The organism is Pseudomonas syringae group sp. 247E2 (assembly GCF_032587795.1).
Lineage (GTDB): Bacteria > Pseudomonadota > Gammaproteobacteria > Pseudomonadales > Pseudomonadaceae > Aquipseudomonas > Aquipseudomonas amygdali.
Map to the genome: position 1 here is coordinate 1 of NZ_JAWHPK010000003.1, position 55,271 is coordinate 55,271.

Annotated in this window: 44 protein-coding genes and 1 pseudogene; 29 read left to right on the forward strand and 16 right to left on the reverse strand. The window is 58.3% G+C overall.

Annotated elements, in window-relative coordinates; all coding sequences use genetic code 11:
* The 6 genes and pseudogenes from RYC18_RS05780 to RYC18_RS05805 all read left to right on the forward strand — a co-directional run.
* The coding region (locus RYC18_RS05780; protein WP_316884210.1) for a DUF2345 domain-containing protein at positions 1 to 1,565 on the forward strand (1,565 nt) is incomplete at its 5' end.
* Positions 1,566 to 1,718: 153 nt separating this feature from the next.
* Complete coding sequence (locus tag RYC18_RS05785; RefSeq protein WP_316884339.1) at positions 1,719 to 3,584, forward strand: phospholipase D-like domain-containing protein; 1,866 nt, start codon at positions 1,719 to 1,721, stop codon at positions 3,582 to 3,584.
* Positions 3,584 to 4,639, forward strand: a complete 1,056-nt coding sequence (locus tag RYC18_RS05790) for a sel1 repeat family protein (protein ID WP_316884212.1) — start codon at positions 3,584 to 3,586, stop codon at positions 4,637 to 4,639. Before RYC18_RS05785 ends, RYC18_RS05790 begins: the two co-directional genes overlap by 1 nt.
* 136 nt (positions 4,640 to 4,775) lie before the next feature.
* Positions 4,776 to 5,831: a sel1 repeat family protein gene (locus RYC18_RS05795; RefSeq protein ID WP_316884214.1), complete on the forward strand. Its 1,056-nt coding sequence runs from the start codon at positions 4,776 to 4,778 to the stop codon at positions 5,829 to 5,831.
* Between the two features lie 136 nt (positions 5,832 to 5,967).
* Positions 5,968 to 7,024: pseudogene (locus RYC18_RS05800) on the forward strand (DUF6396 domain-containing protein).
* A gap of 232 nt (positions 7,025 to 7,256) precedes the next feature.
* A complete protein-coding gene (locus RYC18_RS05805) occupies positions 7,257 to 7,586 on the forward strand; it encodes a hypothetical protein (RefSeq protein ID WP_072367121.1) in 330 nt (109 codons plus the stop codon).
* Positions 7,587 to 7,717: 131 nt separating this feature from the next.
* On the opposite strand, the gene RYC18_RS05810 is transcribed toward RYC18_RS05805, so the two are convergent.
* On the reverse strand, positions 7,718 to 9,043 hold the full coding sequence (locus RYC18_RS05810; protein WP_316884219.1) for an OprD family porin: 1,326 nt from the start codon (positions 9,041 to 9,043) through the stop codon (positions 7,718 to 7,720).
* A 451-nt stretch (positions 9,044 to 9,494) separates the two neighbouring features.
* Positions 9,495 to 9,719: a hypothetical protein gene (locus tag RYC18_RS05815; RefSeq protein WP_004663296.1), complete on the reverse strand. Its 225-nt coding sequence runs from the start codon at positions 9,717 to 9,719 to the stop codon at positions 9,495 to 9,497.
* A gap of 217 nt (positions 9,720 to 9,936) precedes the next feature.
* Between RYC18_RS05815 and RYC18_RS05820 the strand changes: the two genes are divergently transcribed.
* Together RYC18_RS05820 and RYC18_RS05825 are read left to right on the forward strand one after the other, a co-directional pair.
* Positions 9,937 to 10,266 (forward strand): DUF2790 domain-containing protein, encoded by a 330-nt coding sequence (locus RYC18_RS05820; protein ID WP_004663292.1) that lies wholly within the window; start codon positions 9,937 to 9,939, stop codon positions 10,264 to 10,266.
* A 279-nt stretch (positions 10,267 to 10,545) separates the two neighbouring features.
* Entirely contained in the window at positions 10,546 to 11,805 is a 1,260-nt protein-coding gene (locus RYC18_RS05825) for a cation:proton antiporter (protein WP_004654928.1), read from the forward strand.
* Here the strand turns inward: RYC18_RS05825 and RYC18_RS05830 are convergent, their stop codons facing one another.
* Positions 11,806 to 12,705, reverse strand: a complete 900-nt coding sequence (locus RYC18_RS05830; protein ID WP_316884244.1) for an AraC family transcriptional regulator — start codon at positions 12,703 to 12,705, stop codon at positions 11,806 to 11,808.
* 281 nt (positions 12,706 to 12,986) lie between these two features.
* Between RYC18_RS05830 and RYC18_RS05835 the strand changes: the two genes are divergently transcribed.
* The 3 genes from RYC18_RS05835 to RYC18_RS05845 all read left to right on the forward strand — a co-directional run bounded on the left by RYC18_RS05835 (position 12,987) and on the right by RYC18_RS05845 (position 16,061).
* On the forward strand, positions 12,987 to 14,303 hold the full coding sequence (locus tag RYC18_RS05835; protein ID WP_316884245.1) for a sugar ABC transporter substrate-binding protein: 1,317 nt from the start codon (positions 12,987 to 12,989) through the stop codon (positions 14,301 to 14,303).
* 39 nt (positions 14,304 to 14,342) lie between these two features.
* Positions 14,343 to 15,116 (forward strand): L-iditol 2-dehydrogenase, encoded by a 774-nt coding sequence (locus RYC18_RS05840; RefSeq protein WP_005745101.1) that lies wholly within the window; start codon positions 14,343 to 14,345, stop codon positions 15,114 to 15,116.
* Positions 15,117 to 15,239: 123 nt separating this feature from the next.
* Complete coding sequence (locus RYC18_RS05845; RefSeq protein ID WP_002555713.1) at positions 15,240 to 16,061, forward strand: DeoR/GlpR family DNA-binding transcription regulator; 822 nt, start codon at positions 15,240 to 15,242, stop codon at positions 16,059 to 16,061.
* 381 nt (positions 16,062 to 16,442) lie between these two features.
* Here the strand turns inward: RYC18_RS05845 and RYC18_RS05850 are convergent, their stop codons facing one another.
* The 3 genes from RYC18_RS05850 to thiI all read right to left on the reverse strand — a co-directional run bounded on the left by RYC18_RS05850 (position 16,443) and on the right by thiI (position 20,470).
* Complete coding sequence (locus RYC18_RS05850) at positions 16,443 to 16,880, reverse strand: GNAT family N-acetyltransferase (RefSeq protein WP_005781517.1); 438 nt, start codon at positions 16,878 to 16,880, stop codon at positions 16,443 to 16,445.
* Positions 16,881 to 17,050: 170 nt separating this feature from the next.
* Positions 17,051 to 18,871 (reverse strand): translational GTPase TypA, encoded by a 1,821-nt coding sequence (gene typA / locus RYC18_RS05855; RefSeq protein ID WP_004654937.1) that lies wholly within the window; start codon positions 18,869 to 18,871, stop codon positions 17,051 to 17,053.
* Between the two features lie 144 nt (positions 18,872 to 19,015).
* Complete coding sequence (gene thiI / locus RYC18_RS05860; protein ID WP_004654939.1) at positions 19,016 to 20,470, reverse strand: tRNA uracil 4-sulfurtransferase ThiI; 1,455 nt, start codon at positions 20,468 to 20,470, stop codon at positions 19,016 to 19,018.
* 335 nt (positions 20,471 to 20,805) lie between these two features.
* Between thiI and glnA the strand changes: the two genes are divergently transcribed.
* From glnA to ntrC, 7 genes are all read left to right on the forward strand, one after another.
* On the forward strand, positions 20,806 to 22,212 hold the full coding sequence (gene glnA / locus RYC18_RS05865) for a glutamate--ammonia ligase (protein WP_002555716.1): 1,407 nt from the start codon (positions 20,806 to 20,808) through the stop codon (positions 22,210 to 22,212).
* 164 nt (positions 22,213 to 22,376) lie between these two features.
* Complete coding sequence (locus RYC18_RS05870) at positions 22,377 to 22,790, forward strand: cupin domain-containing protein (RefSeq protein ID WP_316884257.1); 414 nt, start codon at positions 22,377 to 22,379, stop codon at positions 22,788 to 22,790.
* 126 nt (positions 22,791 to 22,916) lie between these two features.
* Complete coding sequence (locus RYC18_RS05875; protein WP_004654945.1) at positions 22,917 to 23,474, forward strand: chorismate mutase; 558 nt, start codon at positions 22,917 to 22,919, stop codon at positions 23,472 to 23,474.
* Positions 23,475 to 23,552: 78 nt separating this feature from the next.
* A complete protein-coding gene (locus RYC18_RS05880) occupies positions 23,553 to 24,089 on the forward strand; it encodes a DUF4124 domain-containing protein (protein ID WP_080725947.1) in 537 nt (178 codons plus the stop codon).
* An 11-nt stretch (positions 24,090 to 24,100) separates the two neighbouring features.
* Positions 24,101 to 24,718, forward strand: a complete 618-nt coding sequence (locus RYC18_RS05885; protein WP_005781521.1) for a DUF4124 domain-containing protein — start codon at positions 24,101 to 24,103, stop codon at positions 24,716 to 24,718.
* 283 nt (positions 24,719 to 25,001) lie between these two features.
* Entirely contained in the window at positions 25,002 to 26,087 is a 1,086-nt protein-coding gene (gene glnL / locus RYC18_RS05890) for a nitrogen regulation protein NR(II) (protein WP_002555720.1), read from the forward strand.
* Entirely contained in the window at positions 26,084 to 27,520 is a 1,437-nt protein-coding gene (gene ntrC / locus RYC18_RS05895; RefSeq protein ID WP_002555721.1) for a nitrogen regulation protein NR(I), read from the forward strand. The genes glnL and ntrC overlap by 4 nt, the downstream gene beginning before the upstream one ends.
* Before the next feature lie 177 nt (positions 27,521 to 27,697).
* Here the strand turns inward: ntrC and mgrA are convergent, their stop codons facing one another.
* The 4 genes from mgrA to RYC18_RS05915 form a co-directional block, all read right to left on the reverse strand.
* Entirely contained in the window at positions 27,698 to 28,735 is a 1,038-nt protein-coding gene (mgrA, locus tag RYC18_RS05900; RefSeq protein ID WP_004654952.1) for an L-glyceraldehyde 3-phosphate reductase, read from the reverse strand.
* A gap of 81 nt (positions 28,736 to 28,816) precedes the next feature.
* Positions 28,817 to 29,752 (reverse strand): sulfonate ABC transporter substrate-binding protein, encoded by a 936-nt coding sequence (locus RYC18_RS05905; RefSeq protein ID WP_316884300.1) that lies wholly within the window; start codon positions 29,750 to 29,752, stop codon positions 28,817 to 28,819.
* A 215-nt stretch (positions 29,753 to 29,967) separates the two neighbouring features.
* A complete protein-coding gene (locus RYC18_RS05910; protein ID WP_316884302.1) occupies positions 29,968 to 31,293 on the reverse strand; it encodes an LLM class flavin-dependent oxidoreductase in 1,326 nt (441 codons plus the stop codon).
* Between the two features lie 35 nt (positions 31,294 to 31,328).
* Positions 31,329 to 33,644 carry a TonB-dependent receptor gene (locus RYC18_RS05915; RefSeq protein WP_316884342.1) on the reverse strand — a complete coding sequence of 772 codons (2,316 nt, stop codon included), beginning with the start codon at positions 33,642 to 33,644 and terminating at the stop codon, positions 31,329 to 31,331.
* A 173-nt stretch (positions 33,645 to 33,817) separates the two neighbouring features.
* On the opposite strand from RYC18_RS05915, the gene RYC18_RS05920 reads away from it, so the two are divergent.
* A complete protein-coding gene (locus tag RYC18_RS05920; protein ID WP_316884304.1) occupies positions 33,818 to 34,864 on the forward strand; it encodes a LacI family DNA-binding transcriptional regulator in 1,047 nt (348 codons plus the stop codon).
* A gap of 160 nt (positions 34,865 to 35,024) precedes the next feature.
* Here RYC18_RS05920 and betT read toward each other — a convergent pair whose 3' ends face one another.
* The gene (betT, locus tag RYC18_RS05925; protein ID WP_004663279.1) at positions 35,025 to 36,980 is read right to left on the reverse strand and encodes a choline transporter BetT; all 1,956 of its coding nucleotides are present in this window, start codon (positions 36,978 to 36,980) and stop codon (positions 35,025 to 35,027) included.
* A 651-nt stretch (positions 36,981 to 37,631) separates the two neighbouring features.
* On the opposite strand from betT, the gene hutU reads away from it, so the two are divergent.
* The 9 genes from hutU to hutG all read left to right on the forward strand — a co-directional run bounded on the left by hutU (position 37,632) and on the right by hutG (position 48,836).
* Complete coding sequence (hutU, locus tag RYC18_RS05930; RefSeq protein ID WP_316884306.1) at positions 37,632 to 39,329, forward strand: urocanate hydratase; 1,698 nt, start codon at positions 37,632 to 37,634, stop codon at positions 39,327 to 39,329.
* A gap of 113 nt (positions 39,330 to 39,442) precedes the next feature.
* Positions 39,443 to 40,411, forward strand: a complete 969-nt coding sequence (locus RYC18_RS05935) for an ABC transporter substrate-binding protein (RefSeq protein ID WP_005745087.1) — start codon at positions 39,443 to 39,445, stop codon at positions 40,409 to 40,411.
* A 73-nt stretch (positions 40,412 to 40,484) separates the two neighbouring features.
* Complete coding sequence (locus RYC18_RS05940; RefSeq protein WP_005745086.1) at positions 40,485 to 41,336, forward strand: ABC transporter permease; 852 nt, start codon at positions 40,485 to 40,487, stop codon at positions 41,334 to 41,336.
* Positions 41,333 to 42,163 carry a glycine betaine/L-proline ABC transporter ATP-binding protein gene (locus tag RYC18_RS05945; protein WP_005781542.1) on the forward strand — a complete coding sequence of 277 codons (831 nt, stop codon included), beginning with the start codon at positions 41,333 to 41,335 and terminating at the stop codon, positions 42,161 to 42,163. Before RYC18_RS05940 ends, RYC18_RS05945 begins: the two co-directional genes overlap by 4 nt.
* 12 nt (positions 42,164 to 42,175) lie before the next feature.
* On the forward strand, positions 42,176 to 43,717 hold the full coding sequence (hutH, locus tag RYC18_RS05950) for a histidine ammonia-lyase (RefSeq protein ID WP_316884314.1): 1,542 nt from the start codon (positions 42,176 to 42,178) through the stop codon (positions 43,715 to 43,717).
* A 55-nt stretch (positions 43,718 to 43,772) separates the two neighbouring features.
* Complete coding sequence (hutH, locus tag RYC18_RS05955) at positions 43,773 to 45,320, forward strand: histidine ammonia-lyase (RefSeq protein WP_057404918.1); 1,548 nt, start codon at positions 43,773 to 43,775, stop codon at positions 45,318 to 45,320.
* Positions 45,321 to 45,426: 106 nt separating this feature from the next.
* Positions 45,427 to 46,803: an amino acid permease gene (locus tag RYC18_RS05960; RefSeq protein ID WP_004663273.1), complete on the forward strand. Its 1,377-nt coding sequence runs from the start codon at positions 45,427 to 45,429 to the stop codon at positions 46,801 to 46,803.
* Positions 46,804 to 46,818: 15 nt separating this feature from the next.
* Positions 46,819 to 48,024 (forward strand): imidazolonepropionase, encoded by a 1,206-nt coding sequence (gene hutI, locus RYC18_RS05965; RefSeq protein WP_117140585.1) that lies wholly within the window; start codon positions 46,819 to 46,821, stop codon positions 48,022 to 48,024.
* Positions 48,025 to 48,035: 11 nt separating this feature from the next.
* A complete protein-coding gene (hutG, locus tag RYC18_RS05970) occupies positions 48,036 to 48,836 on the forward strand; it encodes an N-formylglutamate deformylase (protein WP_316884322.1) in 801 nt (266 codons plus the stop codon).
* A gap of 186 nt (positions 48,837 to 49,022) precedes the next feature.
* Here hutG and RYC18_RS05975 read toward each other — a convergent pair whose 3' ends face one another.
* Complete coding sequence (locus RYC18_RS05975; protein WP_316884324.1) at positions 49,023 to 51,281, reverse strand: heavy metal translocating P-type ATPase; 2,259 nt, start codon at positions 51,279 to 51,281, stop codon at positions 49,023 to 49,025.
* 85 nt (positions 51,282 to 51,366) lie between these two features.
* On the opposite strand from RYC18_RS05975, the gene cadR reads away from it, so the two are divergent.
* Positions 51,367 to 51,813, forward strand: coding sequence for a Cd(II)/Pb(II)-responsive transcriptional regulator (cadR, locus tag RYC18_RS05980; protein ID WP_004654994.1), 447 nt, complete (start codon positions 51,367 to 51,369; stop codon positions 51,811 to 51,813).
* A 21-nt stretch (positions 51,814 to 51,834) separates the two neighbouring features.
* On the opposite strand, the gene RYC18_RS05985 is transcribed toward cadR, so the two are convergent.
* The 4 genes from RYC18_RS05985 to lgt all read right to left on the reverse strand — a co-directional run bounded on the left by RYC18_RS05985 (position 51,835) and on the right by lgt (position 54,846).
* Positions 51,835 to 52,731 carry a hypothetical protein gene (locus tag RYC18_RS05985; RefSeq protein WP_005733859.1) on the reverse strand — a complete coding sequence of 299 codons (897 nt, stop codon included), beginning with the start codon at positions 52,729 to 52,731 and terminating at the stop codon, positions 51,835 to 51,837.
* Positions 52,732 to 52,734: 3 nt separating this feature from the next.
* A complete protein-coding gene (locus tag RYC18_RS05990; RefSeq protein ID WP_003343866.1) occupies positions 52,735 to 52,932 on the reverse strand; it encodes a hypothetical protein in 198 nt (65 codons plus the stop codon).
* A 77-nt stretch (positions 52,933 to 53,009) separates the two neighbouring features.
* Entirely contained in the window at positions 53,010 to 53,981 is a 972-nt protein-coding gene (locus RYC18_RS05995) for a thymidylate synthase (protein WP_005745077.1), read from the reverse strand.
* A gap of 52 nt (positions 53,982 to 54,033) precedes the next feature.
* Entirely contained in the window at positions 54,034 to 54,846 is an 813-nt protein-coding gene (gene lgt / locus RYC18_RS06000; RefSeq protein WP_004655000.1) for a prolipoprotein diacylglyceryl transferase, read from the reverse strand.
* Between the last annotated feature and the right edge of the window lie 425 nt (positions 54,847 to 55,271).

Below are 55,271 nucleotides of genomic sequence, written 5' to 3' on the forward strand. Positions count from 1 at the left end.
TGTCTCAGGATGGCGAGTTGGGCTCCTGCTGGCTGCGCATGATGCAACCGAGCAGTGGTCCGGACTGGGGCAGTGTGCATGTGCCGCGTGCCGGTGAAGAAGTGGTCATCACCTTTCTGGATAACGACATTGATCGGCCACTGGTCATGGGCCAGGTCTACGGCGGCCACAAACCCGCCTGGCACTCCAGCGGTCTGATGGCAGGCTACAAAAGCAAGGAAGTCGGCGGCGGTGGTTTCAACCAGTGGGTGATGGACGACTCGACCGGCCAGGTCCGCACCCAGATCCACAGCAGCCACGGGCATACCCAGCTTAACCTCGGTTATTTGATCGACCAGCGCGGCAACAATCGCGGCGGTCTGCGCGGTACCGGGTTTGAACTGCGCACCGATGCTTACGGTGCCCTGCGCGCCCAGCAGGGTCTTTACCTCAGCACCTGGAAACGCAGCGGTGCCCAGGGCGCACAGATCGATGCCAGCGAAGCGCAGCAGCAACTGAAAAACAGCGAGCAACGCGTCAAGACCCTGTCCGACACCGCGCAACAGCACAATGCCCTGCCCATGCAGGAAGGCCTGGACAGCCTGACCCAGCTCAACAGCGATGCCGACGTGACTTACGGCAGCGACGACGGCGCCCCGAGCCAAGGCCCCGGCGAACAACAACGCAACGGCGGTGACACCGCCTGGGCGATCCGCAGCGGCGGACGAGGCAAGACACCGGGTTACCAGCAGCCATTGCTGATCGCCTCCTCCCCCGCCGACATCGCCACTGCCACGCCGAAAAGCACGCACCTGCACAGCGGCAAACACCTGACCCTGAGCACCGGCGAAGACGTCAGCATTGCTAGCGGCAAATCCCTGCTGGCCAGCGTCGCGCAAAGCATCAGCCTGTTCGCGCAGAACGCCGGAGCCAAGCTGTTTGTGGCCAAAGGCAAGATCGAGTTGCAGGCGCAAAGTGATGCGATGGAGTTGACCGCGCAGCAAGGGGTAAAGATCACCTCGACCGCTGCTGGAATAGAAATCGCTGCTCAGGACGGCATATTGCTTACCAGCGGTGGTGGCTACATCCGCATCAAGGACGGCAACATCGAGATTCACGCGCCGGGGACGATTGATGTCAAAGGGGCGAAGAAGACGTTTAGTGGGCCAGCCCAGCTTAATCGCGACCACCCTGCCTGGCCCGAGTCCTCGGTGACCCAAGCGCTCACCTTTTATGCTGGGCAAACCAACGCCGGAAGCTCCAGTGCATGGGCTGGTATGCCTTACACGTTGCGCGACGGGGCATCAGTCGTCAAAAAAGGCGTCATGGATAAAACCGGGGCAATTGACGTTGATCATCACCCCACAACCAGCAATTACACGCTAGAACTGGCCAATGGCGTGAGTTACGACATTCCGGTCGGCGGTCAGTACCAAGGCGAGCAAAGCAATGCCGAATTCGCCAACAGCGGATTTCATCGCCATAGCAACCAAACGGGTTCAACGAACTCTCGGGCAGGAACTGAGAGCAAGTTCCGGGCCCTGTACACCTCACTGAACAACCCAGAATCAGAATCGGAAACGTGATGGGAACGACTAACCCATTCGAGACCAGAGTTGCGACCGGCATGCATCCTGATGAACCTGCAGAACGGCCATGGCCTGTGCGATCAACTGTCAGCCATCCAGCTCGCCTCTCCGATCAGGCAGCGTGTCAAAAACTATAAGGACGAAACGCTCATGGAATCGCCACTTCCCCGCCTCAACAACATAACAGTGCCCATCGCACTCTCGCACACCAACAGCGCCAGGATTGTTCCGCGTTGGTTCGTCGAGGACAGCGAATTCAGCCCGATTCCAGCCACCTACCGTCCGCTGGTCAACGGTGAGGAAGCGTTCAAGGCCGTCTATGAGGCCATTGCCAAGGCTGAAAAATCCGTCGAAATCATCTGCTGGGGCTTCCAGCCTTCCATGTATTTCATCCGCGACGGATCCCACCCCTGCATTGGCGAACTGCTCAGGATCAAGGCTGCCAACGGTGTGAAGGTGCGCATACTGGGCTGGGAAATGCCCTTCAACTCCGCAGGCGTAGCAGGCGAAGGTAATCTGCCGGGCAAAGGTGTAATCCGGATAAAATCCCGGGCCATGCAAAGCTCCACGCCTGATCAGTATGACTACGATCGCGACTGGTTCTCCGAATGCGCGGTGTCCGATGGCAAGGCGGCTGAGCGAGTCAAAGGCAAATCTCCAGTGTTCGTGAGTCGTGGCTTCAGCGCCAATGAACGGTTAGAGATCAAGCACTGGGTGAAGTATGAAGCGCTCGATCCCAATATCAGCGTGGGCATGCGCCTCGTCCTGAGCGCCAGCGCCTCGCACCACCAAAAAAGTGTACTGGTAGACTATGAACTGCCCAGCGCGGTCGGCTTTGTCATGGGTCACAATTCGCTGGACGAGTATTGGGACACCGATCAACACTCTGCACTGAACCGTGAAGAAGGCACCAAGCCTGAGCCCTATCTCGGCTCGCGCGGCTCCACGCCACGCCAGGACATCTCGTGCATGTTGTCCGGGCCGATTCTCCACGATGTACACCAGAACTTCGCCATCGCCTGGCGCAAGGAAACCGGCGAGGACCTGCTTGCCTGCCGCGATTGCGATCCGACCTCCAATCGTCTCCAGTTCCAGAACGGCACGCGGTTGATGATGCAAGTGTTGCGCACCCAGGCTCAGGTGGGCCAGCCCAAAACCAACCGCAAGCACAAGGATGACGTAGGCGACCATGAAAAACCTGTCTGTGACATCCAAAGCGGTTACATGGTGGCTGCCAACAACGTCACCCAGTTCATCTACATCGAGAACCAGTACTTCCGCTGGCCGCCGCTGGCTGATCACCTCAAGACCCTGGCAGGGAAATACTTCAAAGCAGGCCGTAAGGAGCCCCTCTATCTTTTTGTCGTCACCAATGACACCAAGGACGGGGTTGGCATGGGCACAGCCAAGACCCAGGAAATGCTCGCCAGCCTCGGCAGGGCAGAAACCATTCCGGCCATCACCAAGCTGCGAATGATCAAAGAGATGAAAAGTGAAGCCCCGGTCAGACCTCGGCCGGACGGGCCAAATGATCGGGCCGGGCAGAGAAAGCTGGACGAATGGCAAGCGGAGATGGACCGGAAAACCAAGGAGATTGAAACTTCCAACTTGGTAGCCAAGGAAGTGCCAGGCTTGAAGATTCATGTCTGTTCGCTGGTCGCATTCGACTCGCCGGCGGGCAAGCCGTGGATGCCGGTTTACATCCACTCCAAGCTGATGATCGTCGATGACGTCTACACCACACACGGCTCGGCCAACATCAACACCCGCAGCATGATGGTGGATAGTGAACTGAACATCTGCCACGAGCATCCAGAGTTTAGTCAGCCGTTGCGGCGGCGGTTGTGGGATTTGCATACGAAGGGGTTAGGGGGGCAGGATGAGCCTAAAGAAGCTTTTACAGCCTGGCAGGAAATCATTGGTAACAACAAAAGACTGCAGTCGAAAAAAATGTCCCCGTACGCTCCCCTTATCGAATTCCATTACAGCGAAACTTCTATGACGGACCTTGACTGATGCGCCTGCCTCTTTTGCTCTCAAGCCTGCTGCTATTTACCTGCAGCACCGCTAGCGCCTTCACTCCAAGGACAAAGGACACTCCCTTGAATAAACTAACAGAAGTAAATTCCAAGCTGGCATTTACTTGCGTGCACGAAAAAATTCCGGCTTCCTCAATCGATACCGATGTGCTATTCCAGTATGCTCGCTGGTTACAAAAAAATAATCAGGTAAATCAGGACAAGACCGTTGATCTAGAAATCGAAAGATTGTACCGAGTTGCAGCTGAAAATCAGCACTACAAAGCAAATATCAATCTGCAGAACGGTAGCATGCGTGGCCAATTCAAACTCGGCAGCGGCGAACATCGGCGCTTGAGTCAGCAGTTGATTGACGCAAGAGTAGCGACTGGTTATTACCTGATAGCCATATTTCTTGAGCGAGGCTCCGCCGGCTTGCAGAAGGATCCGGAAATGGCCTTGCGTTACTTTCGCAAGGCGGCAGATGAAGGAAGCGACCAGGCTCAAGCTTATGTGGCGGACAAACTAGAACCGATCGAGATTGCCCCGGACATTGCAAGACAGATGCGCTGGTGCGCCGCTGAACAAGGTAATGGAAGAGCCGCGACAGCATTAGGTAACGACCAAGTAATTGACAGAAATTATCAGAAAGCCCTTAAAGCTTATCAACTTGGCGTTGCAGCGGGCGATGAAACTGCAGCCTCTTTTTTGAGCAAGGGTTTTCGTGGCCCCAAGTCAGATGATCGTCTTTACTACATAGAGCAAAAAGAGGACTTGGAGCGAGCCGAACGTTACAAAAAAATCTGGAGCCTTCTGGCTGATTGGTCTTACGCCAATCCAAAAGTCCCCGAAATCAACGAAATCGTCCCCCTGCCCCCAGCCAAGCTCCCCGCATGGGATGGCAAGCTGAAATGGGTTGAAGAGCGTGAAGCCAACGTCCCTCCGCCCAAGCCTTCCGAAGCGCTGATCGAGCAACTGGCCAAGGCCATGGTGCTTGATCCTAAAACAGGCAAGCCGTTGCCAGGCTCTCCGGTCTACAGTAAGGAAGATTGATCACAGATCCATGTGCCAAGCAAAGATTTACATGTGTCGACAGTGATCGGCACATGCAAATCTCTGCCCAAACTCAAATCCAACTCGCTCTCGTTGAACCTTATTATCACGACGCTACTATGACGGACCATGACTGATGCGCCTGACTTTGTTGATTTCGATCCTGCTGTTGGCCGCCTGCAGCTCCGGCAATGCCCTTACCTTACGGACAAAGGACGCGCCGCTGAGTCAGTTGAGCGAAATCAACGCCAAACTGGCCTTCACCTGCGTACACGAGAAAATCCCGGCCCCCTCGGCAGAAACAGACGTGTTGTTCCAGTACGCCCGCTGGTTGCAGAAAAACAATCAGATTCAGCAGGATGAAACGGTCGATATCGAGATCGGAAGACTGTACCGTATCGCGGCAGAAAACAACCACTACAAGGCCAACGTGAACCTGCAAAACGGCGCAATGCGTGGTCAGTTTAAACTTGCTGGTGGAGAACGCCTGCGTCTTAGCCAGCAATTGATAGATGCACACGTCGCTACCGGTTACTATATGGTCGCCATCTATCTTCAAAAGGGCGCGGCTGGTCTGCAACAAGATGAGGATATGTCACTGCGTTACTTTCGCAAGGCCGCAGACGAAGGAAACGCGCAAGCGCAAGCCTACGTGGCTGAAAAACTCGCGCCCATTGATATTGCACCGGACGTAGCACGTCAGATGCGAAGTTGTGCAGCGTCACAAGGCAATGGTGATGCGGCTTTGGCATTAGGAGTTAATCTATCAACTGCAAAGCAGTATCAAGCAGCTCTTGAAGCTTTTCAACTTGGAGCGGCAGCAGGTAATGAAACCGCTGCATCTTTTTTGGATAGCGGGTTTCGCGGCCCAAAACCGGATGATCGTTTGTACTACTTAGGCCAGAAAGAAGATCTTGAACGAGCGGAACGTTATAAACAAATAAGCAAATTACTCAGTAGATTATCTTACGCCAACCCAAAAGTCCCTGAAATAAATGAAATCGTCCCACTACCGCCAGCCAAGCTTCCTGCTTGGGATGGCAAGCTGAAATGGGTTGAAGAGCGTGAAGCCAACATCCCGCCGCCTAAGCCCTCTGAAGCACTGATTGCGCAACTAGCCAAGGCCATGGTGCTTGACCCTAAAACGGGCAAGCCGTTGCCAGGCTCTCCGGTCTACAGTAAGGAAGATTGATCACAGATCCATGTGCCAAGCAGAGATTTACATGTGTCGACAGTGATCGGCACATGCAAATATCTACCCGAACTCAAACCCGACACGCTCTCGTTGAACCTTATTATCACGACGCTACTACGACGGACCATGACTGATGCGCCTGACTTTGTTGCTTTCGATCCTGCTGTTGGCAGCCTGCAGCTCCGGCAATGCCCTTACCTCACGGACGAAGGACGCGCCGCTGAATCAGTTGAGCGAAGTCAACGCCAAGCTGGCATTTACCTGCGTACACGAGAAAATCCCGGTTCCTTCGTCAGAAACGGATGTGCTGTTTCAGTTCGCGCGCTGGCTGCAGAAAAACAATCAGATTCAGCAGAATGAAACGGTCGACGTCGAAATTGGCAGACTGTATCGCATCGCGGCAGAAAACAACCACTACAAGGCCAATGTCAACCTGCAGAACGGTGCTATGCGTGGCCAGTTCAAGCTCACTGGTGAGGAAAGATTACGACTTAGCCAGCAACTGATAGATGCACATGTGGCTTCGGGTTATTACATGGTCGCCGTCTACCTTGAGAAGGGTGCAGCTGGGCTGCAACAAGACGAAAATATGTCACTGCGCTACTTTCGCAACGCGGCGGATAAGGGGAGTGCGCAAGCACAAGCTTATGTGGCCGAAAAGCTAGAGTCTGATAATGCCGCAGTAGAGGTTACTCGTAATATGCGACGTTGCGCGGCTGAGCAAGGTAATGGAAAGGCTGCTGGAGCATTAGGCGTAGATCTATCGGAGGATGAGCAGTATCAAGCCGCCCTCGAAGCGTTTCAACTGGGAGTAGCAGGAGGAGATGAAAGCTCAGCATCATTTCTAAACAATGGGTTTCGCGGCCCTAAGCAGAATAATCGTATGTATTATTTGGGCCAGCATGAAGATATAGAGCGAGCAGAACGTTACAAACAGATTTGGAGCATGCTTTCAGCATTGGTCTTACGCCAATCCAAAAGTACCCGAAATCAACGAAATCGTTCCCCTGCCCCCAGCCAAACTCCCGGCCTGGGATGGCAAGCTGAAATGGGTTGAAGAGCGTGAAGCCAACATCCCGCCGCCCAAGCCTTCCGAAGCGCTGATCGAGCAGTTGGCCAAGGCCATGATTCTTGATCCTAAAACAGGCAGGCCGTTACCGGAGTCGCCGGCTTACAGCAAGGGAGACTGATCAAAAGTCTGATGACGCCGGTCCGGAAGAGATTCTGCATATGCCTATAGCGGGCGGCATATGCAAACTTGTACTCTCGTCCAAAGCTGTCCAGGACGCCATCTATGCGTTTTATGTCTTAGCATGGATCGTAAAGGAAGAATAACGTTCAAATCGATATCAAACCGTCGCAGCCATCAAGAATATCTTGGGGTGAGCGACTATCAAACACTTTCTGCCCAAGGTAAATTCCATGATCACTTTGGTGCTTTTCCTATGTGTCTTGTCTGCAGTTTTTTATATAGGTCGTGTCATTTTTCGGATCATCAGCACCGATGAAACAGGCGGGATTTCAAATGTGCTTACCCCAGCCACGTTGTTTAAAATGGCGTGCGCTTTTTTGGTCCTGTGTGTGGCTTCAGGCGCAGTATTTATAGGCGGCACAGCTAGCGCAATCAGCGGTTCAGGAGGAAGTGCCGAAGGTCAACAGCTTATGGATGCCATGTGGAGTCTCAGTAAGTTTTGCCTTTACGCAGCATCGGCTTTTGCATTAGCTGCATTGATGAGACTCCTTTCGAAATAGCGATGGCCAGTCAGCTTTTTGCGCTGGAAAAATCATGGGTCAGCCTATTGAGCTTTGGTGTTGATGGTTCACACAACGTGGTTAGCACTAAGAAGCGTCCCAAGGGACGCTTCTTGCCTGTTCGGAAATACTCAAAGCACACTCAACGGATACTCCACAATCACCCTCACCTCATCCAGATCCGATTCAAACGCCGTAGCACGAGTCGTTGCTTGGCGCACGCGCAGCGACAGGTCTTTCAGTGGCCCGGTCTGCACGATGTATTTCGCTTCGATATCGCGCTCCCAGCGTTTCTGGTCGGTCAGCGGGTTGCCTTGTGCGTCGCGGCGCATGTAGGTGCTGTTGGCGTTGGAGTAGTCGGCGTCGGTGCCTTTGCCGTAGCGGGTCATGAATGACAGGCCGGGCACGCCGAAGGTGGACATGTCGAGGTTGTAGGTGACCATCCACGAGCGTTCTTTGGGTGAGTTGAAGTCGCTGTACTGGATGGAGTTGGCCAGGTAGATGGAGTCGGACTGCCGGAGGTAGTCGAAATCGTCATCACCTTCGTTGCGCTGGTGCGAAAGCGACAGGGTGTGTGCGCCGTATTGCAGGGCGAGTTTTGCGCTCCAGATGTCGTTGTCGAATTCGCCGAGCAGTTTTTTGCCTTCGTCGGTGGCGTGGTAATAGTTCAGGCTGCTGGTCAGCGACAGGTCGTCAGAGAGCGGCAGCACGTAGGACGCTGAAGCGTATTTCTGATCCCAGGCGTCTTTAAGTCGGCTGGTGTAGAGGCCAAGGCTCAACCTGTCGGTGGCCTGATAGTCACCGCCGAAGTAGGCAACCCATGGAGAGTCCACGGCACCGCCGTAGAAGGTGACGAAACCGTCGCGCATGTTGCTGGAAACGGGCTGGCTCATGGAGTGCAGGCGACCGCCTTGCAGGGTCAGGCCGCTGATGCTGTTGTTGACGGCGGTAACGCCGCGGAAGCTTTCCGGCAGCAGTCGGGAGTCGCCGAAGGCAACCACCGGGGTGGACGGAAACACATCGCCCACGTTGACGACGGTGTCGAAGGCTCTGGCCTTCAGCGAGCCCCCGACCTTGGTGTATTCGTCACGGGCGCGGCCTTCCCCATCGACCGGCAGCACGTCGAATGCGCTGCGGCCGCCGTTGCGGCCGTCACCGGTGTCGAGCTTGATGCCGATCATGGCAAATGCATCGACCCCGACGCCGAAGGTGCCTTGAGTAAAACCTGACTGGAATCGCCCGATGATGCCTTGCGCCCACGCTTCGGAGTAGCCATTGCCGGTAGGGCTGGATTCGCCGTTGCGGTGGTCGCGGTTCATGTAGAAGTTGCGGTTGAGCACCGTCAGCGTGCTGCCTTCGATGAAGCCTTCTTTCTGCTCTTCAGCGAATACGGCAGCCGGTGCGACACCGGCGAGGGTCGAACACAGGGCCAGTGATAGAGTTTTAAGTTGAGTCATGTGCGCTCCGTCCAATCGGCAGATTGTTATAAACATGTCGATCTGGCTGTTTTTATTAACCCGAGCGCTGCCAGTGGGGCACAATCTTGAAGTAGCGAAGATAACGCCGAGGTGACGGAAAGATTACAAATATGAAAGGAAGTGCATTACAGCACGCCGTTGCTCAATAAAATAAAATACGCTTTGACCGGTGTAATCAGACATTCAAGATAGGACGAAGAGCGTCCAAGACGGCATTCCCTGGTTCAAGTGCACTCCTTCTGGCGGCTGTACCGGCCTTTTCGCGAGCAAGCTCGCTCCCACGGGGGCTGGAGCACGGGCGTGATAACGATTTGTGTAGATACGGGAATAAAAAAAGCGCCCCGAAGGACGCTTAAAGATTCGCCCCGACCAAAGGAGCAGGGAGCTACCAAGGGCGAATGGGGGTGCAGCGGGTCGGGCATCAAAGGCATCAGCCTTCGGACTTGGTCGACCGCTCGGCCTTGGCGTTGTCGTCTGTGTTGACGTAGCGCTCGGCTTTGTTGCTGCTGTTCTGTTCCTTGAAGCGCAGTTCCTGTGCAAGACGCATCTTGTCAGCCGCTGTGCTTGCGTACTCGTTGCCGTCGTCGGCGAAGGCTGCAGTGGCGGACAAGGCAGCTACGGCGAAAACCATCGACTTGATCAGTTTCATCATCATTACCTCTTTCGGTGTGTAAGGAGTTCCTTAAAAGCTCAGTGCTCGTCAGGGATGAAACAAGCTTACGTCCGGGTAGCTAACAGGAAGGTGAGCAGAGGATGACAATACTGTTAGAAAGCTGACATCTGCGAGATTACCGATTTGTAATGTTTCAGCCACTTTCCGGTTAGTGCGCACTTGGTAAGGTTGAACCACATTCAAACGGAGACAAAAGAAAATGCGCACCGCCAAATCGTTGTTACTTGCTCTGGTCATTCTTTCGCCACTGAGTGCTTACGCTTACACCACTGATGAAGTCAAAGCCACCACAGTGATCAAGGAACACCAGGCCAGCGTGCAGAAATACGCCGCTATCCATAACAAGCCGATGCCGGAGATCAAGGAGTACAAATACGGAATGAAGCTCGACGTTGCCAAGGTCATTCGCAAATCCCCGGACCTGCAAACCTGTAGCGTGATGCCGAAACTGATGACCTACGAGGACTCCAAAGGCAAGTTGAACACCGTGCAGTACCAGGTCCTGAGCGGGTGCAGAAACAGCCAATGATTCTGAACCTGCCAGGGAGGCCACCCACCGTTACATCCCCCGTCAGCCCGGACCGTTATCCGGGCTGACTTTTTTGTGTCTGCAATGCCCCGCTTCTTGCGCTTTCAAGCCTGCCTTATTCACTGATTCCTGCCTTTTTTGCAACATCACCGCATCTGCGTGGTCAACGCAAACCCCACTGTGTCGTGTCGCGATGTGTCTGGACATGGATCCGGTCCATCAAACACAGGCTCGGTTACGGTGATCGAGACACTGCACTTACGGATTCTGGAATGACGGATGCTTGAACTTGCTGCTGGTTTTATCTGCCTCACTGCGCTGCTGACCTATGTGAACTATCGCTTTATCGGTCTGCCGCCCACCATCGGTGTGATGGTCACCGCGCTGATGTTCTCTTTGCTGCTGCAAGGACTGAGTTTTCTGGGCTATCCCGGCCTGGAAGATCGCGTCCAGCAGTTGATCGGTCAGATCGACTTCGGCGACCTGCTGATGAACTGGATGCTGTCCTTCCTGCTGTTCGCCGGGGCGCTGCACGTCAACCTTGCAGACCTGAGAAGCTATCGCTGGCCCATCGGCCTGCTGGCAACCTTCGGTGTGCTGATTGCCACCACCGTGATCGGCGCGCTGGCCTACTGGATCTTCGCCCTGTTCGGCTGGCACGTCAGCCCGCTGTACTGCCTGCTGTTTGGTGCGCTGATCTCGCCCACCGACCCGATTGCCGTGCTCGGTGTGTTGCGTACCGCCAACGCCTCCAAACCGCTGAAAACCACCATCGTTGGTGAAAGCCTGTTCAACGATGGCACGGCGGTGGTGGTGTTCACCGTTCTGCTGGGTATCGCGCAGTTGGGCGAAACGCCGACGGTTGGCGAAACCGCCCTGCTGTTCGTCCACGAAGCGGTCGGCGGTGTGCTGTTCGGCGGCCTGATTGGCTATGCCGTGTACCTGATGATCAAAAGCATCGAGCAGTATCAGATCGAAGTCATGCTGACTCTCGCACTGGTGATCGGCGGCTCGGCGATGGCCTCCGAGCTGCATGTGTCAGGCCCTATCGCGATGGTCGTGGCCGGGCTGATCATCGGCAACCTGGGACGTAATCTGGCGATGAACGACATGACCCGTCGTTACATGGACGGTTTCTGGGAGTTGCTGGATGACATGCTCAACGCGCTGCTGTTCGCGCTGATCGGCATGGAGTTGTTGCTGTTGCCGTTCTCGTGGCAGCACCTGATTGCGGCCAGCCTGCTGGCAGCGGCGATTCTGCTGTCGCGCTTTGTCACCGTGGCCCCGGCTATTCTGCTGCTGCGTCGCTGGCGTAAGGTGCCGCACGGTACGATCCGCATCCTGACCTGGGGCGGCTTGCGCGGCGGTGTCTCGGTGGCACTGGCGCTGGCCTTGCCCACCGGGCCGGAGCGCGACCTGCTGCTGAGCATCACCTACATCGTGGTGTTGCTGTCGATCCTCTTGCAAGGCCTGACGATCGGTAAGCTGGTGCATGCCGTCACCCGTTCGCCTCAGGCGAAAGAGCCGGCAGAGCATTGATCAGACGGATGCAGCGGCGCGCCGGTACTCACTGGGCGTCTGCTGCATCTCCACGCGGAAATGCCGGTTGAAGTTGGACAGGTTGGCGTAACCCACTTCAAAGCAGATGTCCGACACCGACATCTCGCTGTGCAGCAGCAACCGGCAAGCCCGCTGAACCCGCAGCTTGCGCATCAGATCAATAAAACAATGCCCGGTGGTGCGTTTGAAGAAGCGCGAAAAGCCCGGATCACTCATGTCCAGCCGTTGCGCGATGACTGACAGGCGAATATCGCTGGTCAATTCAGTCAGTAGATAATCGAACGCCTTGTTGATCCGCTCGGAACTGCGCGCATCCAGGGTCGGGGCATACCAGGCGCTGGCCAGCAGACGAGCCTCCTGCACAGGTGCCTTCATCAGCGTGTTGACCAGTTGCAGAAACAGAATCAGCCGTTCCAGGCCTTGTGCCGGGCCGATCTGCTCCAGCAGTTGCGCAGCCTGCATGGCCGTTTCGCCGGTGAACTGCAACCCGCGACGTGCCTGTTCGAACAGACGCCGCAAATCGCCCAGTTCCGGCAGCGTTCCACGTAGCGCCAGCAACGCCGCGCCATCGAACTGCAACACCACGTCACGCCCGGCCAAGTGCTCGCCGGGGGCCAGATCGCCGATCCAGTCGTGAGGCAAATCGGGACCGATCAGAGCCACATGACCGGCACCGAACTCACCGATGTAATCACCGGCCACCAGCTTGCCACTGCCCTGGCGGATCAGGTGGATTTCAAATTCTGGATGGTGGTTCCAGCGGGCCAGCGAGTAGGGATAGTCGTGCTCGTACCAGCGAAAGCAGTGGTCTGGTTGCGGGAGAATAACCTCAAGCTCGGCGGGACGCTGCTCAAACAAAGCCGCTCGGCTGTCAGGCACTGGATGCCCCTTTTATCGTTATGAATGCGCTGTGGACAACTAAACATACGCCCTGCCGCTCGGCCAGTGCTAGCTCACAATTAATCCGCCACTGATACTTTTTTGCTTTCAGAGCGCCGCGTGGCAAGCGGTTAAAAAAGTATCAGCCGATCGTTCGCCATGCGTTTGTTCAGGCCGCAACAGGCTGCTGTAATCGAGCCGTCCACCATGGTGATTCAGCCGTGGCCAACAACAAAAACAATGACTCCCGCCAGCCAAGGCGCGGGATGGAGTGCCCTGAGATGAACATCCGCAAAGCGCTTTTCCTGTCAGCGGGCGTGTCCGTCGCCCTCAGCAGCATGGTCGCGCAGGCCGCCGAGACCGTTACCATCGCTACCGTCAACAACGGCGACATGATCCGCATGCAGCGCCTGTCGAAAATCTTCGAACAGCAGCATCCTGATATCAAACTCAATTGGGTAGTGCTCGAAGAAAACGTCCTGCGCCAGCGCCTGACCACCGACATTGCCACGCAGGGCGGCCAGTTCGACGTGCTGACCATCGGCACCTACGAAACGCCACTGTGGGGCGCCAAGCAATGGCTGGAGCCAATCACCGGCCTTGCGCCCGAGTACGAACTGGAAGACATATTTCCCTCAGTGCGCCAGGGTTTGTCGGTCAAGGACACGCTCTATGCCCTGCCCTTTTATGGCGAAAGCACGATCACCTATTACCGCACCGACCTGTTCAAGCAGGCAGGTCTGAGCATGCCGCAGCAGCCAACCTGGACCCAACTGGGTGAGTTCGCGGCGAAGCTGCATCAGCCCGACAAAGGTATTTACGGCATGTGCCTGCGCGGCAAGGCCGGTTGGGGCGAGAACATCGCGCTGCTGAGCACCATGGCCAACGCGTTTGGCGCGCGCTGGTTCGATGAGCAATGGAAACCGCAATTGACCAGCCCGGAATGGAGCAAGGCTGCGAATTTCTATGTCAACACCCTGAAAAAGTATGGCCCGCCGGGCGTGTCTAGCAACGGCTTCAACGAAACCCTCGCGCTGTTCAACAGCGGCAAATGCGCCTTGTGGGTCGACGCCAGCGTGGCCGGCTCTTTCACGACGGACAAGGAACAGAGCAAGGTGGTCGACAGCGTCGGCTTTGCACCTGCGCCGGTTGAAGTGACTGACAAGGGCTCATCATGGCTTTACGCCTGGTCGCTGGCGATACCGGCCACCTCAAAGCACAAGGACGCGGCTAAGACGTTCATCACCTGGGCGACGTCCAAAGCCTATATCCAGCAGGTCGCCGAGAAAGACGGCATCAGTGATGTGCCGCCTGGCACACGCGCCTCCACCTACAGCGAGGCTTACCTGAAAGCTGCGCCGTTCGCCAAGGTCACGCTGCAAATGATGCAACACGCCGACCCGGCGCACCCCTCGGCCAAGCCTGTACCCTACGTTGGTATCCAGTACGTGACCATTCCCGAGTTCCAGGCCATCGGCACCTCGGTCGGCAAGTTGTTCTCCGCTGCCGTGACTGGCCAGACCACCACTGAACAGGCGCTCAGCGCTGCACAGGCCGTCACCGAACGCGAGATGAAACGCGCCGGTTATCCGAAGTAAAGCTGCGGCCCTCAACTGTATTGGACGGATGATGAACCCATGAAACGACTTGAAGGTAAAAGCGCGCTGATCACCGGATCGGCGCGAGGCATCGGGCGGGCGTTTGCCCAGGCATATATCCAGGAAGGTGCTCGTGTAGCCATTGCCGATATCAATCTGCAACGCGCGCAAGCCACGGCGAACGAGCTGGGGCCGAACGCCTACGCGGTCAGCATGGACGTGACGGACCAGGCGTCCATCGATCAGGCCATCGCCGCTGTGGTCGCACAGACCGGCAAGCTGGATATCCTGATCAACAACGCCGCGCTGTTTGATCTGGCACCAATTGTCGGTATCACCCGCGACAGTTACGAGCGGCTGTTTTCGATCAACGTCGCGGGCACCCTGTTCACGTTGCAGGCAGCAGCCAGGCAAATGATTGCCCAGGGGCACGGCGGCAAGATCATCAACATGGCCAGTCAGGCTGGTCGGCGTGGCGAGGCGCTGGTGGCGGTGTACTGCGCGACCAAGGCTGCGGTGATCAGCCTGACCCAATCGGCCGGACTGGACCTCATCAAGCATGGCATCAACGTCAACGCCATCGCACCGGGCGTGGTCGATGGCGAACACTGGGATGGCGTGGATGCGATGTTCGCCCGCTATGAAAACCGCCCGCTGGGCGAGAAGAAGAAGCTGGTCGGCGAGCAGGTGCCATACGGACGTATGGGCACGGCGGATGACCTGACCGGCATGGCGATTTTCCTTGCGTCGCCGGACAGTGAATACGTCGTCGCCCAGACCTATAACGTCGATGGTGGCAACTGGATGAACTGAGGTGGACTGCCTGCAAAGATGAGCAAGTCCGTGCAAAAAGGCCCGTCGCTGCTTCCATTGCCGGAGCGATTGGCTAAGATGCGCGGACCGCCTGTTGTCTTGGCGGCTCATCAAGGAGCACGAATGTCCACTGAAGAGGAGATCGCCATTTCCGGCGGTACACCTATGATCCCCGATCAGCGCCGGGAGCTGATGCTGCGTCAATTGCGCAAGCATCAGGTGCTCAGCGTTCATCAGTTGATGGAGATGTTCGACTGCTCGCACATGACCATCCGCCGCGATATCGCCCAGCTGGAACAGGAAGGCCGGGCCTATTCAGTCACCGGAGGCGTGCGTATCGCCAGCCAGGTCCACAGCGAGCCCAGCCATCAGTCCAAGGCGGTTATAGAGCTGCCGCACAAGCAGGGCATGGCGAGGCTCGCGGCGGGTTTGCTGCATCCGGACATGACGATTTACCTGGACGCGGGCACCAGCACACTGGAAATCGTGCCGCATATCATTGCGTTGTCAGGCATGACCGTGGTGACCAATGATTTCGGCGTAGTCAACGCGCTGGCCGACGCTGCGCATGTGGATGTGATTCACACCGGCGGGCTGCTCGATCATCCGAACCGCTCCAGCGTCGGTGGGCTGGCGGCAGCGACGTTGCGGCAACTGGCGACCGATGTGGCCTTCATGTCGACCAGCTCGTGGGACCTGCAACGTGGCACGACTACGCCGTCGGCGCTGAAAGTTGAGGTCAAACAGGCCGCCATGCAGTCAGCCTCGCAAACCGTATTGGTCGCGACCAGCTCGAAATACGGCACCTTCGGCATGTACAAGGTGGCCGGGCTCGAGCAGTTCGACACCATCATCACCGATGCCGCGCTTGCTGAAGCCGCAGCGGATGGTATCCGTAAGCAGCGTATCGAACTGCTGCTGGCACCGGTGGGTGGCAAGCGCTAATGTGGTGTTTTTGAAACACCGCACTAGCGCTTTCATACCGAACTTTCGCCATGACCAAGAACCATTAATCGCTGCAGACGCGCCTCGCGCATTATAAAACCACCCTTCAAAACAGCCGCTTCTGAAAAAATAAGCGCTTATGGGTTGGAGGGAAGTTATTGAGATGCACAAACTCAGTGGCGCCATTTCGCTTATAGAGGGACGTTGCCTGGAAGTCAAAGGTTCAAAGGGAGCCATTGGTATAAGTTGCCCAGACACCAGAGCCCAGGCATGCTTGAAAAATTCATTTTTTAAGGGTGCCGCTTCAATCCTCATAAAAATAGCAATGCCGGGCAGGCAGCTCTTTAGCCAGCAAACGTATCCCTGCGGGCGCTCAATCTGTCAGCGAAGTGGCCCGTTGAGTTGTTTTAACAAGGTATAGCGACTGGTTAATTCACCACAATAGTGAGGGAGTAGCGCAATCAATACGTACCCGCACCGTAAGTACCACTGAGCTACCTCGTCATTCAATGTTTCTATGAGCGCATCCACACAGCCTCTCTCCATTGCCAATGCCTCGACTCTGTTAAGGCACGCAGCGCCTAGCCCACGACTGCGCCACTGCTCGTCCACCCAAAGGTAATTTATAAACAAGCGTTGAAACTCGGTTCTGCCGGTTACTCCACCAATTAATATGCCTTCTTCCTTAGCCAGGCAGGCAATGGATTCTGGTTTTCCGCCCTGCGATTGCGGGAGCGCGCGGCCGTGGCGAATGACGTAATCACTGATAGCGTTCAGATCCGCCTCGTTGCAGTCAACGCCTGTTATCCACTCCCTCATGTCACTTTTCCATTTTGAAGTTAGCAACATGCAAGCAAACACTGAGCCAATTCTATTCATGACTGCCCAAAGCAGAATGCCTTCAAGATGGCTGATATCAGACGCAAATAGCAGGCATAAAAAAACCCCGGTCTCTCGACCGGGGTTTTTTATTCAGCGCGGGCTAAGTATCAAGCCTTGGCTTTCTTGGCAGCGCGGGTACGCTCGCTTTCGTCCAGGATCTTCTTGCGAAGACGGATGGACTTCGGCGTTACTTCGCACAGCTCGTCGTCCTGGATGAATTCCAGAGCCTGTTCAAGGGTGAACTTGACAGGTGGAACCAGAGCGATGGTTTCGTCTTTGCCCGAAGCACGCATGTTGTCGAGCTTCTTGCCTTTGGTAGGGTTCACACCCAGGTCGTTGTCGCGGCTGTTCAGACCAACGATCTGACCACCGTAGATTTCCTGACCGTGCTCGACGAACAGCTTGCCGCGCGCCTGCAGGGTTTCCAGGGAGTAGGTGAGTGCCTTGCCGGTTTCAACCGAAACCAGAACGCCGTTCTGACGGCCGGACATGTCGCCGGACTTCATCACGTCGTAACGGTCGAAGATCGAGGTCAGGATGCCAGCACCGGAGGTGAGGGTCAGGAACTCGTTACGGAAACCGATCAGGCCACGGGCCGGGATGTTGTACTCAAGGCGAACACGGCCTTTGCCATCCGGAACCATGTTGGTCAGGTCGCCTTTACGCAGACCCATTTGCTCCATGATCGCGCCTTGGGATTCTTCCGGCAGGTCGATGGTCACGTTTTCGTACGGTTCGTGCTTAACGTCACCTACGCGACGGATGATCACTTCCGGACGACCAACACCCATTTCGAAGCCTTCGCGACGCATGGTTTCGATCAGTACCGAGAGGTGCAGCTCACCACGGCCGGAGACCTTGAACTTGTCGGCGGTGTCGCCTTCTTCAACGCGCAGGGCAACGTTGTACAGCAGTTCCTTGTCCAGACGTTCCTTGATGTTACGGCTGGTGACGAACTTGCCTTCCTTGCCGCAGAACGGCGAATCGTTAACCTGGAAGGTCATCGAAACGGTTGGCTCGTCGACGGTCAGCGGCTTCATCGCTTCAACATTCAGCGGATCGCACAGGGTGTCGGAGATGAACAGCTGGTCGAAGCCGCTGATGCAGACGATGTCGCCGGCAGCTGCTTCTTCAACGTCCACACGGTGCAGACCGTGGTGACCCATCAGCTTCAGGATACGACCGGTGCGCTTCTTGCCTTCGGCATCGATAGCAACAACCGGGGTGTTTGGCTTGACGCGACCGCGAGCGATACGGCCAACACCGATGACGCCCAGGAAGCTGTTGTAGTCCAGAGCCGAGATCTGCATCTGGAACGGGCCGTCACGGTCAACTTTTGGCGCAGGAACGTGATCGACGATCGACTGGTACAGCGGAGTCATGTCTTCAGCCATGTCGGTGTGTTCCAGACCGGCAATGCCGTTCAGGGCCGAGGCGTAGACGACTTTGAAGTCCAGCTGTTCTTCGGTGGCACCCAGGTTGTCGAACAGGTCGAAGATCTGGTCCAGAACCCAGTCCGGACGCGCGCCTGGACGGTCAACCTTGTTGATGACCACGATTGGACGCAGGCCGGCTTCGAAAGCCTTCTTGGTCACAAAACGGGTTTGCGGCATAGGGCCGTCCTGGGCATCAACCAGCAGCAGTACGGAGTCAACCATCGACATCACGCGCTCTACTTCACCACCGAAGTCGGCGTGGCCCGGGGTGTCCACGATGTTGATGTGGTAGCCATTCCAGTTGATCGCGGTGTTCTTCGCGAGAATGGTAATACCGCGCTCTTTTTCCTGGTCGTTGGAGTCCATCACGCGCTCGTCGTTGAGCTCGTTGCGCTCAAGGGTGCCGGACTGGCGCAGGAGTTTGTCTACCAGGGTGGTCTTACCATGGTCAACGTGAGCAATGATGGCGATGTTGCGTAGATTTTCGATCACTTGTGTATCTCGATCAGAGGATTCGGTCTGCTGACTGTTTATAAGGCAGCGATTAACTATTTCGAGTCGGCAAAAGCCGTTACGGCATGACGACTGGTGTCGGGGGGCCGGTGACGCAAGCCACAGGCAAACAGCCCCGGGCACTTAGCTCGGTCGATAAACGCGCACATTGGCATGCCCCTCACTGAGCAAATGGTGAGCATGCAGGCGACTCATGACGCCTTTGTCGCAATACAAAAGGTACTGGCGCGTGTCATCCAGTGCCTTGAAACGGCTGTTCAATGCGTAGAACGGCAACGTCTGTATCTCCACGCCAGGCACTTGCAGCGGCTGGTCCTCCTGGGCATCCGGGTGACGGATGTCGATGATGACCTGACCGGCCAGCGCCTGGCTGACTTCTTCTATGTCGACATTGCGGCTCAGATCGTCGATGACCCGATCGATCGAAATCAGCTTTGCGCGTTCAAGCGCTTGCTCGAGAATCGCCATGTCGAACTGTTTTTCTTCGTACTCAACGCGATTTCGCTTGGCGTTGGTCTTCGGGTTGACCGAAATCACCCCGCAATACTCAGGCATGTGGCGGGCAAAATCGGCAGTGCCTATTTCGGTCGCCAGGTCCACGATGTCCTGCTTGTGGCTCGCAACCAGCGGTCGCAGGACCAGCTTGTCGGTCGCCGCGTCGATCAGCGACAGGTTCGGCAGCGTCTGGCTGGCAACCTGTGAAATCGCTTCGCCAGTTACCAGCACGTCGATTTCGAGACGATCAGCCACGGCGGATGCAGCGCGTAACATCATACGCTTCAAAACTACACCCATATGACTGTTATCGACTTTCTGCAGAATTTCTCCGAGAACTTCCTCGAATGGCACGCTGACAAACAGCACCCGCTGCGAACTGCCGTACTTCTTCCAGATAAAGTGAGCGACTTCCATCACGCCCAGTTCATGGGCTCTTCCGCCCAGATTGAAGAAGCAGAAGTGCGCCATAAGGCCGCGGCGCATGATCTGGTAGGCCGCAACGGTCGAATCGAAACCGCCGGACATCAATACCAGGGTCTGCTCCAGCGCACCCAGCGGGTAGCCGCCCATGCCCTGATGCTGGTCATGAACGACAAACAACCGTTGGTCGCGAATTTCCATCCGCACGACCAGATCGGGCTTTTTCAGCTCGATTCCGGCAGCGCCGCATTGCATGCGCAACTTGCTACCGACGTATTTCTCGACATCCATCGAGCTGAAATCGTGGCGACCGGCGCGCTTGCAACGCACTGAAAACATCTTGCCGGGCAGCAGGTCGGCGTAGTGCAGTTTGCACTTGGCAACGATGTCATCCATGTCGCCCAACGGGTACTCGGCCACCTGCAGAAAGTTGGCAATGCCGGGCATGCAACTTAGCCGGTCCCTGATGCCCTGCAGCACTTTGGGGTCGGTCTGGCGGGTCTCCACCTCAAGGTTGTCCCATACGCCACCCACGACAATGTCCGCGTCCAGTTCACGGAGCACGGTACGAATGTTCTTGCCCAGTTGCCGGATGAATTTCTTGCGCACCGGCGGGCTTTTAATGGTGATTTCTGGAAAAACTTTAACGATTAGTTTCATGGAAACAGCGCGTGAGGTGCCGACTGAAAAAGGGGGGCGCGGATTATAGCGGAAATTGCTCAACGTTTAACCAGTTATCGTATACCCGATCATCAGCGCACCAAAAAGAGTCGACGCACCAAACTGCAGCGCCATAACGGTGCGTACTTTTCTCGGCAGACGCGTTTAAATCCCCTGAAAGCCTGCTTTTGAAGCAAAAAACCCAACACGGGGCACTGGCATGCAAATTGCTCCCTTGTGAGGCAGGTTGCCTTGGCAGAATATTCGCGCCGGCATCACCCAAATTCAAGGGACCCAGCCTATAGAAGGCGGTTCTTAGCCACCCGGAGGACACCATGTCGAAGTCGGTTCAACTCATCAAAGATCATGACGTTAAGTGGATTGATCTGCGCTTCACGGACACTAAAGGTACGCAGCACCACGTGACCATGCCAGCTCGCGATGCGCTGGAAGATGACTTCTTCGAAGTCGGCAAGATGTTCGACGGCTCCTCCATCTCTGGCTGGAAAGGCATCGAAGCTTCCGACATGATTTTGCTGCCGGACGACGAAACCGCTGTTCTGGACCCGTTCACCGAAGAACCGACCCTGATCCTGGTGTGCGACATCATCGAACCGTCGACCATGCAAGGTTACGATCGTGACCCACGCGCCATCGCTCGTCGCGCCGAGGAATACCTGAAGTCCACCGGTATCGGTGACACCGTATTCGCAGGCCCTGAGCCAGAATTCTTCATCTTCGACGAAGTGAAATTCAAGTCCGACATCTCGGGTTCCATGTTCAAGATCTTCTCTGAACAGGGTTCGTGGATGTCCGATCAGGACGTGGAAGGCGGTAACAAAGGCCACCGCCCAGGCGTCAAAGGTGGTTACTTCCCAGTTCCGCCGTTTGACCATGACCACGAAATCCGTACCGCCATGTGCAACGCTCTGGAAGAAATGGGCCAGACCGTTGAAGTTCACCACCACGAAGTGGCGACCGCTGGCCAGAACGAAATCGGCGTGAAATTCAACACGCTGGTTAAAAAGGCTGACGAAGTTCAGACCCTGAAATACGTTGTTCACAACGTTGCTGACGCTTACGGCCGCACCGCGACCTTCATGCCAAAGCCTCTGTACGGTGATAACGGTTCAGGCATGCACGTGCACATGTCCATCGCCAAAGATGGCAAGAACACCTTCGCAGGTGAAGGCTATGCCGGTCTGTCCGACCTCGCTCTGTACTTCATCGGCGGCATCATCAAGCACGGCAAGGCGCTGAACGGCTTCACCAACCCGTCCACCAACTCGTACAAGCGTCTGGTTCCAGGCTTCGAAGCACCGGTCATGCTGGCCTACTCGGCGCGTAACCGTTCCGCTTCGATCCGTATTCCTTACGTCAACAGCCCACGCGGCCGCCGTATCGAAGCACGCTTCCCGGATCCTTCGGCCAACCCGTACCTGGCCTTCGCGGCTCTGTTGATGGCTGGCCTGGACGGCATCCAGAACAAGATCCACCCTGGCGACGCAGCTGACAAGAACCTGTATGACCTGCCGCCTGAAGAGGCCAAAGAGATCCCACAAGTTTGCGGCAGCCTGAAAGAAGCGCTGGAAGAACTGGACAAGGGCCGTGCGTTCCTGACCAAAGGCGGCGTGTTCAGCGACGACTTCATCGACGCTTACATCGCACTGAAAAGCGAAGAAGAAATCCGCGTTCGTACCTTCGTACACCCACTGGAATACGAGCTGTACTACAGCTGCTGATCCAGCCGCGCCAGCGTTGATGGCGTAACAAGAGACCTCCTTCGGGAGGTTTCTTTGTTTCTGAGGACCGATTTTTTATTTTGTGCAATAACGGGATACCGCATCAGAAAAAAAATACCGGGCAAACTTCTGGCTCGAATTTCAGCCAGCAAGGCCATCCCGACATGCCCTACAGACTTCTGATCACAGCTGCCCTGATAGCACTGACAGGCAACGCCGTTGCCCAACAGGCAAGCCCCACCGTCGAATCCCGTGTTCTGCTGAAAAGCAAAACTTCCTGGGATGGCACGCCTTACATTGCCTACCCCAAAGGCCAGCCCGAGCTGACCGTTCTGAAAATCAACATTCCTGCAAACACCGCGCTGAAATGGCATAGCGATCCGATCCCCAACGCCGCCTACGTGGCCTCAGGAGAAATCACCGTCGAAAAACGGGACAGCAACAAGGAAATCCGCCTGAAAAAAGGCGACGCACTCGCAGAGATGGTTGATATCGTGCACCGCGGCAAGACGGGCGACACACCGGTCGAACTTATCGTCTTCTACGCCGCGACAGAAGCAACGCCGTTGTCGCAATAAGCTCTCACCAGCACGTACGCGGAATGCAGCCTTGCAACGTGAAATTCTTTTCACCACCGGGCACTGGCTGCATACCCAAGAATCGGGCTTAACTCTGAACCCGCCCCGATCAATATGGAGTTGAATATGCGCCTGCTTCTGGCCACTTCCCTGCTGACCCTGACGTGCATGTCTTCCTGCTTCGCCTTCGCCGCCGAGCAGAAGCCCTCTGCTATCGAGCCGCTGTTGCAAGCCATCAGCGAGCGCCTGTCCATCGCCGATCAGGTTGCCCTGAGCAAATGGGACAGCGGCAAGGCGGTCGAGGACCCGCCGCGCGAGCTGCAAGTCATCAGCGCAGCGCAGGCCCGCGCTGCCGAGTTCAAGCTGAACCCTGACGACGTTCAACGCTTGTTCAAGGCGCAGATAGAAGCCAACAAGCAAATACAGAATGCACTGCTTGCCCAATGGCATGCAGCAGGCAAAGCCCCTGATACGGCCAGGCTGAGCCTGGTGGACGATATCCGCCCAAAACTCGACCGGTTGCAAACCCAGCTGCTGCAGGCATATGCCGACTTCCAGCCACTGCGCAAGACCGAAGACTGCAGGATAAAGCTGGATATGGCGCTCAAGCGCTATCAGACCGACCCGATTCACGATCAGGCGCTGGTACTGGCCACTGCCGATCTTTGCTCGGCAAACCTCTGACACATCAGGCGGATAGCGCAGCATAGGGCGATGTGTTCTATGCTGACGGCCAATTGTGCCATTGCTGTCGAGAGTCTCATGCGTCAAAGCCTGATTTGCCTGCTGCTGTTGATCAGCCTGCCTGCCTTGGCGCAGATCTATAAGTACACCGATGCGAACGGCAACACTGCGTTCAGCAATCAGCCACCCAACGGTACCAAAACCGAAGTGGTCGAGCTGCCGCCGCTCAACAGCATCGAAAAGCAGACACCCGCCAGGCCGGTCGTCAACAGCGCGCCGCAACCGGCCCCTTACGCACCACCCTCGCAGCCGCAAACGGCCTATGACGTACTGGAACTCACTGACCTGCCCACCGACGAAGCGTTACGCGCCAACAATGGCACGTTCATCATCGGCGTGAAGATCCAGCCGCGTCTGCAACCGACTCACAGCCTGCAACTGCTGCTGGACGGCAACCTGTACGGGCAGCCCTCCAACCTCCCGCGCTTTCAAGTGGTCAACATCGATCGTGGCGAGCACAGCTTCGCGGTAGTGGTGAAAGACGGCGAGCGGATCATTCAGCAGAGCGAGACCATTACGCTGACCATTCAACGCGTGCACCTCGGCAAACCATGAACAGACACAGAATGCACAGCGCGCTGATCTGCTTGCTGCTGCTAATGGCGCTGCCAGCCGCTGCCGACGTCTATACCTACATCGACGCGCAAGGCAATCGGGTGTTTACCGACCAGCCGCGCAAGAACGCCACACGCGTTGATATTCCACCCAGCAACAACATGACCGGCACCCCGCCAACCCGAACCCTGAAAGCGCACCCCGCCAAACCCGCAGTGCAGCCGATGTTTCATTATCAACTGCTGAGAATTCTGGTGCCCGAGCCGGACGCCACGCTGGTCAATCCCAGTGGCGATCTGATCGTTACCGTCACCAGCGAACCGGTTTTACAGCCGGGTCACAGCTACCGGCTATTGCTGGATGGCGTTGCCGTCGGCGAGGCCGGACGCAGCCCTGTCTTCCCGCTGAGCAATGTGGATCGGGGCACGCATCAATTATCGGTAGAGATTTTCGACGAACTTGGCCGTGTCCTGGAAAAAACGCCGAACCAGCCGTTTCACGTGCAGCGCATTTCCCTCGCGCAAAAGCGCGCGACTCATCCCTGCAAGGATGATGACTACGGCGTGCGCCCGGAGTGTCCGCTCAAGGACAAGCCAGAGCCTAAAAGCAGCATCCTGCCTTTCTTCTGATCCTCGACAACGCAGAAGCACCTTTTTGGTGCGCAACCTGCACACCTGCGCAACAATACAGTCCAATTTGGTTCAGGAACGCACTGAAAGTAGCGCCGTATGCGGGCACTCGCTCGAAAAACGGCCCGATTTTGCAGATAAGGCGCTTCTTTTCGGAGCCTTGGTTTGGTTTTTGCAACTTCACTGAGACAGCACCGTATTGGTGGCCTTGCTCCTGCTGGCGCAGACCAACCAGCACCAGCATTGCGCAACTGCAATGTGCCAAAAGAGGTCAACACGATTCATGACTATCAGCGACGCGCTGCACAGACTGTTACTGGATAACCTGACCACTGCCACCATTCTGCTCAACGCCGACCTGCGACTTGAGTACATGAACCCGGCAGCGGAAATGCTGCTCGCCATTAGCGGGCAGCGCAGCCATGGGCAATTCATCAGCGAGCTGTTCACCGAGTCGGCTGAGGCACTGAGTTCGCTGCGTCAGGCAGTGGAACAGGCTCATCCTTTCACCAAGCGCGAAGCGATGCTCACCGCACTGACCGGTCAGACACTGACTGTCGACTATGCCGTGACGCCGATTCTCAGCAAGGGCGATACCCTGCTGCTGCTTGAAGTGCACCCACGTGACAGGTTGCTGCGCATTACCAAGGAAGAAGCCCAGTTGTCCAAGCAGGAAACCACCAAGATGCTGGTGCGTGGCCTGGCTCACGAAATAAAGAATCCGCTGGGCGGCATTCGCGGCGCCGCACAGCTGCTGGCCCGCGAGCTGCCTGAAGAAAGCCTCAAGGATTACACCAACGTCATCATCGAAGAGGCCGACCGTTTGCGTAATCTGGTCGACCGTATGCTGGGCTCCAACAAGCTGCCGTCGCTGGCGATGACCAACGTGCACGAAGTGCTTGAACGAGTGTGCAGCCTGGTCGAGGCCGAAAGTCAGGGCTGCATCACGCTGGTGCGCGACTATGACCCAAGCATTCCCGACGTCTTGATCGACCGCGAGCAAATGATCCAGGCCGTGCTCAATATCGTGCGCAACGCCATGCAGGCCATCAGTGGCCAGAACGAATTGCGCCTGGGACGAATCACCCTGCGCACCCGCGCCATGCGTCAGTTCACTATCGGCCACGTTCGCCATCGGCTGGTCAGCAAGATCGAAATCATCGACAACGGCCCCGGTATTCCGGCCGAACTTCAGGAAACCATTTTTTACCCGATGGTCAGTGGCCGCCCGGATGGCACAGGGCTCGGTCTTGCCATTACCCAGAACATCATCAGCCAGCACCAGGGCCTGATCGAGTGTGACAGCCATCCCGGCCACACCACGTTCTCGATCTTCCTGCCGCTGGAACAAGGAGCAGCTTCGACATGAGCCGTAGTGAAACTGTCTGGATCGTAGACGACGATCGTTCTATCCGCTGGGTACTGGAAAAGGCCTTGCAACAGGAAGGCATGACCACGCAGAGCTTCGACAGCGCCGACGGGGTGATGAGCCGTCTGGCCCGTCAGCAGCCGGACGTGATCATTTCCGACATCCGCATGCCCGGTGCCAGTGGTCTGGACCTGCTGGCGCGGATTCGCGAGCAGCATCCACGTCTGCCGGTGATCATCATGACCGCCCATTCAGATCTGGACAGCGCCGTGGCGTCTTATCAGGGGGGCGCTTTCGAGTACCTGCCCAAGCCGTTCGACGTCGACGAAGCCGTCTCGCTGGTCAAGCGCGCCAATCAGCACGCCCAGGAACAGCAAGGCCTGGACGTCGCACCGACCCTGACCCGCACCCCTGAAATCATTGGCGAAGCGCCCGCGATGCAGGAAGTGTTTCGCGCTATCGGGCGCCTGAGCCACTCCAACATCACTGTTCTGATTAACGGTGAATCGGGGACCGGTAAAGAGTTGGTCGCTCATGCACTGCACCGCCACAGCCCGCGTTCGGCCTCGCCGTTCATTGCGCTGAACATGGCGGCGATTCCCAAGGACTTGATGGAATCGGAGCTGTTCGGCCACGAAAAAGGCGCATTCACCGGCGCGGCCAACCTGCGTCGCGGTCGTTTTGAACAGGCTGACGGCGGCACGCTGTTTCTCGATGAAATCGGCGATATGCCAGCCGACACCCAGACCCGTCTGCTGCGCGTGCTGGCCGATGGCGAGTTCTACCGGGTAGGCGGGCACACGCCGGTCAAGGTCGACGTGCGCATCATTGCCGCCACCCACCAGAACCTGGAAACCCTGGTACAGGCCGGCAAGTTCCGTGAGGACTTGTTCCATCGCCTGAACGTGATCCGTATCCACATTCCGCGCATGTCGGACCGCCGCGAAGACATCCCGACCCTGGCCAAGCACTTCCTCAGCCGCGCGGCTCAGGAACTGGCAGTCGAACCCAAGCTGCTCAAGGCCGAGACCGAGGAATACCTCAAGCATCTGCCGTGGCCTGGCAACGTGCGACAGCTGGAAAACACTTGCCGCTGGATCACGGTCATGGCCTCGGGTCGTGAAGTGCACATCAGCGATCTGCCACCAGAACTGCTGAGTCTGCCGCAGGACGCCGCACCGGTCACCAACTGGGAACAGGCGCTGCGTCAGTGGGCCGACCAGGCGTTGTCTCGCGGTCAGTCCAGCCTGCTGGACAGCGCTGTACCGACTTTCGAGCGGATCATGATCGAAACCGCCCTCAAGCACACCGCCGGCCGCCGCCGCGACGCCGCCGTGCTGCTGGGCTGGGGCCGCAACACCTTGACCCGCAAGATCAAGGAACTGGGCATGAAGGTCGACGGCGGGGATGACGACGAGGCTGACGAGGGCTGAGTGGTTATATGATGGTCATTGGTGCCAATGCTCCGCATTGGCATGCATTTCGAAACACTCTGCGCCGCGCCTACTATTCAAGGCAGGACGCAGAGCGTCCAGAACTGCATTCCCACGCGGAGCGTGGGAACGATAGTCATCTCAGGAATTGCGTGTAACGCGCAGCTCAGCACCGCATCACTCAGCCAGTGATGGTTTTTCCCACAGGTTGATTCCGCCTTCCACCGCAAAGCTGTCGATCTCGGCCAGTTCTTCCGGGCTGAACGCCAGGTTCTTCAGCGCGCCGACGTTTTCGACAATCTGCTCGGGACGGCTCGCACCGATCAGCGCTGACGTCACGCGCGGGTCACGTAGCGTCCAGGCCAGGGCCATTTGTGCCAGGCTCTGACCACGACGCTGGGCGATTTCGTTGAGCGCACGCACGTGGGCGATGTTCTGCTCGGACAGGTGCGAAGCCTGTAACGAGCCGCCGCCCGGACGATTGACCCGCGCATCCTTGGGCACGCCGTTCAGGTACTTGTCCGACAGCAGCCCTTGGGCCAGCGCAGTAAACGCGATCACGCCAGCGCCCAGCTCTTCAGTCGCGTCGAGCAGGTCTTTCTCGACCCAGCGGTTGAGCAGGTTGTAAGCCGGCTGGTGAATCAGCAACGGCACTTTCCACTCTTTGAGCAACGCCGCTATTTCGCGGGTCTTGGCCCCGGAATACGACGAGATGCCGATATACAGCGCCTTGCCCTGCTGAACCGCGGTGGCCAGCGCGCTGGCGGTTTCCTCCAGCGGAGTGTCCGGGTCGAAACGGTGGGAATAGAAGATGTCGACGTAATCGAGCCCCATGCGCTGCAGGCTCTGGTCGAGGCTGGCGAGCACGTATTTACGTGAACCACCGCCCTGTCCGTATGGGCCCGGCCACATGTCCCAGCCAGCCTTGCTGGAGATGATCAGTTCATCACGGTAGTGCTTGAAGTCTTCGCGCAGCAGACGGCCGAAGTTGATCTCGGCGCTGCCGTACGGCGGGCCATAGTTGTTGGCCAGGTCGAAATGGTTGATGCCCAGATCGAACGCCGTGCGCAGCATGGCACGCTGGGTGTCGATCGGCGTGCTGTCACCGAAGTTGTGCCACAAGCCCAAAGACAGTGCCGGAAGCACCAGCCCGCTGCGGCCGGTACGGCGATAAGGCATGTCTTCGTAACGATTTTCGGCAGCGATGTAGGTCATTGAATCCTCTCTTGTCTGGGGGATATTCGAGGCGTCTTGATTGCGTTTGCGAACAGGCGACGCCTGTTCGCAACGCCGGAATCATGGCTTTTGCCAGACAACCTGCTGAATGTCGACCCGCTTGGGTATCAAGTGGTTGTCGTAAAACAGATCAGCGGTCGCCTGCTGCGCACTTACGATCTCCGGCGTGATCGGCAGGCTGGGTGATACAGGCCGATGGTCAAGATACTGAGTGATGACCGCTTCGGACAAGCCCATGCTGCGCGCCAGGATCTGAATGCTTTCGTTGCGTTGCGAGCGAGTCAGCCCATCGGCCACCGTCAGTTCGTCGAGAACCTGCTGCACAAACGCCGCATTTTTCTCGGCAAAAGCCCGGCGTGCGGTATAGAACGGCCCGGACAGTCCAAGTCCTTCTCCATTGGCCAAGAGGCGGCTATGGCCTTCGTTCAGGGCGATGGAGTAGTACGGGTCCCAGATTGCCCAGGCATCGACACTGCCGTTTTCAAAGGCGGCGCGGGCATCGGCGGGGGTCAGGTAAATCGGCTGAATATCCTTGAACGTCAACCCTGCCTTGTTCAACAAGCGCAACACCACGTTATGCGAGCTGGAGCCTTTCTGAAGTGCGACCTTGCGGCCTTTCAGCTCTGCCACGCTGTGCAGCGGGCTTTCGTTGCGCACCAGTATGGTTTCCGCCTGTGGCTTGGCCGGTTCTGCGCCGATGTAGACCAGGTCTGCGCCTGCGACCTGAGCAAAGATCGGCGGGATGTCACCGGTGGACGCAATGTCCAGACTGCCAATATTCAAAGCCTCAAGCATCTGCGGCCCGGCCGGGAATTCGATCCATTTGACTTTTGTAGCAGCAAAGCGCTTCTCCAGAAGGCCATGTTCCTTGGCCAGCACCAGCGTGATCGAGCCCTTCTGATAGCCAATGCGCAGCGTGTCAGGTTCGTCGGCAGCAGCTGTCCCGAACAGGCCACTGAAAGCCAGAATGGCGGCGATAAACGTGAATGGTTTCATGGGGGATCCCTTAATTCTGTATAAAAATCTGCCTTTGATTCTGGCCGAAGGCCGTGGGAGCGAACTTGTTCGCGAAAGGGCCGGTACAAGCACTGAAAATTCATCGTCTGAAATACCGTCTTCACGAACAATGCGGACCACCGCCCCGGTCGCTCCCACGCCCTGCGGGCAGAAGCCCGCTTTCTGCGCTCATCAGGACTTGCATGCGGCAACGATCAAAATTTGTAAGCAGGCCGTTGCAAGCCCAGGTTTTCACGCAAGGTCGTGCCCTCATACTCGGTACGAAACAGCCCGCGCCGCTGTAGCTCCGGCAGCAGCAATTGCGCGACGTCTTCCAGACCTCCCGGCAAATGCGGCACCAGCACGTTGAAGCCGTCTGCCGCGCCGTGTTCGAACCAGGTTTGCAGCTCATCGGCGATCTGCTCAGGCGTACCGATCAGGCTGTAATGCCCTCGCCCACCGGCAATCCGCCGTCCCAGTTGCGCCAGGGTCAGGTTTTCCTGATCGGCCAGTTCGGTGAGCAGCTTCTGCCGACTACGCTGGCCGCTATCAGTCAGCGGCAGCTCTGGCAACGGGCCGTCCAGCGGGTACCCCGACAGGTCGAAATTGCCCAGCATACGGCCTAACAGGGCGACACCCACCTGAGGCTCGACCAGCTCCTGAAACGACTCGAATTTCGCTTTCGCCAACGCCTCGGTTTCGGCCACGACAATAAACACGCCGGGCATGACTTTCAGCGAATCTGCGTCACGTCCGTATGCGCCAAGGCGGCCCTTGATGTCCGCATAAAACGCCTGGGCACTGGCCAGCGAGGTCTGTGCGGTGAACACCACTTCTGCGGTCTGCGCCGCCAGATCGCGGCCGACTTCAGAGGAACCCGCCTGCACAACCACGGGCTGCCCTTGCGGCGAACGCGCCACGTTCAGCGGGCCTTTGACACTGAAGTGCTCACCGTGATGATTGAGCACATGTAATTTGGCCGGGTCGTAATATTCACCGCTGCTCTTGTCGCGGGTAAACGCGTCATCTGCCCAGCTGTCCCACAGGCCGGTCACCACCTGATGAAACTCCCGTGCGCGGCTATAACGCTCGGCATGCCCCACATGCTCGGCGCGACCGAAGTTCTGCGCTTCGGCGGCGGCATCGGAGGTCACCAGATTCCAGCCCGCTCGCCCCCCGGACAAGTGATCCAGCGAGGCGAACTTGCGAGCAACGTGATACGGCTCGTTGTAGGTGGTGGTCGCCGTCGCGATCAGACCGATGTGATCGGTCACCGCGCTCAACGCCGAGAGCAGGGTCAGCGGCTCGAAATGATCAGAACGGGCCATGCGGCTGGCGATATCGCCAGTGGCGGCAGCCACGCTGTCGGCCACGAACAACGTATCGAATTTCGCCGCTTCCGCGACCCTGGCCACGTGCCGATAGTGCTTGAAATCCAGCCCTGCATCGGCAGGCACATCAGGGTGACGCCAAGCCGCAATGTGGTGCCCAGTGGCCATCAGAAAAGCGCCGAGTTTCATCTGTCGAGCAGTCGTGCTCATTCTTCACTCCTTACTGTGTTACCGCGTGCCACGACTCAAAAATCCTTGCGTAGCTGTACGCCGAAATAACGCTCGTCATCACGCGGTACAGACCGGTAAACATAGCTACCACCGGTGGCCAGCATCGGCGAATAGGACTTGTCTGCCAGATTCTTGCCGAGCAGCGCCACGCGCCAGCCACTGTTGTAATCGGCCAATGCCACGCTGGCATTCCAGATGCCGTAAGCGCCCTGCTTGGTGTCCGGGTTCTGGCTGATGTCGTACTGCACTTCGCTCTGCCAGCTGTAATCGGTGCCCAGCTCGATATCCAGACCGTTGTCCAGCGGGATGGTGTAGTCGGCACGAACGTAGCTTTTCCAGTCAGGGCTATACGGCAGGGTTTTGCCATCGACGTTGCACGACGCCGCTGCACCGGCCGGGCAGGCAAAGCTGTCGATGCGCGCCCTGGTGTAAGACAGCGCGCCGGAGAATTTCAGGTTACGGGTGGCCTGCAAGGCGTAATCCAGTTCGACGCCTTCAGTACTGACACTGCCTGCGTTGATCAGCCGCGTAACGACCTGCCCGGCAACGCTGTCGAAGAAGTTCGCCTGATAGTTATCGTAATCGCTATGGAACACCGCCAGGTTGGTGGTCAGGCGATTGTTCCAGGTGGTGGCCTTGACCCCGACTTCCCAGGTGTTCGAGGTCTCCGGTTTCAAAGCGTCGGTGTCACGCGGCTGCATGTTGAAGAACACGTTGTAAGCCGGACCTTTATAGCCGCGCGAGTAGGTGATGTAGGTCATCACGCTGTCGCTCAGGTCGTACTGCAGACCCAGCCGACCGGACTTGCCATCCTCGTCCACCGAACCGGAACTGCTGGTCGCAGGCTGAATGCCGCTGACCGTGGTCGCCGATGTCGAAACGCGGCGATGGTCGTATTCCAGATCATCGTGGGTCCAGCGCGCCCCGGCAATCGCACGGAAGTCCGGGGTGAAGTTGAAGGTGGTTTCGCCGAATACCGAATAGCTGTCGGTGGTGGTGCTGTAATCGGCGATACCACGGTCCTGACGGGTTGGCGTGATGAGCGTGCGCTGGTAGGTCTCGTCGCTCTTGCCATGCATATAGAACAGACCGCCGACATACTCGACAAACTGGCCCTTTGGCGATGCCAGACGTAGCTCCTGAGAGTACTGATTGAACTCCAGATCGCCTTTGTCTTCGGTGCCGGGGAATGCAGCGGTGACGGTGCCGAGACGGTCGCCATCCTGATACTGGGTGTTATCCCAGCCCCGCCAGGCGGTGATGGAGGTCAGGGTGTAATCGCCCAGTTGCCAGTCAAGCTGGCCCGACAGGCCCTTGTTGACGTCCTCGACATGGCTGCGGTAATCACTGAGCACATCACGGTTGTCACTGTCGGCGCGCACCGGTGACAGCGCACTGGCGAACGCTGGGGTCAGCGCCTTGCTCACTACGCCATTGGGCGCGTCGTCATGGGACTGCATGTAGTCCGCGGCAAGGGTGAAGGTGATGTCGTCGTTGGGTGTGAATTCCAGCTTGCCGCGCGCGCCCTTGCGGTTGTAACCGTTGACTTCCTGACCGTTGAGTTTGTTGTCGACGTTGCCGTCATAGCTGCCGAACAGTGTGGTAATCGAGCCCTTGAGGGTCTGCGGAATCAAACTGCCGCCGATGCCGAAACGGGTGCGGCTTTCGTTACCGCTGTAATACGACTGATCGATGTAACCGTGGGTCTCTTCGGTCGGCGCCTTGGTGGTGACGTTGAGCACGCCAGCCGAGGCGTTCTTACCGAACAACGTACCTTGCGGGCCGCGCAGCACTTCGATGCGCTCAAGGTCGAGCAGGTCCAGCGTGGCCTGGCCCGGACGTGCATACACCACGCCATCGATCACTGTCGCCACCGTCGGCTCGACACCCGGCGAGGTGGAAATGGTGCCGACACCGCGAATGAACAGCGAGGTGTCCTTGTTGGACGCACCGGTACGGAAATTCAGCGAAGGCACTTGCTGAACGATGCTGGCCACGCCGTTGCGATTGTCCCGCTCCAGTTGCTCGCCCTGAATCACCGAAACTGCGACCGGTACTTTTTGCAACGACTCTTCACGGCGCGTGGCCGTTACGGTGACGGACTCCAGCGCTACCGTTTCAGTGCTCTGCGTTGCTGCGTTATCTGCCATTGCCGGAACCCACGGCAACGCCGCAAGCCCCATCAACAGCCAGCCATAACGGCGCCCCCGCGCCACATGAGCCTGATCGATGGCTTGCGCCAGAAGTGTGTATTTGACGCCATCCCCACGTGTTGTGTGCATCTGCGTGCCTACCTGAAATATGCCCTGATCCGACAATGCGATACGCACTGGCGCCTGTTGATTGCTGGCTAAACCGGGGTCCGGGCATTCGCGGTGGCGAGTAGCAGACAAACCATCTTTGTTAGCGCTAACATGGCCAGTATCAGGAAACGGCGAATAGATCGTCCAATACTGAAAAATTAGTTTTATATTCTTTTTACTTTTATACGAAGTGATCGAGCATGGCCGACGAGAAACCTGCGACACGCAAACGCCGAGGCGCAGGCCGGGTGACGATAACGGCAGTGGCGCGTGAGGCCGGTGTCTCGGCCATTACCGTATCGCGCTATTTCAATCAGCCGGAGCAAGTCTCGCCTGAACTGCGTGAGCGAATTGCAGCCGTGGTCAATGCGCTGGGCTATGTGCCCAATCTGGTGGCAGGCGGCCTGGCGTCGGCGCGCAGCCGGGTGGTAGCGATGGTGATTCCCAATATCTCCGGGCCTATCTTCGCCAACACCATTCAGGGCTTCAGTGACACGCTGAGCCAGCATGGTTTCCAGTTGCTGCTGGCCTCCAGCTACTTTTCCGCCGAACAGGAAGAAAGCGCAGTGCGGGCGTTTCTGGGCTGGTCACCGGCAGCACTGGTGCTGACCAGTCGTTTCCACAGCCCGGCTACCGAGAAAATGATCGAGCAGACCGATGTCCCGGTGATCGAAACCTGGGACCACCAGCCCGAACGCAGCCCGATCCAGATTGGCTTTTCTCACTATGACGTCGGCGTCACGGCAGCCCGCTATTTGTACGACAAGGGCTACCGCCGCATCGCGTTCGTGCAGAACAGCATTGCAGGCGACTTCAGCGCACTGGAGCGGCGTGACGGCTATATCGCCACACTTGAAGGGCTCGGCATCAAACCGTGGGTCTTTGTCCCGGACGCCGGACGGGCGCCGTTCGAAGCAGGCAAACAGGCCATGGAAACACTAATGAGCCAAATACCGCGCCCCGACGCCATCTTCTTCGCCAACGACAACCTGGCAGCCGGTGCCCTGCTCGCCAGCCAGCGCGCAGGCCTGCATATACCGAAGGATTGTGCCGTGATGGGCTTTGGCGATTACGCCTTCGCAGAAATGATGCTCCCTAGCCTGACCACCATCAAACCGCCAGCGCTGGAGATCGGCGTACTGGCCGCAACGCGTGTGCTTGAAAGCCTTGGCGTGTTGCCGGTGGAGGGAGACATACAACGGCTGAATTTGCTGGAGTGCAGATTGGTGGAGCGGGAGAGTACATGAGCCCGACGCAATCTCGAGCCTACGCTGGGGGGCGTAGAACGATGACCTCAGCCATCGTGCGACGCTCCGCGTCGCATGCCGTTCTGGACGCTCTGCGTCCTCGCCTGAACATGGGGCGTGGCGCAGAGCGTGAGGAACGACAGGTGCTCTTAATCCCCTATCACCGCACCAGATGCAGAAATTGCATATGCCGCTCGTACTGGTCGAGCACGTCGTTGATGACCTGTTCCTTGGTGTAGCCCACCAGGTCGTAGTCCTGACTGCCTTCGCTCAGGTGAACCTCGGCGCGGTAGTAGCGGCGGTTGTTCAGCTGTTTGGAACCCATGCCGCCACGGGCGAACGAAGGGGTGAAGAAGCCTTTCATCTGCACTTGGTAGATGAACGGACGCTCTTCGCCGTGACCGATTTCCAGGGTCACCGAGTCGTTGGAAGGGTCAGGTACGTTGACCACGCTCAAGCCCTTCTCGACAAACACCGCTGTCACTTCTTCAATCGCTGGACGCACGGTCTGGTCAAGGAAGCGATACACCTCGTCTCGCGACGGGTAATGCACGGCCTGGCTCAAACGCTGACGCCAGCCGCCACGTCGTGAGCCGGACACTGGTGCCAGCGAATACAGTTGCGCAATCTGGCGCTGGGATTCCATGACGAACGCTTTGTGCAGGCCCCACATCATCAGTAGCAGGATCAGCGAGAACGGCAACGACGTCAGCACCACCGCTGATTTAAGCGCATCGATACTGCCCGAGAACAGCAGGCCGCTGGTGATCAGTGCAGTCGCCACACCCCAGAACACCCGCAGCCATTTCGGACCGTCTTCGTCAGGGTTGCCGCCTTTGGCGGAAAGCGTCGACAGCACCACCGTGCCCGAATCGGCAGAGGTGACAAAGAACACAAAGCTGATAAATACCGTGACCGCAATGACAGTCTTGCTCCACGGATAGGTTTCCAGCAGCAGGTACAGGGTCATCGACGGATCATCGATGGCCGATTGACCCAGCGCAGTCATGCCATGGTTGAGCACTTGATCGATGGCGCTGTTACCGAAGATCGACATCCACGCCAGGGTGAAGCCCAGCGGGATCAGCAACACACCGAAGACGAACTCACGGATGGTCCGGCCACGCGAGATGCGCGCAATGAACAGGCCTACGAATGGCGCCCAGGCAATCCACCAGGCCCAATAGAACACGGTCCAGCCGCCCAGCCAGTCACTCGGCTCGTTGTAGGCATACACGTCGAAGCTCTTGCTCGGCAGCGCACCCAGGTAGTCACCGATGTTCTGCACCAGCGTGTTGAGCAAGTGCTGAGTCGGGCCGGCAAACAGCACGAACAGCAGCAGCGCACAGGCCAGCAGCATGTTGATGTCGGACATGACGCGCACGCCCTTGTCGACACCGGCTATCGCGACCAGAATCGCCGCGCCCATCATCAGGGTAATCAGACCGACCTGAATCCAGTGGGTGTGTGCCACGCCGAACAGGTAATCCAGACCGGAATTGAGGTGCAGCACCCCGAAGCCCATATCTGCGCCCAAGCCGAAAATGGTCGCTATGATGCCGAAGCCGTCGACTGCATAGCCTATAGGGCCGTTGATGCGCTTGCCGATCAGCGGGTACAGCGCCGAACGCAGGGCCAGCGGCAGGTTGTGGCGATAAGCGAAGTAGGCCAGCGCCATGCCGACAAAGGCAAACACGCCCCAGCCATGCAGGCCCCAGTGCAGAAACAGCAACTGCATGCCCTGACGCGCGGCCTCAGCCGTACCGCCTTCGCCCTGCGGCGGTTGCAGCAGGTGCGTCAGTGGCTCTGAAACGCAGAAGAAGAACAGCGTGATGCTGATCCCCGCGGCGAACAGCATGCCAGCCCATGACAGGTAACTGAACTCGGGTTCGTCGTGGTCGGCACCGAGCTTGATCTTGCCGAAGCCCGACAAGGCGGTGACCACCACGAAGACCAGATACAGGGTCATGACCATCATGTAGTACCAGCCGACCGTGTTGGCCGCCCAGTTTTGCGCCGCCAGCAGCCATTCGCCGCTGGCTTGCGGGAACGCGATCACGACGATGCCGAAAATCAGAATAAAACTCGCAGCGAAGTAGAACACTGGAGCGTTCATGCGGACGTTGCCGCTTGAAGAAGTACTCGGAGAGCTCATCGGTTGCGTGCCTCCGGACTGATAAAACCAACTGCAAAAAGCGGATACGGCAAGGGTAAGCCTCCTGTTGTGAGCGGGCAGCGAACCACCGGTTTAACTTGAACGAGCGTTCAATTTAAACATGAAAGTGCCCGTAAAGACTAATCGGGGGCCAGTGAATGCTCGCTCAGGCTTGGGTATGACGCATGCTTGAGCGGGATCGTTCCCATCCTCAGGCAACACAATTCAGGCCCTCCCAACGGGGATTTTTCAGGCATCTATAAATAACCGATGTTGACCCTGCGACCCTGCGCACATTTACCGCACCATTCTGTTACCTGCCGCCCCAAAAGCGCGCAAATCACGCTTCAGGTAACACGCCTGACCTCGCCTCACACATTGTTCGCCTGCTCGGAAAAGTCCGCTACCCCCTGAAAACACTGAGCCGCAGGGTCATCGAACGATCAATGAACAGCCGCCAGACAAAGTTGGTCTTCTGATTGCATATGCTTGTATGTACAAGTAGAGACAGGCTAGACATTCTGTCTTTCTACTGGACTGAATCGGCCTGCTTCGCCAGGCACTGTTCGCCCTTCAAAGGGCTGGTTCGCATTGATCGCCGAGGATTTTTTTGTGACCGAGAATAATCAAGACCTGAAGCAGGACTGGACCCGCCATCGCGAAGGCGTCGTACGGGCTGCCCGCGGCACTCAATTGACAGCCAAAAGCTGGCTGACCGAAGCGCCGCTGCGCATGTTGATGAACAACCTCGACCCGGAAGTCGCCGAGACCCCCAACGAGTTGGTGGTTTATGGTGGCATCGGTCGCGCTGCGCGCAACTGGGAGTGCTACGACAAAATCGTCGAAAGCCTCACTCAGCTCAACGATGATGAGACCCTGCTGGTGCAGTCCGGCAAGCCGGTCGGCGTGTTCAAGACCCACAGCAACGCCCCGCGCGTGCTGATTGCCAACTCTAACCTTGTGCCGCACTGGGCCAGCTGGGAGCACTTCAACGAACTGGATGCCAAGGGCCTGGCAATGTATGGCCAGATGACCGCAGGCAGCTGGATCTACATCGGCAGCCAGGGCATCGTGCAAGGCACCTACGAAACCTTCGTCGAAGCCGGACGCCAGCACTATGACGGCAATCTCAAGGGTCGCTGGGTGCTGACCGCAGGTTTGGGCGGCATGGGTGGCGCGCAGCCGCTGGCCGCGACATTGGCCGGGGCCTGCTCGCTGAACATCGAATGTCAGCAGAGCCGTATCGATTTCCGCATCAAGACCCGCTACGTCGACGAACAGGCCGCTGATCTGGATGACGCTCTGGCGCGCATTGCCAAATACACCGCCGAAGGCAAAGCCATCTCCATCGCCCTGTGCGGCAACGCAGCAGAAATTCTGCCGGAAATGGTCCGTCGCGGCGTGCGTCCGGACATGGTCACCGACCAGACCAGCGCCCACGACCCGCTCAATGGCTACCTGCCCAAAGGCTGGACCTGGGACGAGTACCGCGTCCGCTCGGTCAGTGAACCGGCCAATGTCGTAAAAGCCGCCAAGCAATCCATGGCCGAACACGTCGAAGCCATGCTGGCGTTCCAGCAAGCGGGCATTCCGACCTTCGACTATGGCAACAACATTCGCCAGATGGCCAAGGAAGTCGGCGTCGCCAATGCCTTCGATTTCCCCGGTTTCGTTCCAGCCTACATCCGTCCGTTGTTCTGCCGCGGCATCGGGCCGTTCCGCTGGGCCGCGCTGTCGGGTGACCCAGAAGACATCTACAAGACCGACGCCAAGGTCAAGGAACTGATTCCGGACGACGATCACCTGCACAACTGGCTGGACATGGCCCGTGAGCGCATCAGTTTTCAGGGCTTGCCCGCGCGTATCTGCTGGGTCGGCCTGGGTCAGCGCGCCAAGCTGGGTCTGGCGTTCAATGAAATGGTCCGCAGCGGCGAGCTGTCGGCACCGGTGGTGATCGGTCGCGACCACCTGGACTCCGGTTCGGTCGCCAGCCCCAACCGCGAAACCGAATCCATGCGCGATGGCTCCGATGCCGTCTCCGACTGGCCGCTGCTCAACGCCCTGCTCAACACCGCCAGCGGCGCGACCTGGGTTTCGCTGCACCACGGCGGCGGCGTGGGCATGGGCTTTTCGCAGCACTCCGGAATGGTCATCGTCTGTGACGGTACGGACGAAGCCGCCGAACGCATCGCCCGCGTCCTTCATAACGACCCGGCCACCGGTGTGATGCGCCATGCCGATGCCGGTTATGACATTGCCATCGACTGTGCCAGAGAGCAGGGCTTGAACCTGCCGATGATCGGACGTTAAGGGGGCTGCGGTTATCAAACCGACAGACTCGGGGGAACGGGCATGAACATGCCCACAGGCCGGATGCCTACTTGAAGCTGCCGTCATCCATTTCAGGCTTAGGAGCATCGATAATGAATATGAAAAAGGCCCTGCTGACCACCCTGGTATCCGCTGGCCTGCTCGCCAGCGCAGGCGCAAGTCAGGCTGCCGGCTGGTGCGAATCAGGCAAGCCGGTGAAATTCGCCGGTCTTAACTGGGAAAGCGCGATGCTGCTGACCGACATTCTGCAGGTCGTTCTGGACAAGGGTTACGGCTGCACCGTTGACGCCCTGCCCGGTAATTCCATCGCCATGGAAAACGCCTTGAGCACCAACGACATCCAGATCTTTGCCGAAGAATGGGTCGGTCGCAGTGAGGTCTGGAACAAGGCCGCCGCAGCCGGGAAAGTGGTCGGTGTCGGCGCGCCTATCGTTGGCGCAGTGGAAGGCTGGTACGTGCCCCGCTATGTGATCGAAGGCGATGCCAAACGCAAGCTTGAAGCCAAGGCACCCAACCTGAAATCCATCAGCGATCTGGCCCAGTATTCGGCGGTGTTCAAGGATCAGGAAGAACCCGGCAAAGGCCGCTTCTACAACTGCCCGGCTGGCTGGACCTGCGAGCTGGAAAACAGCGAAATGCTCAAGAGCTATGGCCTGGAAAGCAAATACACCAACTTCCGCCCGGGCACCGGCCCTGCGCTGGATGCGGCTATTCTCTCCAGCTACAAACGTGGCGAGCCGATCCTGACCTACTACTGGTCGCCGACTCCGCTCATGGGCCAGGTGGACCTGGTGCATCTGGAGGAGAAAGCCGGGGTCAACAAGACGATCGATATCAAGGTCGGCGTGTCCAAAGTGTTCCACGATGAGGCCCCTGAACTGGTCGCCATCCTGGAAAAGGTCAACCTGCCTATCGACCTGCTCAACCAGAACCTGGGGCGCATGGCCAAGGAACGTATCGAATCGCCGAAGCTGGCGAAGATTTTCCTGAAAGAGCACCCCGAAGTCTGGCACAAATGGGTCAGCGAAGACGCCGCGAAAAAGGTGGACGCTTCGCTGTAAACGAAAGGGCAGTCGGACTCACAAATCCGACTGCCCTGACGTTGACCCGACACACCTCATTTGAGAGCCGCTTATGTTTCCTGAAAGCTTCACTTTCTCGATCGCCAACTGGGTCAACGACGGGGTCGACTCGCTGGTGACTCAGTATGGCGATGTGTTCCGGCACATTTCCGACACCCTGCTATGGGCCATCGTCAACCTCGAAGGCCTGCTGCGCATGGCGCCGTGGTGGCTGATGCTGATAATCGTTGGCGGCATTGCCTGGCACGCGACACGCAAGATCGTCACGACGCTGGTCATCGTCGGCCTGCTGTTTCTGGTCGGTGCGGTCGGGTTGTGGGACAAGCTGATGCAGACATTGGCGCTGATGCTGGTCGCCACGATCATTGCGGTACTGATCGGCATTCCACTGGGCATTCTCTCCGCGCGCAGCAATCGCCTGCGCTCGGTGCTGATGCCGTTGCTGGACATCATGCAGACCATGCCCAGCTTCGTTTACCTGATTCCGGTGCTGATGCTGTTCGGCCTGGGCAAGGTCCCGGCCATCTTCGCCACGGTGATCTATGCCGCGCCGCCATTGATTCGTCTGACCGACCTGGGCATTCGTCAGGTTGACGGTGAAGTGATGGAAGCCATCAACGCCTTCGGTGCCAACCGCTGGCAGCAGCTGTTTGGTGTGCAACTGCCACTGGCCATGCCGAGCATCATGGCCGGGATCAACCAGACCACCATGATGGCGCTGTCGATGGTGGTCATCGCCTCCATGATCGGCGCACGCGGGCTGGGTGAAGACGTGCTGGTGGGCATTCAGACGCTCAACGTCGGACGCGGGCTGGAAGCGGGTCTGGCCATCGTCATTCTGGCGGTCGTCATCGACCGTATCACGCAGGCCTATGGCCGCCCACGGCATGAGGCGCACAAATGAGCAGCGTGGAACCGAACAAGATCGTCGTTAAAAACGTATTCAAGATTTTTGGCAATCGCTCAAAGGAAGCACTGGCGCTGATCAAACAGAACCAGAGCAAGGATCAGGTACTGGCGCAAACTGGCTGCGTGGTCGGGGTCAACGACCTGTCGCTGTCGATCGGCAGTGGCGAAATCTTCGTCATCATGGGCCTGTCCGGCTCCGGCAAATCGACGCTGGTACGCCACTTCAACCGCCTGATCGACCCTACCAGCGGCGAGATTCTGGTTGATGGTGAAGACATCCTGCGCTACGACATGGAGGCGCTGCGCCAATTCCGTCGGCACAAGATCAGCATGGTGTTCCAGAGCTTCGGCCTGCTGCCGCACAAGACCGTGCTGGCCAACGTCGCGTACGGCCTGAAAGTGCGCGGCGAGAGCAAGGCGCTGTGCCAGGAACGCGCGCAGCACTGGATAACGACCGTAGGCCTCAAGGGCTACGAAAACAAATACCCGCACCAGCTTTCCGGTGGCATGCGCCAGCGCGTCGGTCTGGCACGAGCACTGGCAGCCGACACCGACATCATTCTTATGGACGAAGCGTTCAGCGCCCTCGACCCGTTGATTCGCGCCGAGATGCAGGACCAGTTGCTGGAACTGCAAGCCAGCCTGCACAAGACCATCGTGTTCATTACCCACGACCTGGACGAAGCGGTACGCATCGGCAATCGCATCGCGATCCTCAAGGACGGGCGCTTGATTCAAGTCGGTACACCGAAAGAAATCCTTCACTCGCCCGCCGACGATTACGTGGACCGTTTCGTTCAGCGCCGCGTGGCCACCCTTTAAGGACCGTTGCAGATGTCGCGAGCAGAACAGATCGTCATCGGTGAAGCCCCGCTGGGCTGGCAGGACGTGGTCGCCGTGGCCCGGCATGGCGCAAGACTGGTCCTGTCGGATGCTGCCTGGGCGCGGATCGATAACGCGCAGGCCATCGTGCAGCAGATTGTCGTCAGCGGCGAACGCGCCTATGGCGTGAACACCGGGCTTGGCGCGCTGTGCAACGTATCGCTGCAAGGCGAACAGCTCAGTCGCCTGTCGCGCAATACCCTGCTCAGCCATGCCTGCGGCGTGGGTGCGCCGCTGGCCGACGAGCAGACTCGCGCAATCATCTGCGCCGCAATCCTCAATTACAGCCAGGGTAAATCCGGCATTCACCGGCAAGTGGTCGAAGCGCTGCTGGCCTTGCTCAATCGGGGCATTACGCCACACGTGCCATCGCAGGGTTCGGTGGGTTACCTGACCCACATGGCGCACGTCGGCATCACCTTGCTGGGCGTCGGTCAGGTCAGTTATCGCGGGCAGATCGTCCCGGCTGAGCAGGCCTTGAATGAAGAAGGTCTGGCTCCGGTAATTCTCGGTGCCAAGGACGGCTTGTGTCTGGTCAATGGCACGCCATGCATGACCGGCCTGAGCTGCCTGGCCATCGCCGATGCCGAGCGCCTGAGCCAATGGGCCGACGTGATCGGCGCGATGACCTTCGAAGCACTGGGCGGTCAGTTGGATGCATTCGATGAGAGCATTCTTGCCCTCAAACCGCATCCCGGTATGCAGCAGGTGGGCAAAAACCTGCGCAGCGTATTGGCTGGCAGCGAAGTGCTTGCCAGCCGCCAGGGCATTCGTACCCAGGACGCGCTGAGCATCCGCTCGATTCCCCAAGTGCATGGCGCAACCCGCGATCAGTTGGCTCATGCCATTCGCCAGATCGAGACCGAGCTGAACTCGGTCACCGATAACCCCATGCTGCTCGGCACGCCCGATGACTGGCGCGTGGTGTCTCAGGCCAACCCGCATGGCCAGTCGGTGGCGATGGCGGCAGACCTGCTGTGCATGGCGCTGGCAGAACTGGGCTCCATCGCCGAGCGACGCCTCGACCGCCTGATCAACCCGATGGTCAGCGGCCTGCCGGCGTTTCTGGTCAGCCAGCCGGGGGTGAATTCGGGGATGATGATCGTTCAGTACGTCGCCGCCTCACTGTGCGCGGAAAACCGCCAGATGGCGCAACCGGCGGTGGTCGATAACTACGTCACCTCCGGCCTGCAGGAAGACCATCTGAGCCTGGGCACCAGTGCCGCGCTCAAGCTGCACAAGGTGCTAGGCAACGTCACACAGATTCTGGCCATCGAGTATTTGCTGGCGGCCCAGGCGTTCGAATTCCTCAAGGCGCAAGGGTTTGGCGTGGGTACAGGTGCTGCGTGGCGACTGCTGCGCGAGCGGATTCCGGCCTACGATGAAGACCGCTGGCTGGCCCCTGATATCGCCAGCAGCGCGGCCCTGCTCAAAGACGCAACATCGCTGGAAAGGGTTTTCCAGCACTGCCGCGATCATGCGGCAACCCTATAAAAAGCGGCGGACGGCCACACGCCGTTGCTGACATCAATCAAGGAGTAGCTGCATCGTGACCACCTTATCTGCCAAGACGCTGAACCTGATCCCCGGCCAACTGACCCTGGCGCAATTGCGCGCCATTCATCAGCAGCCGGTCAGCCTGACGCTGGACAGCAGCGCAGACCAGCAGATCGACGACAGCGTCGCCTGTGTCGAACGCATTCTGGCCGAGAACCGCACCGCCTACGGGATCAACACCGGCTTTGGCCTGCTCGCCTCGACGCGGATTGCCAGCGAAGACCTGGAAAATCTGCAGCGTTCGCTGGTGCTGTCGCATGCGGCCGGTGTTGGTCAGCCGATCAGCGATGATCTGGTGCGCTTGATCATGGTGCTCAAGGTCAACAGCCTGAGCCGTGGCTTCTCGGGTATTCGTCGGGTGCTGATCGATGCGTTGATCGCGTTGATCAATGCCGATGTCTATCCGCATATTCCGCTCAAGGGTTCGGTCGGCGCTTCGGGTGACCTGGCTCCACTGGCGCACATGTCGCTGGTGCTGTTGGGCGAAGGCAAGGCGCGTTACAAGGGCGAATGGCTGAATGCTGTCGATGCATTGGCTGTCGCGGGACTACAACCGCTCACCCTTGCCGCCAAGGAAGGACTGGCGCTGCTCAACGGTACGCAAGTGTCCACCGCGTATGCACTGCGCGGCTTGTTCGAGGGCGAAGACCTGTTCGCTGCGGCGTTGACCTGTGGCTCGCTGACCGTCGAAGCCGTGCTCGGTTCGCGCTCACCCTTCGATGCACGTATTCATGCAGCACGCGGTCAGCGCGGGCAGATCGATGCCGCTGCCTGCTACCGCGACTTGCTCGGCGAAAGCAGTGGCGTGTCCGAGTCGCACCGCAACTGCGACAAGGTTCAGGACCCCTACTCGCTGCGCTGCCAGCCGCAGGTCATGGGCGCATGCCTGACCCAGTTGCGCCAAGCCGCCGAAGTGCTGGAAATCGAAGCCAACGCGGTGTCCGACAACCCGCTGGTGTTCGCCGCCGAGAACGACGTCATATCCGGTGGCAATTTTCACGCCGAGCCGGTCGCCATGGCGGCGGACAATCTGGCACTGGCCATTGCCGAGATCGGCTCGCTCAGCGAACGGCGTATTTCGCTGATGATGGACAAGCACATGTCGCAACTGCCGCCCTTCCTGGTCGCCAACGGCGGCGTCAATTCCGGCTTCATGATCGCGCAGGTCACGGCCGCCGCGCTGGCCAGTGAAAACAAGGCGCTGGCTCATCCGCACAGCGTCGACAGCCTGCCGACATCCGCCAATCAGGAAGACCATGTGTCGATGGCCCCGGCCGCTGGCAAGCGGTTATGGGAAATGGCAGAAAACGTTCGCGGGATTCTTGCCGTAGAATGGTTGGCTGCCTGCCAGGGTCTGGACTTGCGTGAGGGTCTGAAAACCTCTCCGAAACTGGAGCAAGCCCGCAGCCTGTTGCGCAGCAAGGTCCCGTTCTATGAAAAGGACCGTTTTTTTGCACCGGACATCGAAGCTGCCAGTCAGCTGTTGTCCTCCACTTGCCTGAACCCGCTGGTTCCTGCACGTCTGCTACCGAGTTTGTGATGTACCGCGAGCCTGGCAGGGCTCGCTTTGGTCATTGCTGCGGGAAGCCGGTTGCAGGCGTTTTCGCGGCTTTTGCCATACCTGTATGTAATGAAATGGACCTGAAATGACGTCACAAGATGGTTTGAAACGCGGGTTATCCGCCCGCCACATCCGCTTCATGGCCCTGGGCTCTGCCATCGGCACAGGGTTGTTCTACGGCTCGGCCTCGGCGATTCAACAGGCCGGTCCGGCCGTATTGCTGGCGTACCTGATCGGCGGCGCGGCGGTGTACATGGTGATGCGCGCACTGGGCGAAATGGCCGTTCACGACCCGGTTTCCGGCTCCTTCAGCCATTACGCCACGCGCTACATGGGCCCGCTGGCCGGTTTCGTACTGGGCTGGACCTACGCATTCGAAATGATCATTGTCTGCCTCGCCGACGTGACCGCATTCGGCATCTACATGGGCTTCTGGTTTCCGGAAGTACCCCGCTGGATCTGGGTGCTGGGCATCGTCTTTCTGATCGGCGCGCTCAACCTGTGCAACGTGAAAGTCTTTGGTGAAACCGAGTTCTGGCTGTCGATCCTCAAGGTCAGCGCCATCGTGGCGATGATCGTCGCAGGCTTCGGCATCATGATCTTCGGTATCGGCAGCTCGACCAGCGGCACCGAAATCGGCATCAGCAACCTGTGGGCACATGGCGGCTTCATGCCCAACGGCGTCACCGGTCTGATCGCCTCGTTCGCGGTGGTGATGTTTGCCTTCGGCGGCATTGAAATCATCGGCATCACGGCCGGTGAGGCAAAGGACCCGCAACGCAGCCTGCCACAGGCGATCAACGCCGTACCGTTGCGCATTCTGCTGTTCTATGTGCTGACACTGTTTGTGCTGATGTGCATTTACCCGTGGCCGCAGATCGGCACCCAAGGCAGCCCGTTCGTGCAGATTTTCGACAATCTGGGCATCGCGTCGGCGGCGACTATCCTCAATATCGTGGTCATCTCTGCTGCGGTGTCGGCCATCAACAGCGACATCTTCGGCGCCGGGCGCATGATGTACGGATTGGCCCGTGACGGTCAGGCACCCGCCAGTTTTGCGCGTCTGTCACGGCATGGTGTGCCGTGGATGACCGTGCTGGTCATGGGCATCGCGTTGCTGGGCGGCGTGCTGCTCAACTACCTGATCCCCAAGGACGTGTTCCTGCTGATCGCCTCGCTGGCAACGTTTGCCACGGTCTGGGTCTGGCTGATGATTCTGCTCACCCAGGTTGCCATGCGCCGTTCGATGAACCGCGACGAGGCCGCACAACTGAAATTCGCGGTGCCGTTCTGGCCTTACGGTCCGGCCGCCGCCATCGTCTTCATGCTGTTCATCTTCGGAGTGCTGGGCTATTTCCCGGACAACCGTGCAGCCTTGATCGTCGGCGCAATCTGGATTGTGCTGCTGCTCATCGCCTACGGCTTGTGGGTCAAGCCAAAGGCGCTCAACAATCCCCATTGACCAAAGAGGCCCGAAATGAAAACGCTCTGGAAACACTGTCACATCGCAAGCATGGCGCACGGTAAATACTCGATCATCGAGAATGCCGCCATCGTGACCTCCGGAGCGCTCATCGAGTGGATCGGGCCTGAAACCGAGCTGGCCGAGCCGGAACATGACAACTGCATCGATCTGGGCGGCGCATGGGTGACGCCCGGCCTGATCGACTGCCACACGCACACAGTGTTTGGCGGCAACCGCAGCGGTGAGTTCGAACAGCGTCTCCAGGGTGTGAGCTACGCCGAGATTGCCGCAGCAGGCGGCGGTATCGCCAGCACGGTGCGCGCGACTCGTGCGGCCAGTGAAGATGAGCTGTACGCCAGTGCCGAGCGACGCTTGCGACACTTGCTCAAGGAAGGCGTGACTACCGTCGAGATGAAGTCAGGTTATGGGCTGGACCTGGAAAACGAGCGCAAGATCCTGCGGGTGATCCGCCGCCTGGGCAATACCCAACCGGTCACCGTACGCGCCACCTGTCTGGCCGCCCACGCCCTGCCACCGGAATACGCCGATCGCGCCGACGACTATATCAATCACATCTGCAACGACATGCTGCCAGCACTGGCTGCCGAAGGGCTGGTGGATGCCGTGGACGCGTTCTGCGAGTACCTGGCGTTTTCGCCTGCGCAGGTCGAGCAGGTGTTCATCAGCGCAGGGCAACTGGCACTGCCGGTCAAACTGCATGCCGAGCAGCTTTCTTCGCTGGGCGGGTCAAGCCTCGCGGCACGTTACAAGGCGCTGTCGGCGGATCATCTGGAGTTCATGACCGAAGACGATGCCGTCGCCATGGCCGCTGCCGGGACCGTCGCAGTGCTGCTGCCGGGGGCGTTTTACTTCCTCCGTGAAACACAGCTGCCGCCGATGGAAGCGCTGCGCAAGCACGGCGTGCCGATAGCGATTTCCACCGACCTGAACCCCGGCACATCGCCAGGGCTGTCGTTGCGTTTGATGCTCAACATGGCCTGCACGCTGTTTCGCATGACACCTGAAGAGGCACTGGCGGGTGTGACATTCAATGCCGCCAAGGCACTGGGCATGAGCGCGACCCACGGCTCGCTGGAGGTCGGCAAGGTAGCGGATTTCGTCGCTTGGGACATTGAGCGACCGGCTGATCTGGCCTACTGGCTGGGCGGCGATCTGGATAAACGCATCGTGCGCCACGGCGTCGAATCATCGATCTGAAGGAGAGCCCTGTGGATAACGTTCTGACATTCAAACGTGGCCGCGTTCCGCTGCTGATCAGCATGCCGCATGCCGGTCTGAAACTGACCCCGGTGGTCGAAGCCGCGCTGGTGGACGAAGCCCTGAGCCTGCCGGACACTGACTGGCATATCCCGCGCCTGTATGACTTTGCTGCTGAATTGGGTGCCAGTACCCTGGCCGCTGAATACTCGCGTTTTGTCATCGACCTTAATCGGCCCTCCGACGACAAACCGATGTACGCTGGCGCGACCACCGGCCTGTTCCCGTCGATTCTGTTCGATGGCGTGCCGCTGTTCAAAGATGGGCAGACACCGAGTGCCGAAGAGCGGGCGCTGTATCTGCAGCAGATATGGACGCCCTATCACCAGACGCTGGAGCAGGAGCTGCAGCGGATGCGTGATGAGTTCGGCTATGCGCTGCTGTTCGACGCCCACTCGATTCGCGGGCACATTCCGCATTTGTTCGACGGTCGCCTGCCGGACTTCAACCTCGGCACCTTCAATGGTGCAAGCTGCGACCCGGAGCTGGCCAGCCGAATGGAGCAGGTCTGCGCTGCGGCCAAAGACTACAGCCATGTGTTGAACGGGCGCTTCAAGGGCGGCCACATCACCCGCCACTACGGCAACCCGGCCAACAACATCCATGCGGTGCAGCTGGAACTGGCGCAAAGCACCTACATGGAGGAGTTCGTGCCCTTCCACTACCGCCAGGACTTGGCAGAGCCGACCCGCGCCGTGCTCAAGCCACTGCTGGAAACCTTCATTGCCTGGGGACAGGAGCGGTTCGGCTGACTAAGTCGGACACAGAGCGCCCATAAAAGCGCTACCACGCAGAGCGTGGGAGCGATAGCTAATACCTCTGTGGGAGTGAGCTTGCTCACGAAGACGGCCGATAGCCACACCGATTATCGTTCCCATGCTCTGCGTGGGAATGCCGTTCTGGACGCTCCGCGTCCGCCCTTCAAAGCCCACGGCTGATCACTTCTTGAGCAACCGCAAGCCGTTGAACACCACCAGCAAACTTACGCCCATGTCGGCAAACACAGCCATCCACATGGTCGCCATGCCCGCAAACGTGATGCCGATAAACAACACCTTGGTCACGATTGCCAGAACAATGTTCTGCTTGAGCACTGCCGAGGTCCGACGGGACAAGCGAATGAACGTCGGTATCTTGCGCAGATCATCGTCCATCAGGGCGACATCTGCCGTATCGATAGCAGTATCAGTACCCGCTGCCGCCATCGCAAAACCAATCTCGGCCCGAGCCAGCGCCGGTGCATCATTGATGCCGTCACCCACCATGCCTACACGGCGGTTGCGAGCATAAAGGGCCTCGATGGCACTCAGCTTGTCGGCAGGCAGCAAGTTGCCTTGCGCTTCGTCGATACCGACCTGATCGGCAATCGCCTTGGCGGTGTGCGGATTGTCGCCAGTCAGCATGACCGTTTTGATGCCCAACTCATGCAACTGAGCGATGGCTTCACGGCTGGTTTCCTTGACAGTGTCAGCCACCGCAAACAGCGCGATCGGACCGGCGGTGTCCAGCAACAGCACCACGGTCTTGCCCTGCATTTCCAGAACATCGAGCTTCGCCTCCAGCTCTGGCGAACACAGACCCAGCTCTTCAACCAGGCGATGATTGCCCAGGTGATACATCTGGCCGTTGATTGCGCCCTTCACACCGCGTCCACCCAAGGCTTCAAACGCCGAGACCTCATGCAGCTTCAGGCTGCTGTCAGCCGCCTTGGCAATCGCTTGCGAAACCGGGTGATCGGAGCGACCCGCAAGGCTCGCAGCAATGGCCGGCGCAGTGTCGGCGACCGTCGGGTCCAGCGGTACGTAGTCGGTCTGCACGGGCTTGCCGTGGGTCAAGGTGCCGGTCTTGTCGAGGGCCAGGTAATCAAGCTTCTCGCCCATTTCCAGATAAACGCCGCCCTTGATCAGGATGCCTTTGCGCGCCGCTGCCGCCAGACCACTGACGATGGTCACCGGCGTAGAAATCACCAGCGCACAGGGGCAAGCGACTACCAATAACACTAGCGCGCGGTAGACCCAGTCAAACCACTCACCGCCAAAAAACAGCGGCGCAATCAGCGCCACGCCCAAGGCGACAACGAACACCACCGGCGTATAGATGCGCGAGAAGCTGTCGACAAAGCGCTGGGTCGGCGCACGCGAACCCTGAGCCGCTTCTACCGCATGGATGATGCGCGCCAGCGTCGAATTGTTCGCCGCAGCGGTCACACGATATTCCAGCGAGCCCGCCTGATTGATAGTGCCCGCGAAGACCTTGTCGCCGACAGTCTTCTCGACCGGCAGGCTTTCACCTGTGATCGACGCTTGATCGATGGTCGAGTTACCGGACACCACCTCACCGTCGAGCCCTACGCGCTCACCTGGCTTGATGCGGACAATAGCGCCAATTTCGACGTTTTTAGCTTCAATTTCCTGCCAACTGCCGTCCGCCTGTTTAACGGTGGCCAGTTCCGGCGTCAATTGCATCAACCCGCTGATAGCGTTTCGGGCGCGGTCGAGGGACTTGGCTTCGATCAACTCGGCCACAGTAAACAGAAACATCACCATTGCCGCTTCAGGCCACTGCCCGATCAGAATTGCACCGGTCACCGCAATACTCATCAGAGCATTGATATTCAGGTTGAAGTTCTTGAGCGCGATCCAGCCCTTCTTGTAAGTCGTCAGCCCACAACTGAAGATCGACACCAGCGCCAGCAGAGCAACGACCCAGGTCGGGCCGAGGGACGCCAAATGGACCACTTCAGCACCCAGTGCAGTAACGCCGGACAATGCCAGCGGCCACCAGTGTTTCTTCACCGCCGGAGCCGGCTGGTCAGACGCTGCGCCCTCCTCGACCGGCTCGGCCTGCATGCCCAGCGAACTGATGGCGTCACGAATCGGGTCGGTAGACGGCAGATCGTGCCAGACGCCCAGCAGGCGATTGATCAGGTTGAACTCAAGCTTCTGCACCCCGGCCAGCTTGCCCAGCTTGTTCTGGATCAGGGTTTGCTCAGTCGGGCAATCCATGGCTTCGATACGAAAGCTGCTCAAGCGACTACCTGATGCCAGCGCATCGTTAAAGGTCACCACAGCAGGTTGTGCATCGCTGGAGCAGCACGCATGAGCATGTTCTACGGGCTTTTGCTCAGGCGCATGCTCGCCGTGGTCATGATCGTGGTCGTGGTCATGTGCGGGGGAAGTCTTGATCGTCGTACCCATTCTTTGCGCTCCAGGATTCTGCTTGTTGCCAAGTGAACACCCTGTAGCCACTATAGGGTCAAGCACTCAAACGAGATGAGTCCAAATGAAAATCGGCGAACTGGCAAAACTGACTGACACACAGGTCGAAACCATCCGCTATTACGAGCGCGAAGGCCTGCTGCCCGCACCTGCCCGCAGCGATGGCAACTACCGGCTGTATACCCAAGCACACATGGAGCGCCTATCGTTTATCCGCAACTGCCGCAGCCTGGACATGACTCTGGAGGAAATCCGCAACCTGCTCAGCCTGCGCGACAGCCCGCAGGACCAGTGCGAAAGCGTCAATGCGCTGATCGACGAACACATCGAACACGTCAACGCCCGGGTCGCGAGCCTGCAAGCGCTCCAGGAACAACTACTCGACCTGCGCCGCCGCTGCAGCGATGGCGCGGCAGAACACTGCGCGATACTGGAGAGGCTGGAGGTGACCGGGGCTGTGGCAGCGCCAGAGGGCGAGGCTTCACATGTGGGGAGGAGTCATGGGCATTGAGTTGGGTTTGACATCTCTCGTTTAACGCTGCGCAGCTTGCACCACCGCCACAAGCTCAGTGATCGCCTTTACGAGCTGATCTTTGGCAGCTTTCTCTTTCGCAGCCTCTTCACCCGCCCGCTCAGAATCAACGCGCTTGAAAGCTTCGCGTACTTCCTCGCTGAAGACGCTGATCGAGACAATATTTTCCTGCCGAAAACCAATAGGCCTGAGCGGTGTATCGCTTGGATAATCGGTCGTGTACACCACTTTAAGGGTGTCTTTATCCCGATAGCCACTGACGGTGGGTATTAGCAGAATCTCCTGATTCACACCCGTCACTTCGGTAGGGGCCCCGACATCCATGATGTAGCCGACGTAGACCTTTCGATCTGCCATCGTGATCATCACTTCATCCTTTTCGACGAATGCATCGAAAAGAGTCGAGCAGATAGGGCTGTGATCTACAGACTCGCCCAGCAGATAGGCCGCAATTTCTTCTTTTTTACTGGCACCCAGTTGCCACTTGAGAATCCTGACAGTAATAAAGGCCCCCAGACTTGGCATCGCCAAGGTCAGTAAACCTGAGAGGGCAAGGAACACACCCACTTGGCTAAAATTCCTGCCCGTGATGTCGAAGTCCTGTCCCAATTGACCTAAGGCACCCATGAAGTCGGTGTTCACGGCAAAACAGACTGGCAAGGCCGCGTTTGCCGCTTGCAGCCATTTGGGGCACAGCACACCCCAGTCATGCGAGAACAGTCCTGCAAGGACTGCAGTGACACACATGGCCGCTACAAAGCAGTAAATACCGTATCGCCCCACCTGCAAGTAAAGCATCTGGCCTTCATAGCGATGCAGCCTGCAGTAAACGGTGGGATCCTTCAGGCACACCAAAAAGCCGCTGACAAGTAGTGGCAGCAGAAGTAAAAAAGCCATTTATCAGGATTCGGCTTGAGGAGTGACCAGTTTTTTAGCCTTATCGCGTGAAGAGCGAACCAAGCCTTCGATTTCTTTGGCGTCCATGGACATGCGCCCCCCCCTTACCACAAGAGTGTCGATGCTCTTGATTGCCTGCATGAGGGCTGCGTCTTCAGCCTTCTTCGTATCACTACGATGTCCAATCCGATTGAAAAACATAGTCGATTCCATTGAACAAGGTCAGGGGGGCGTGCGCTGAAACTATAGCACAGCGCTAGATTCGTTCTCTTACGGGCTCAAACCGCCATCGGCGCCGTCATTGCCGGATGGTGCTGGTAGCCTTCCAGTGTGAAGTCGGAAGGCTCGATCAGCTCCAGCCACTCAGGCTGATACACGCCGGTCTTGGCAAACTCGGGCACGCGGTCGGAGATCACCAGTTTCGGCATCGGGTACGGCTCGCGGGTCATCTGTTCGTTGAGCATGTCCAGGTGGTTTTCGTACACGTGGGCGTCGCCGATGAAGTAGGTGAACCAGCGTGGGGTGTAGCCAGTCAGGCGACCGATCAGGCTCAGCAGTGCAGCGCCTTCGGTCAGGTTGAACGGCGTGCCGAGGCCCAGGTCGTTGGAACGGATGTACAGCGTCAGCGAGATTTCGCGGGTCTGCGGGTTCGGGTGCAGCTGGTACAGCAGGTGGCACGGCGGCAGGGCCATTTCATCGAGCTGTGCGCAGTTCCAGCCGTGGAACAGGATGCGGCGGCTGCCTGGGTCATTGATGATGGTGTCGACGCATTGGCGAATCTGGTCGATGGCCTTGTACAGCACTACGAACGACTGGCCGCCCTCTTCCGATTCGGCAATCTGGCGATAACCCTGACCAAGCGCCAGTTCGATGGCTGCGACATTGCCGGCATCGATACGCTTGTAGGCAGGCCACTTGCGCCACTGCACGCCATAGATTTCGCCCAAGTCATCCTCGCCCTTGCGGAACGGGTTGTTCAGCCACTGGGCGTTTTCGTTGGCGTTCTGGTCCCAGACCTTGCAGCCCAGCTCGCGGAATTCGGCAGCGTTGTTCACGCCACGCAGGAAGCCGACCATTTCGCCGATGGCCGATTTGAACGCCATGCGCCGTGTGGTGATGGCCGGAAAGCCTTCCTGCAAGTCATAACGCAGCATCGCACCCGGAAAGCTGATGGTGTTCACGCCGGTACGGTTGGCTTGCAAGGTCCCGTGCTTGATCACATGTGCGACCAGTTCCAGATATTGCTTCATAAATCACCTGCCTTGTTGAACGCGCCGGGTGCTGACACCCGGCGTTTCGGTATTAAGCCGCTGCCTTGCTGGCAGCCGGGTCGCGCTTGTAGGCCAGCCAGATCAGGAACAGGCCGGCAATGATCATCGGCAGACTGAGGATCTGACCCATGGTCACCCATCCCCACGCCAGATAGCCCAACTGGGCGTCAGGGACGCGGACGAACTCGACCACAAAGCGGAAGATGCCGTAGAACAGCGCGAACATGCCGGAAACGGCCATGGTCGGGCGCGGCTTGCGAGCGTACAGATTGAGGATGATGAACAGTGCAACGCCTTCCAATGCGAACTGATACAGCTGCGAAGGATGACGCGCCAGTTGCGCAGGGTCGCTGAACGGCGGGAAAACCATCGCCCACGGCACGTCGGTCGGTTTGCCCCACAGCTCGGCATTGATGAAGTTGCCGATGCGCCCGGCCCCAAGGCCGATCGGCACCAGCGGGGCGACGAAGTCCATCAACTGGAAGAAGCTCTTGCCGTTGCGTTTGCCAAACCACCAGGCCGCGATCATCACACCGACAAAGCCGCCATGGAACGCCATGCCGCCCTTCCAGACCTCGAATATCAGTAGAGGATTGGCGATGTAGGCAGACAGGTCGTAGAACAGCACATAGCCCAGCCGCCCGCCGACGATCACGCCCATGGCCAGCCAGAAAATCAGGTCGGAGAGTTTTTCCTTGGTCCAGGTCGGGTCGAATTTGTTGAGACGACGCGACGCGAGCAGCCAGGCGCCACCGATGCCGACCAGGTACATCAACCCGTACCAGTGAATTTGCAGCGGGCCGATAGCGACGGCTACCGGGTCAATCTGCGGGTAAGGCAGCATTGCGACTCCTCAATTGGAACGCCCTTGCGAGCGATTGAATCAGGCGCGCATGTTACCGGAGCCCGGCAGGATGCTCTAGCGGCTACCGATGGAAGCCAGCTGAACGAAGTGAAAAAAGGTGCACCTGATGTGTCTGGCGGTAAAGAAGCGGGGTTATCGCTCCCACGCTCCGCGTGGTAGCGCCTTTCTGGACACTCTGCGTCCGATCTTGAAAGGCGGCGCGGCACAGATTTATGACGCGAAGCGTCACCCACGGCATTCCTACGCTGGAGCGTGAGGAACGATAATCTCGACTATCGTGCGGCGCTCTGCGTCGCATGCAGTTCTGGACGCTCTGCGTCCGATCTTGAACAGGCGGCGCGGCACAGATTTATGACGCGGAGCGTCACCCACGGCATTCCTACGCTGGAGCGTGAGGAACGATA

Coding starts and splice junctions, on each gene's coding strand:
- RYC18_RS05785 (WP_316884339.1), top strand. CDS start 1,719: ATGGAATCGCCACTTCCCCGCCTCAACAACATAACAGTGCCCATCGCA.
- RYC18_RS05790 (WP_316884212.1), top strand. CDS start 3,584: ATGCGCCTGCCTCTTTTGCTCTCAAGCCTGCTGCTATTTACCTGCAGC.
- RYC18_RS05795 (WP_316884214.1), top strand. CDS start 4,776: ATGCGCCTGACTTTGTTGATTTCGATCCTGCTGTTGGCCGCCTGCAGC.
- RYC18_RS05805 (WP_072367121.1), top strand. CDS start 7,257: ATGATCACTTTGGTGCTTTTCCTATGTGTCTTGTCTGCAGTTTTTTAT.
- RYC18_RS05810 (WP_316884219.1), bottom strand. CDS start 9,043: ATGACTCAACTTAAAACTCTATCACTGGCCCTGTGTTCGACCCTCGCC.
- RYC18_RS05815 (WP_004663296.1), bottom strand. CDS start 9,719: ATGATGATGAAACTGATCAAGTCGATGGTTTTCGCCGTAGCTGCCTTG.
- RYC18_RS05820 (WP_004663292.1), top strand. CDS start 9,937: ATGCGCACCGCCAAATCGTTGTTACTTGCTCTGGTCATTCTTTCGCCA.
- RYC18_RS05825 (WP_004654928.1), top strand. CDS start 10,546: ATGCTTGAACTTGCTGCTGGTTTTATCTGCCTCACTGCGCTGCTGACC.
- RYC18_RS05835 (WP_316884245.1), top strand. CDS start 12,987: ATGAACATCCGCAAAGCGCTTTTCCTGTCAGCGGGCGTGTCCGTCGCC.
- RYC18_RS05840 (WP_005745101.1), top strand. CDS start 14,343: ATGAAACGACTTGAAGGTAAAAGCGCGCTGATCACCGGATCGGCGCGA.
- RYC18_RS05845 (WP_002555713.1), top strand. CDS start 15,240: ATGTCCACTGAAGAGGAGATCGCCATTTCCGGCGGTACACCTATGATC.
- RYC18_RS05850 (WP_005781517.1), bottom strand. CDS start 16,880: ATGAGGGAGTGGATAACAGGCGTTGACTGCAACGAGGCGGATCTGAAC.
- thiI (WP_004654939.1), bottom strand. CDS start 20,470: ATGAAACTAATCGTTAAAGTTTTTCCAGAAATCACCATTAAAAGCCCG.
- glnA (WP_002555716.1), top strand. CDS start 20,806: ATGTCGAAGTCGGTTCAACTCATCAAAGATCATGACGTTAAGTGGATT.
- RYC18_RS05870 (WP_316884257.1), top strand. CDS start 22,377: ATGCCCTACAGACTTCTGATCACAGCTGCCCTGATAGCACTGACAGGC.
- RYC18_RS05875 (WP_004654945.1), top strand. CDS start 22,917: ATGCGCCTGCTTCTGGCCACTTCCCTGCTGACCCTGACGTGCATGTCT.
- RYC18_RS05880 (WP_080725947.1), top strand. CDS start 23,553: ATGCGTCAAAGCCTGATTTGCCTGCTGCTGTTGATCAGCCTGCCTGCC.
- RYC18_RS05885 (WP_005781521.1), top strand. CDS start 24,101: ATGCACAGCGCGCTGATCTGCTTGCTGCTGCTAATGGCGCTGCCAGCC.
- glnL (WP_002555720.1), top strand. CDS start 25,002: ATGACTATCAGCGACGCGCTGCACAGACTGTTACTGGATAACCTGACC.
- ntrC (WP_002555721.1), top strand. CDS start 26,084: ATGAGCCGTAGTGAAACTGTCTGGATCGTAGACGACGATCGTTCTATC.
- mgrA (WP_004654952.1), bottom strand. CDS start 28,735: ATGACCTACATCGCTGCCGAAAATCGTTACGAAGACATGCCTTATCGC.
- RYC18_RS05905 (WP_316884300.1), bottom strand. CDS start 29,752: ATGAAACCATTCACGTTTATCGCCGCCATTCTGGCTTTCAGTGGCCTG.
- RYC18_RS05910 (WP_316884302.1), bottom strand. CDS start 31,293: ATGAGCACGACTGCTCGACAGATGAAACTCGGCGCTTTTCTGATGGCC.
- RYC18_RS05920 (WP_316884304.1), top strand. CDS start 33,818: ATGGCCGACGAGAAACCTGCGACACGCAAACGCCGAGGCGCAGGCCGG.
- betT (WP_004663279.1), bottom strand. CDS start 36,980: ATGAACGCTCCAGTGTTCTACTTCGCTGCGAGTTTTATTCTGATTTTC.
- RYC18_RS05935 (WP_005745087.1), top strand. CDS start 39,443: ATGAATATGAAAAAGGCCCTGCTGACCACCCTGGTATCCGCTGGCCTG.
- RYC18_RS05940 (WP_005745086.1), top strand. CDS start 40,485: ATGTTTCCTGAAAGCTTCACTTTCTCGATCGCCAACTGGGTCAACGAC.
- RYC18_RS05945 (WP_005781542.1), top strand. CDS start 41,333: ATGAGCAGCGTGGAACCGAACAAGATCGTCGTTAAAAACGTATTCAAG.
- hutH (WP_316884314.1), top strand. CDS start 42,176: ATGTCGCGAGCAGAACAGATCGTCATCGGTGAAGCCCCGCTGGGCTGG.
- RYC18_RS05960 (WP_004663273.1), top strand. CDS start 45,427: ATGACGTCACAAGATGGTTTGAAACGCGGGTTATCCGCCCGCCACATC.
- hutI (WP_117140585.1), top strand. CDS start 46,819: ATGAAAACGCTCTGGAAACACTGTCACATCGCAAGCATGGCGCACGGT.
- RYC18_RS05975 (WP_316884324.1), bottom strand. CDS start 51,281: ATGGGTACGACGATCAAGACTTCCCCCGCACATGACCACGACCACGAT.
- cadR (WP_004654994.1), top strand. CDS start 51,367: ATGAAAATCGGCGAACTGGCAAAACTGACTGACACACAGGTCGAAACC.
- RYC18_RS05985 (WP_005733859.1), bottom strand. CDS start 52,731: ATGGCTTTTTTACTTCTGCTGCCACTACTTGTCAGCGGCTTTTTGGTG.
- RYC18_RS05990 (WP_003343866.1), bottom strand. CDS start 52,932: ATGTTTTTCAATCGGATTGGACATCGTAGTGATACGAAGAAGGCTGAA.
- RYC18_RS05995 (WP_005745077.1), bottom strand. CDS start 53,981: ATGAAGCAATATCTGGAACTGGTCGCACATGTGATCAAGCACGGGACC.
- lgt (WP_004655000.1), bottom strand. CDS start 54,846: ATGCTGCCTTACCCGCAGATTGACCCGGTAGCCGTCGCTATCGGCCCG.